Raw genomic sequence first — 57,671 nt, forward strand, 5'->3', positions numbered from 1 at the left:
GTACGAGGGAACCCCTCCGCCTTGCGACTGCACGCACCGGACGCCGCGGGCCCCGCCCTTCGGGCGGACGGCGCCATTTTGAAGACACGGCCTAGATATGACCTGACCCGGCGGTTCTTCAACGAGGGGGGCGCGCTTCCCGAAGGAATTGCCGGGCGCCCCGCAGCGTCGTCTTCAGGCGGCGCTGGGTCGCCCGGCTGTCCAGGCGGACGTCGAGTGCTCCGGGGAGGCCGCTCGTCGCCCGGGTTGCCTTGGGCAGGCGGGCGGTGTCGAGGCCGTCCCGTTCGGCGACGAGGATGCCGAAGTCGTACCGGCTGAGGGTGTCCGGGCCAGCGATGTGGTGGATGCCGGACGCGTCGCTCGGCGCCAGTTCCAGCAGCGCCGCCGCGAGGTCCGAGACGTGGACGGGGCAGCGGAACTCGTCGGTGAACAGGGCGCCGTCGAAGGCGCCGGTCGCGAGCCGGTGGACCAGGCGTTCGTGTTCGGAGTCCCCGTCGCCGACGATCAGGGACGTGCGGGCGACCACGGCCTCCGGGTACACCGCGAGAACCCCGGTTTCGGCCGCCGCCTTGGCCGCGCCGTACGGGGTGACGGGGGAGGGGAGGCACGACTCGTCGTACCGGGCCCGGCCGACACCGGAGAAGACGGCGTCGGAGGAGACATGGACCAGGCGGATGCCACGCTTCGCCGCGGCGATCGCGAGCCGGATCGGGCCCTGCGCCGTAACCGCCCAGTCGGCCCCGCCGCTCGACGCGTTGATGACGACGCTCGGGTTCACCTCGGTTAATACGGCGTCCGGGCCGTCCGCGTCCCGCAGATCGAGGTGGCGCCACTCGGTCGGGGCGGCGTCACCGGGCTTGGTGGCGTACGTCGCGATGGTCGTGTGTCCCGCCGTTGTTGCCTGCCGGACGAGCTGGGAACCCAGAAAGCCGCTGCCGCCGATGATCAGAACTGTCATACGAGCAACGTAGCCGGGTGAGCCGCACGAGTAAGGCCCCACAGACAAGTCGGGGTGCGCGCTTTCCGCCGGTGGGACGCGGCCTTGGCCTGAACGCCGCGTGGCGACCTCGCGACCCGCCGGATGTTCCGGGTGAGGATGCCCCGCATGAACCTCATACGTTGTGCCAAGGGCGCCGTCGCCGCCTCTGCGGCCACCGCCGCCTGCTATGCCGTCATGCGTCACGGCTACGACCGGGCCCGGGAAGCCGCGACCGCCGCCGACGCCAGGGGCGACACGTTCGGCGGTGCGGTCGAGCACGGGCTCACCACGGCAGCCTCCTGGACCCTCATGCCCGTCCTGTTATGGGTCGGAATGCGCCTGCTGCGGGAAGACGGCAACACCGTCTTCGTTGTCGCCGGGGGTGGGGCCTGGGTCTTCGGCATCGGCATGCTCGTCGACTACATCGACCACCACCCCGGCAGTCCCCCCTACATCGCCTTCGCCGTCTACGTGATCTTCTGCGCCGTGCTCCCGAGGGACGACAATTCGCCGAGGTCATAGCCCATACGTACGGGGCACGGCCGGGCTCGGGTCAGAAGGTGGGGCAGAGGTTCTTGTGCACGGCGGCCAGGATCGCCGTACCGGTCGCGGGGGTCGCGATGTCCGGGAGCCGGGTGCCGATGGTGAACCGGTCGAGTGCCTGCTGCGGCAGCTCGGACTTGTCCTTCGCCGACTTGATCGAACCGCACTGGTTCAGCCCGCGGCTGATGGCCTGGTCTTCCTTGCCCGTTTTGACGATGCGCGGATCGATCGCGTTGAGCGCGGCGATGTACGCGGCGGCCACCGTGGCATCGGGCTTCGGCGGAAGGCCGGCCGCCTCGCGCGCCTTCGCCAGGTCCTCGGCGGACGGTTCCTTCACCGGCGGGGTCGCCGTCGTCGGCGGACGGATGGTCTTGGTGGGCTCGGGGCTGGTTTCGAGGGAGCAGGCGGTGCCGGTGAGCAGTAAGGCGGCGGTGAGGAGGGTGAGGGCGGTGTGTCGGGTACGCATCCGGTCAGCGTGCCGGGGCGGGCCCGGGGCGCGTGGGCATTGAGGGGGTGCTGTGACGGGTCTGTGACCCACTGTGTGGCGTACGGGGCGCAGGGGATGGGTGGGGCGACTCGGAGTCCGGGCCGGGGCGGCGCGGGCCGGGCCCGGCCGGGCCGGGGCGTACGGATGGATGTGGTGGAGGCCCGTGAGCGGGTTGATACCGTGGCCATCCCCGGCGGCGCGTGTCGCCGGAGCCCGCCCCTCGCACATTCCTCACCGTAAGGAATCCGCCGTGCCCCTGGTTTCCGTGGTGATGCCGGTATACAACTCGGCCGTCACTCTGGGCGCGTCGGTGCGCTCCGTCCTCGCGCAGACCCATGCCGACGTCGAACTGCTGATCACCGACGACGCGTCCACCGACGGTTCCATGGACATGCTGCGGGAGCTGGCCGGTCAGGACGAGCGGGTGCTGCCGCAGGCGGCGCCCGAGCAGGGCGGCGCCGCCAAGGCCCGGAACCTGGCCCTGGCCCGGGCGCGTGGCGACTACGTGGCGTTTCTGGACAGCGACGACATGTGGCTCCCGGAGAAGCTGGAGCGGCAGATCGAGTTCGCCGCCGCGGGCGACGCCCCGCTGACGTTCACCGCCTACTACAAGGTCGACGGCGACTACACGGGCGAGGCGTGCGACTTCGTACCGAACGGGCGGGTCGTCGCGTCCCGGGAGCGCGTCACGTACCGGGACATGCTGATGCAGGACCACATCGGGGCCCTGACCGCCATGTACGACCGGAAGGCGCTCGGCACCCGGCTCATGCCCGACATGCCGAAGCGGCAGGACTACGCGCTGTGGCTGAGCATCATGCGGGACGGGCACCCCGCCCGGGGCATGCGGGAGCCGCTGGCGGTCTACCGGGCCGGGCGCGCGGGATCGCTGTCCTCGAACAAGCTGGGGCTGGTCGAGCACAACTGGCGGCTGTACCGGCAGCACGAGCACCTCTCCTTGCCGTGGTCGGCCCTGGCGCTCTCCGGGGACGTGTGGCACTCCCTGCGCAAGTCCCGGATCTGACCGAGCCGAGATCCGCTTCCCGCCGCCGGGCCGCCCGCACCGGGGCGAGACCGTCTTTCCGGTCCGTACGCGATCGGGTGAGGCCCTGGCCCCGGCCGTGACCGTGATTCCCGACGGGCCCGGCTCTCGAACCGGGGGCCCGGGCCGGCTTCCTCTCCCACGCCCGGAGCTGATCATCCCCGATAGGACGGTCTGTTCCGGCCGTTCTCGTTCCCGTGCTCTGCCGGGGGCGCTGGTCCCGGCTCTACGCTGGGCCCTCGCGTCACCCCGTCCAGCGTCCAGCGGAGATGAGGAAAGCCCGATGCGCGCCACCGATCTGGTCTGGTTCAAGAGCAGCTACAGCAAGAGCGGCGGGCACGGCAACTGTGTCGAGGTGGCTCTGTCCCGGCAGGAGTCGCGCCGCGGCGGTGGCGATGGAGACGATCGCCCCGCCGTCATTCACGTCCGGGACTCCAAGGTTCCCGACGGGGCGCGGCTCGGCATCACCGCCCGCGCCTGGGGCGGGTTTCTGCCCTATGCCGCCGGGCGGCGCTGACCTGCGTCGATCGGCCGCGCCGATCGGGGTATCGGGAGGACTGCCCACCACGCGCTCGCTCTCGCGGAGGGCCCGCTCCTAGCGTCGCCGGTATGACCAGTGAACAGACCGGTGCCGTGCAGCTCACCGCCGCGATGGTGCTTTCCGGGACCATCGGGGTCTTCGTCGTCGAGTCGACCGCCTCGCCCTCCACCGTGGTCCTCTTCCGGTGCCTCTTCGGGGCGCTCGCCCTCGCCGGGTACGCCCTCGTACGGGGGTACTTCAGGGATCACGGGCTCACCCGGCGCACCGTCGGGCTCTCCGCGCTCGGTGGCGTGTTCATCGTGCTGAACTGGGTGTTTCTGTTCTCCGCCTATGAGCACGGGTCGATATCCCTGGCGACCGTCGTCTATCACACCCAGCCGTTCTTCCTGGTGCTGCTGGGGGCCGTGGTGCTGCGGGAGCGGCTGACGCGGGGGCAGTTCGGGTGGCTCGCGGTGGCCTTCGGCGGGCTCGTGCTCGTGTCCGGGGTCGGGCCGGGGGCGTCCGCGTCCGTCGCCGGGGTCGGGTTCGCCCTGCTGGCCGCGCTGCTCTACGCCGCCTCGACCCTGGTCACCAAGCGGATCACCGGGGTCCGGCCGCATCTCGTGGCGCTCGTACAGGTGCTGGTGGGGCTGCCGTTGCTGCTGCCGCTCGCCGAACTCGCCGAGGTCGGCGGGCTGGGCGCGGGGTGGGCGTGGCTGGTGGGGCTGGGGGTGCTGCACACCGGGGTGATGTACGTCCTGATGTACGCGGCCTATCAGCGGCTGACCACCGCGCGGATCGCCGTACTCGCCTTCGTCTATCCGGTGGTGGCGCTGGTGGCCGACCGGGTCGTGTACGGGCACCACATCGGGCTGCTCCAGGCGCTGGGGATCCCGCTGATCGTCGCCGCGAGTCTGCGCGTCAACCGGCCGAAGCCGAAGCCGAAGCCGGGGAAGCCGAAGTCGAAGCCGGGGACGCCGGAGCCGGGGTCGAAGCCGGGGTCCCCGGATCCCGCTCCTGTTCCCGGAACAGCCGCAGCGTCTCGTCGATGAAGAGGCGGACATGGCGTGGCAGCCGCTTCCCCTCCCGCCACGCCACCTGCGTGTACAGCCGGAACGGCGGTTCCCACGGCAGCGCCGTCAGCGTTCCGGCCGCCAGTTCGGCGCGGACCGCGACCCGGGGCAGCAGGGCGATCGCCAGCCCGGCCGCCACCCCCTGTTTGGCCGCCTCCAGCGTGCCGTACTCCCGGAACGGGGGCGTCGGGCCGGACACGGCGCGCAGTTCCGCCTCGAAGAGGTCCCGGTACGGGCAGCCCGGCTCGGTGCCCAGCAGTTGCTCGCCGACCAGATCGGCCGTGGTCAGGGCGTCAGCGCCAGCCAGGTGGTGGCGGGGGGCGGCCACCAGGACCAGCGACTCCACGGCGAGGACCTCCGTGACCAGCCCCGGGTGCTCCGTCGCCGGGTCCATCAGGAAGCCGATGTCGTACGCGCCCTTGAGCACCGCCCGGCGCGTCTCGTCGCCGAGGGCCGGGCGGAGTGCGAGGCGTACCGCCGGATAGCGGTGGTGGAAGAGTTCCAGCAGCGGCGGCAGCCGGTACGACGTCAGCGACTCCATCGTGCCGACGGTCAGCGCGCCCTCCGGCTCCCCGGTCTCCGCGACGGCCGCCCGCGCCTCGTCGTGCAGATCGATGATCCGGCGGGCGTACGGCACCAGCCGCTCACCCGCCTCCGTGAGCCGGATCCGGCCGCCGAGCCGGTCGAAGAGCTGGACGCCCAGCTCCGACTCCAACGCCTTGACCTGCGCGGTCACACTCGACTGGGCGTAGCGCAGCTCGCTCGCGGCGGCCGTGAAGCTCAGCAGTTCCGCGACTTTCGCGAAGGTCACCAGGAGACGCAGCTCCACGGCGGACTCCTACTTGTCGTCCTTGCCGTCGTTCTTCTTCCGGTCGTCCCGCTTCTGGTCGTCCTCGGCGGGCTCGGCGCGCTCCGGCTCGGGCTCGGGCTCCGCGGGCTTCTCGCGCTCCCGCTTCGTCTCGTCGCCCAGCGACTTCAGGAAGTCCGGGTTGTCGTCGGGTGCCACCCAGCCGCCGCCCCGGCCCCCGCCGCCCGAGAACACGCCCCCGCCGGAGCCGCCGCCGTACGCGGCCGTACGGCGCGGGCGGCCCGCGACGAACCAGGCGATCGGGCCCAGCAGCACCTCGCCGAAGAGCAGCACGATGAAGATCCACGCCAGCTTGGGAAGGTTGCGGACTTCCTTCTCCGGGGTGTTCAGCACATCGATGAAGGCATAGATCCACAGCGCCAGGACCAGGAGGAACGGCAGATACCGGAGCATGGTGGTGACGGTCCCCCAAGGAGAGGCTGCGGGGCGCGGGCGGGCACCCGGTGACGTGGCCAGGGTAGCCGGTACCGGATACTGGGGCCCATGGCATATGAGGATCTTCGTTCCCTGCTCAGGGCCCTGGAGCGCGAGGGAGACCTCAAGCGCGTCAAGGTCGAGGTCGACCCGCACCTGGAGGTCGGCGAGATCGTCGACCGGGTGAACAAGGCGGGCGGGCCCGCCCTCCTCTTCGAGAACGTCCGCGGCTCGTCCATGCCGCTGGCGATGAATGTCTTCGGTACGGACCGGCGGCTGCTCAAGGCGCTGGGGCTGAAGTCGTACTCCGAGATCTCCGAGAAGATCGGCGGGCTGCTGAAGCCCGAGCTGCCGCACGGCTTCATCGGGGTCCGCGAGGCGTTCGGCAAGCTCGGCACGATGATCCACGTACCGCCGAAGAAGGTGAAGGACGCTCCCGTACAGGAAGTCGTCCTCCAGGGTGACGAGGTCGATCTCGACGCGCTGCCCGCCCTCTTCACCTGGCCCGAGGACGGCGGCTCCTTCTTCAACCTGGGGCTGACGCATACGAAGCACCCGGAGACCGGGGTCCGCAACCTCGGGCTCTACCGGCTCCAGCGGCACGACCGCCGGACCATCGGTATGCACTGGCAGATCCACAAGGACTCGGCCAACCACTACCAGGTCGCCGCCCGGCGCGGTGAGCGGCTGCCGGTCGCGATCGCCTTCGGCTGCCCGCCCTCGGTGACGTACGCCTCCACCGCGCCGCTGCCCGGCGACATCGACGAGTATCTGTTCGCCGGGTTCGTCCAGGGCAAGCGGATCGAGATGGTCGACTGCAAGACCGTGCCGCTCCAGGTGCCCGCACAGGCCGAGGTGGTCCTGGAGGGGTGGCTGGAGCCGGGGAAGATGCTGCCGGAGGGGCCGTTCGGCGACCACACCGGCTTCTACACCCCGCAGGAGGACTTCCCGGCGCTCACCATCGACTGCGTCACCATGCGGAAGCGCCCGCTGCTCCAGTCGATCGTGGTCGGCCGGCCGCCGACGGAGGACGGGCCGCTGGGCCGGGCCACCGAGCGGTTCTTCCTGCCGCTGCTGAAGATCATCGTGCCGGACATCGTGGACTACCACCTGCCCGAGGCGGGCGGCTTCCACAACTGCGCGATCGTCTCCATCGACAAGCGGTACCCCAAGCACGCGCAGAAGGTGATGTCCGCGATCTGGGGCGCCCACATGATGTCCCTGACGAAGCTGATCATCGTGGTGGACAAGGACTGCGACGTCCACGATCTGCACGAGGTCGCCTGGCGGGCCTTCGGGAACACCGACTACGCCCGTGACCTGACCGTGGTCGAGGGGCCGGTGGACCATCTGGACCACGCCTCCTACCAGCAGTTCTGGGGCGGAAAGGCGGGGATCGACGCCACCGCCAAGTGGCCCGAGGAGGGGTATACCCGGGGCTGGCCGAACATGGTCGAGTCCGATCCCGACACCTCGGCGCTGGTGGACCGGCGCTGGAAGGAGTACGGCCTGTGACGGCGGACGGCGCCGCCGCTTCCGGTACCGGTGCCGGGGCCGTCCCCGGTACCCGGCCGGGCGGCGGCCCGGCGGCCTCCGGCGGCAAGGTCAAGGCGTTCCTGCGGCTGGTGATGATCGAGCACTCGGTCTTCGCCCTGCCGTTCGCCTATATCGCCGCCCTCACCGCGATGTACCAGGTGGACAAGAGCGTCCACTGGACCGAACTGCTGATCGTCACGGTCGCCATGGTCGGGATGCGGACCTTCGCCATGGCCTGCAACCGGATCATCGACCGGGAGATCGACTCCCGCAATCCCCGGACCGCCGGGCGCGAACTGGTCACCGGCGCGGTGAGCGTACGGACCGCCTGGACCGGCGCGCTGATCGCGCTGGCCGTCTTCCTCGGCGCGGCGGCGGCGCTCAATCCGCTCTGTCTGGCGCTGGCGCCGATCGCGGTGGTCCCGATGGTGGTCTATCCGTACGGGAAGAGGTTCACGAACTTCCCGCACGCCATCCTCGGCCTGGCCCAGGCGATCGGCCCGATCGGCGCCTGGCTCGCGGTCACCGGCACTTGGTCGTGGGACGCGGTGATCCTCGGCGTCGCGGTCGGGATCTGGATCGGCGGCTTCGACCTGATCTTCGGTTCCCAGGACGTGGCGGCCGACCGGGCGGAGGGCGTGAAGTCCGTCCCGGCCCGCTTCGGCGTCCCGGCGGCGCTCCACGGCGCCCGCGCCTGCCATGCGATCACCACGGCCCTGCTGGCCTGGTACGGCCTGGCGACGGACGCGGGCGCGTTCTTCTGGGTGGGCCTGGTGATCGTCGCGGTCGCGTTCGGCTACGAGCACACCATCGTCCGGCCGCACGACCTGTCCCGGCTGAACCGGGCGTTCTTCACGGTCAATGGTTTTATCGGAATTACCCTCTTCGTGTTCGCTCTGCTGGATCTGGTGGTGCGTGGTCTGATGGTGTAGCCGTACGGGGAGCGGATCACCGTCGGGACGTCGCTCGGCAAGCTGGAGTTCGATACGGCGGTGCTCCCGGTCGACCCCGGGAAGTGATCGGTCCTTCCCCGCGCCCGGGGGCGCCGGCCAGCGGCTCACCGAGGGCCGAGGACGGTGACGGGCCGGTCGGCGGACCCGGATAGGCTCCCCGTGTGGAGGCAGTACGAGAAGCAGCACGGGAAGAGCCACGGGACGGGGTGCGGCGGCCCTGGGTCGTCGGGGTGTCGGGGGCGTCCGGGACGCCGTTCGCCGCCGCCGTGCTGCGGGGGCTGATCGACGCGGGCGAGAGCGTCGACCTCGTGGTGTCGCGGGCCTCGCGGCTCACCCTGCTGGACGAGACCGGGATCTCCTTCCGGGACGCGCACTGGCGGGACGACCTCGCCGAGTGGCTGGGGCGGGGCGCCGACGGGCGGGCCGGGACCTTCGACGTCGATCTCGGTGATCACGGCGAGGTGCGGTACTGGAACGCGGGGGACCTCGCGGCCGGGCCGTCGTCGGGGTCGTACCCGGCGAAGGGCATGCTGATCGTGCCCGCTTCGACCGCCGCCGTCGCCGGGGTGGCCCTCGGGCTCTCCAAGGATCTGCTCCAGCGCGTGGCGAGCGTGACGCTCAAGGAGCGGCGGCCGCTGGTCGTCGCCGTACGCGAGACCCCGCTCAACGGGCAGACCCTGCGGCATCTCGTCACCCTCGACCAGGCCGGGGCCGTCGTCCTGCCCGCGTCGCCCGCGTTCTACGCCGGGGCGACGCACATCCAGGACCTGGTGGACTTCGTTGCCGGGCGGGCCCTCGACGCCGTGGGGGTGCCGCACACCCTCTACGGGCGCTGGAAGGGCGAGATCGGCGGCACGGCGAGGAAGGCCGCCGACGCGGCCGGGGGTACGGGGACGGCGCCGGGGACCGGCTGAGGGCGGCCGTACCGGCCCGCCCGCCGAGCCGGGCGGCGTCAGAAGACCCGTACCGACAGATGTATCCAACCCAGACTCTTCAGGGATCGCAGGGACAAATCCCTGCATGCCTTAGTTTCATTCTGATACTCACTGGATTGCTGAATAATGGAAGGCGCCAGGTTTATGGACGCGGTGGACAGGCAGCTCATCCAGGCCCTACGTGAGAACGGCAGGGCCTCCTACGCCGAGCTGGGACGGCTCGTCGGGCTCTCCGGGCCCAGCGTCACCGACCGGATCAACCGGCTGGAGGCGGCGGGTGTCATCACCGGCTACCGCGCCACCGTCGACGCCGCCTCCCTCGGGCTCGGCGTCACCGCCCTGATCGGGATCTCCCTCTCCGACGCCGCCGACCACGAGGACGTGGCCCGCAGGCTCCGCGATCTGGACGAGATCGAGGACTGCTGGTTCATCGCGGGCGACGACTCGTACATGCTCAAGGTCCGGGCGAATGACGTCGACGGCCTGGAGAAGACCATCCGGCGGCTCAGCGGCACCCGGGGCGTCTCCCGGACCCGGACCACGATCGTCCTCTCCACCAAGTGGGAGAACCGCGTCGGGGATCTGCCCGCCCAGGAATGACCGGGGCCGCCCCCGCGCGGCGGGGGCACTCCCGCCCGCCTGGGGCGGGCCAAGTACCGTGGACGGAGCCCGATGGACGAGGCTCGACGGATCAGGAAAGTGGGAGGCGGGCGCATGGACGCTGGGCTCAAGCGCGAGCTGGAGGAGAAGGTCCTCGCCGGTGAGCGGCTGACCCGTGAGGACGGGATCGCCCTCTACGACTCGGACGACCTCGCCTGGCTCGGCGGCCTCGCCCACGAGGTGCGTACCCGCAAGAACGGTGACGTCGTCCACTTCAACGTCAACCGGCACCTCAATATGACCAATGTGTGCACCGCGTCCTGCGCGTACTGCTCGTTCCAGCGGAAGCCGGGCGAGAAGGACGCGTACACGATGCGGATCGAGGAGGCCGTCCGCCTCGCCAAGGCGATGGAGAACGAGAACCTCACCGAGCTGCACATCGTCAACGGGCTCCACCCCAACCTGCCGTGGCGCTACTACCCCCGGTCGCTCTCCGCCCTCAAGGAGGCGCTGCCGAACGTCTCCCTGAAGGCGTTCACCGCCACCGAGATCCACCACTTCGAGACCATCTCCGGAATGTCGGCCTCCGACATCCTGGACGAGCTGATCGAAGCCGGTCTGGAATCGCTCACCGGCGGCGGCGCCGAGATCTTCGACTGGGAGATCCGCCAGCACATCGTCGACCACAAGACCCACTGGGAGGACTGGTCGCGGATCCACCGGCTGGCGCACAGCAAGGGGCTCAAGACCCCGAGCACGATGCTCTACGGACACATCGAGGAGCCGCGCCACCGGGTCGACCACGTACTCCGGCTCCGTGAACTCCAGGACGAGACCGGCGGCTTCCAGGTCTTCATCCCCCTGCGCTACCAGCACGACTTCGTCGACATGAAGGACGGCAAGGTCCGCAACAAGCTCCAGGCCCGGACCACCATGGCCACCGGCGCCGAGGCGCTGAAGACCTTCGCCGTCTCCCGGCTGCTCTTCGACAACGTGCCGCACGTCAAGGTGTTCTGGGTGATGCACGGCGTCCAGACCGCGCAGCTCGCGCTCCAGCACGGCGCCGACGACATGGACGGCTCGGTGGTCGAGTACAAGATCACCCACGATGCCGACAACTACGGCACGCCGAACAAGCTGACCCGCGACGATCTGCTGGAGCTGATCCGGGACGCCGGATTCCGCCCGGTGGAGCGGAACACCCGGTACGAGATCATCCGCGAGTACCCCGGCCCGGAAGCCGAGCGGCGCGAATCGCCGCAGCCCATGCGGCTCTGACCGGGGGAGCGCGCGTTGACCCTGACGTACACCCTCGACCCCGCCGTCGACCCGGCGCTCCGCGACGGAATCCTCCGGCTCTGGGCCGATGTCACCAACGCGGGCGGCGCGGTCGGATTCGTCCCGCCCGTCACCCCGGACGACATCCGGCCCGAGCTGGTCCGCCAGCTCGCCGCCCTGGCGGAGGGACGGGCCCGGCTGCTCGTCGGCCACGACACCGACGGGCGGGTCGCGGCCACCGCGTTCCTCACCTTTAACAGCCATCGGCTGATGACCCACTGGATCTGGCTCTACACCGTCATGGTCCACCCCGACCAGCAGGGCCGGGGCGCCGGGCGCGGACTGATGGCGGCGGCGGCCGAGGCCGCCCGCGGTTTCGGCGGCGTCGAGGCGATCCGGCTCGGCTGCCGGGGCGGGCTCGGTCTGGAGCGGTTCTACGCGTCCTGCGGCTACCAGGAGGTCGGGCGGGTGCCCGACGCGATCCGGGTCGGGGACGGGGATTACCGGGACGACATCACGATGCTGCTGTCGCTGCGGTGACGCCGGTGGTGATGGTGATGGCGATGGTGATGAACCCGGTGGTCGCGGGGCCGTCCGGGGGGTCCCGCAGAGCCGCCGTATAGCTCGATTTCGGTACATGCTTCACTGGAACAGCACGTTCAATCCCCAGTCGCGTACGTGAACAGCGCGTGCGTCCGGAAGAGAGAAGGGCCTCCGTGTCTGCCAAGTCGAGCGCCGCGATCAAGTACACCGGCCTGCGCCTCGCCGTCTTCGCGGGCTGCTTCGCGGTCGTGGCCGTCCTCGTCCAGTTCGGGATCCTCCCCAAGGGGCTCGGCGACTCCAACTTCGTCTGGGTCGTGCTGCTGGCGCTGGTGCTGTCGGCGCCGCTGAGCTTCATCCTGCTGCGGAAGCAGCGCGACGCGATGTCCGAGCAGATCGTCGACTCCGTGGACCGGGCGAAGGACCGCCTCGCGGCGAACCGGACGCGGGAGGACGGCATCGCCTGACGCGCGGCGAGCCGAGGGGGCCGGTCGTACGGCTCCGGCGCCTGCCCCGGTGCTCCGGGGCGCGGCGTCTCGTGTCGGGCGGATGAAGCCCGGTATCGGGTGCATATCGGATGTGTCACACATCCCGGGTAGTGATCTTGAGATCCTGCCCGGGATGTCCGTGTTTATGCAGGTAGTCCCGATGATGTGGTGTGGATTCCGAGGAAAATCCGCCCCCACGCCCCCAAGATGACCTTTGAGAACCTCAAAGCTCCGGTGTTAACGTGTTCCCCATGCAGACATCAGTGCGCCTCCGCCTTGCCGCGAGCCCCCCGCTCGTGGCGCGCCTGCATGTCGACCTCTGCCGCTGCATGTCCGCGGTCTGTCGCCGCTCGGTCTGACCCCGGCATCCCTCCCCAGCGGCAGCCCCGACTCGCAACCGAAACCGGCCCTACTCGCGCACGGGCGCCGTCTTCCGCTCACCCATTACCTCAGCCACCACTGGAGTGTGTCCGTGTCCGCGAACACGACGTCCCCCGCCGACCGGAAGCCCGAGGCATCCGAGTCCGGCGCCCGTTCCCGACTGCCGAGAATCCCCTTCTGGGCCCAGATCGTCGCCGGTCTCGTCCTCGGCGTCCTGCTCGGCTGGCTCGCCCGGGAACAGGACATCAGCTGGCTCAAGGACACGCTGGAGCAGGTCGGCGACATATTCGTCCGGCTGCTGAAGCTGGCCGTCGCGCCGCTCGTCTTCTTCGCGATCCTGATCTCGATCACCAACCTCCGCAAGGTCAACAACGCCGCCCGGCTGGCCGGCCAGACCCTGCTCTGGTTCCTGATCACCTCCCTCATCGCGGTCGCCATCGGTATCACCATCGGCCTCCTCACCAACCCCGGCGAGGGCACGGGACTCACCCCCAAGGACGGCGGACTCCCCAAGAAGACCGGCTCCTGGATCGACTTCCTGACCGGGATCATCCCGACGGACATCATCACCCCCTTCGCCGAACTGAAGGTCCTCCAGATCGTCTTCCTCGCCGCCGTCGCGGGCATCGCGGCGCTCTCCCTCGGCGAGAAGGCCAAGCCCGTCCTCACCTTCAGCGAATCCGTGCTGGAACTGCTCCAGAAGGCGCTGTGGTGGGTCATCCGGCTCGCCCCGCTGGGCACCGTCGGCCTCATCGGCTACGCCATCGCCGACTACGGCTGGAACCTGATCAGCAAGTACGCGACCTTCACCGCCGACGTCTACATCGGCAGCCTGCTCGTCCTCTTCGGCGTCTACCCGCTGCTGCTCTGGGCCGTCGCCAAGGTCAACCCGCTCCAGTTCTACAAGGGCGCCTGGCCCGCGATCCAGCTCGCCTTCGTCTCCCGCTCCTCCGTCGGCACCATGCCCGTCACCCAGCGGGTCACCGAGCGGCTCGGCGTACCGAAGGAGTACGCGTCCTTCGCGGTCCCGTTCGGCGCCACCACCAAGATGGACGGCTGCGCCGCGATCTACCCGGCCCTCGCGGCGATCTTCGTCGCCGAGATCTTCGACATCCAGCTGGGCCTCAAGGAATACCTGCTGATCGTCTTCGTGTCCGTGGTCGGCTCCGCCGCGACCGCCGGACTCACCGGCGCGACCGTGATGACCACCCTCACCCTCTCCACCCTCGGCCTCCCGCTCGAAGGCGTCGGCCTGCTGCTCGCCATCGACCCGATCCTCGACATGATCCGCACCGCGACGAACGTCGCCGGACAGGCGGCCGTACCGGTGATCGTGGCCGCCCGGGAGAAGATCCTCGACCGCGACCAGTACGACGCGGCGGGGTCGACGTCGATCGACGACGAGACAGTGCCGGGCGAGTCGGCGGCGTCGGCGGGCGAGAAGGTGTCGATCCCCGCCCCCGCGTGATCGCTCGCGCTGTGCGGTTCGTGGTGCTCGGGCCGTGATGTGCTCACCGGAGCCCCCGCTCTCCCCCTCACGGAGAGCGGGGGCTCCGGTGCGTCCCGCTCCGCCGGGGCCCCGCCTCACTACCCGGGTCGCGCCCCGGGGCCTGATGTTGTCGGCGGCCTGCGGACCGCCTGTGGCTGGTCGCGCAGTTCCGCCCCCTATGCCTTCGGCGATGGGGGGACCCCCAGCGCCTTGGCCCTCCGGGTGAGGCCCACAACCCCGGGCAGCGCCCAGCGGCCTGATGTTGCTCGCGGTCTGCGGACCGTGCGTGGCTGGTCGCGCAGTTCCCCGCGCCCCTGGTTGCCCTCCTGACCGCCCTCCGAAAGAGGCAGGCCCCTCTCTCACCGGAGGCGAGGCCCTTTTCAGGAGCGGCGCTGGGGAGAGCATTTAGGGGCGCGGGGAACTGCGCGACCAGCCACATGCGGTCCGCAGACGCGACTAATGCATCAGCTCAGCAGGACAGAAGGCGGGGGCGGCGACGCCGTGGAGGGCCAAGGCGCTGGGGGTCCCCCCAGCGCCGAAGGCATAGGGGGAGGAACTGCGCGACAAGCCAGCCTCGGGCCGCAGGCGGCGGACAACATCAGGCCGCCGGGCGCGGCGGCGGTGTCCCGGAGAGCCAACGCGCTGGTGCGATTCGCGGCGGCGGCGCCCCGCTATGCGCGGGTCGCATAACCGGCGTACCTGGGTAAACCGCCATAAGCTCCTCGGTTGTCACGTGACGGACGGAGAGCGAGCCGATGGCGATACGTACCACCCGACCCCCCGCCCCCGGCCGCGCGGTGTTCGGGACCGCCGTCGCCGATCGCGATGCGCGGGCCGCCGTCTTTACCGGGAGGGCCGCCGCACCCGAACGGACCCTCGTCGACGTGCTCGCCGCCACCGCCCGGCGTCACCCCGACGCGCTCGCCCTCGACGACGGGGTCGCCCCGCTGACGTACCGCGCCCTGCTCGCCGAGGTGGCCGGGGTGCGGCGGGAGCTGCTGGGCCGGGGGGTCGGGCGCGGGGCGCGGGTCGGGGTGCGGGTGCCTTCGGGGGGTGCCGAGCTGTACGTCTGCGTACTCGCGGCCCTCGCCGCCGGTGCCGCGTACGTCCCCGTCGACGCCGACGATCCGCCCGAGCGGGCCGCGACCGTCTTCGCCGAGGCGGGTACCGCGGTCGTACTCGGCGAGGGCCGGACGATCACCGGTCACGGCGTCCCCGGCGGAGCCCGTACCGACGGCCCGCCCCCGCGACCCGGTGACGACGCGTGGATCATCTTCACCTCGGGCTCCACGGGCCGCCCGAAGGGTGTCGCCGTCACCCACCGGGCCGCCGCCGCGTTCGTCGACGCCGAGGCGCGGCTCTTCCTGCCCGAGGCGCCCCTGGGGCCCGGGGACCGGGTGCTCGCCGGGCTCTCGGTGGCGTTCGACGCGTCCTGCGAGGAGATGTGGCTGGCCTGGCGGCACGGCGCCTGTCTGGTGCCCGCGCCGCGAGCCCTGGTCAGGGGCGGTGCCGAGTTCGCGCCGTGGCTGGCGGAGCGCCGGATCACCGTCGTCTCGACCGTCCCCACCCTGGCCGCGCTCTGGCCGTCCGACGCGCTCGACGGCGTACGGCTGCTGATCCTGGGCGGCGAGGCGTGCCCGCCCGAGCTGGCGGCGCGGCTCGCCGTACCGGGCCGGGAGGTGTGGAACACGTACGGCCCCACGGAGGCGACCGTGGTGTCCTGCGCGGCCCGGCTCACGGCAGGCGGCGGCCCGGTCCGGATCGGGCTGCCGCTCGACGGCTGGGACCTGGCGGTCGTGGACTGCGACGGCATCCCCGTACCGATGGGCGGTACCGGCGAACTCGTCATCGGCGGCGCCGGGCTCGCCCGCTACCTCGACCCGGAGCGGGACGCCGCCGCCTACGCGCCCCTGCCCGCCACCGGCTGGCCGCGCGCCTACCGCTCGGGCGATCTGGTCCGGGCCGAACCCGCCGGGCTGATCTTCACCGGCCGCGCCGACGACCAGGTCAAACTCGGCGGGCGACGGGTCGAACTCGGCGAGATCGATACGGCCCTGCTGAGCCTGACCGGTGTCCGGGCCGCCGTCGCCGCGATCCGTACGACCCCGTCGGGCACCCGGATCCTGGTCGGATACGTGGTCCCGGAACCCACCCCGGAACCGGGACCGGAACCCACCCCGGGACCGAACCCGGGGCGGGAGCCGGACCCCGAGCCGCGGCCCCATGCCGACACCGCCCCCGGGACCGCCTTCGACAAGGCCCGCGCCCTCGCCCGGCTGCGGGAGATCCTGCCCGACGGGCTCGTGCCCGTACTCGCCGTCGTCGCCGGGCTGCCCACCCGGACCTCCGGCAAGGCCGACCGGGACGCCCTGCCCTGGCCCCTGCCCGCCGAATCCGCGCCCGCCGGGGCCCCGGTCCTCACCGGGACCGAGGCCTGGCTCGCCGCGCGCTGGGCCGAACTGCTCGGGGCGTCCGGCGTCTCGGCCGGTGACGACTTCTTCGCGTACGGCGGCGGGAGTCTGGCCGCCGCCCGGCTGGTGTCCCGGATCCGGGAGCGGTACGGAACCGGTTCCGTCGGCGACGTCTACCGCCATCCGACCCTCGGCGCCCTCGCCGCCGTACTCGACGAACGCGAAGGCGAGCGCGCAGGCGAACGCGAACAGGGGCACCGGCGGGCCGGAACCGGTCGAACCGTCCGCGCCGCCGCCCCCGTGCCCCGCCGGGCCCGCGCCCTCCAGCTCGCCTTGCTGCCGCTCCTGCTGACCGTCGGCGGGCTGCGCTGGGGCGTCCTGGCCGCCGCCGCCGCGAATGTGGCCGGCGTCGGGCCCGGCTTCTCCTGGTGGTGGCCGGCCGCGGGCTGGCTGCTGACCGCGAGCCCGCCGGGCCGGATCGTGCTCGCCGCCGGTGGCGCCCGGCTGCTGCTCGCCGGGGTGCGCCCGGGGACGTACCCCCGGGCGGGCGCCGTGCATCTGCGGCTCTGGACCGCCGAACGGCTCGCCGAACTCACCGGCGCCACCCAGCTCGCGGGCTGCTGGCTCACCTACTACGCCCGCGCCCTCGGCGTCCGGGTCGCCGACGGCGTCGATCTGCACGCCCTGCCGCCCGTCACCGGCATGCTGCGGCTCGGCCGGGGCGCCGCCGTGGAACCCGAGACCGATCTCGCCGGGCACTGGCTCGACGGCGACACCCTCCGGATCGGGGCGATCCGGATCGGCGCCGACGCCGTCGTCGGGGCCCGCAGCACCCTGTTCCCCGGCGCCCGGATCGGCAAGCGCGCCGAGATCGCCCCCGGTTCCGGGGTGACCGGCCGGGTCCCGGCGGGGGAGCGCTGGTCCGGGGTGCCCGCCGTACGCGAGGGCCGGGCCCGGGGCGCCACCCGGACCGCCATCCGCCGGGGCCGCCCGCCGCGCCGGGCCCGCTGGACCGCCGTCTACGCTCTGACGTCGCTGCTCCTCGGCGTGCTGCCCGCCGTCGCCGCCCTCCCCGCCCTGCTGGTCCTGCGCGCCGTCCCGCACCCGGCCGCCGGTGTGCCGCTCGCCGCCGTCACCGGCCTGGCCGCGTACGCCCTGCTGATCCTGGCGGGGGTACGCGTCCTCGGCGCCGGGCTGCGCGAGGGCAGCCACCCCGTCCACGGCCCGGTCGCCTGGCGCGCCTGGGCCGTCGAACGGCTGATGGACACCGCCCGCGCCCATCTCTTCCCCCTCTACGCCAGCCTCGCCACCCCCGGCTGGCTGCGCGCGCTCGGGATGCGGGTCGGCCGGGACGTGGAGGCGTCGACCGTGCTGGCGCTGCCGTCGATGACGACCGTCGGGGACGGTGCCTTCCTCGCCGACGACACCATGGTCGCCTCGTACGAACTGGGCGGCGGCCGGATGCGGATCGCCGCCGCCCGGGTCGGCAAACGCGCCTTCCTCGGCAACTCCGGCATGACCGCCCCGGGCCGCCGGGTCCCCAAACGCGGCCTCGTCGGGGTGCTGTCCGCCGCCCCGGAACGCGCCGAGGCGGGCAGCTCCTGGCTCGGGATGCCGCCGATCCGGCTCCGCCGCGTACGGGAGCGGGGCGAGAAGAGCCGTACCTACGATCCGCCCGCGCGGCTGCGCCGGGCCCGCGCGGCCGTCGAAGCCTGCCGGATCGTGCCCGTCCTCTGCTCGGCCGGACTCGCCGTCACCGGTCTGTACGCCTTCACCGCCGTGGCGGGCCGCTACGGCGCCGGGGTCGCCGTCGCCGCCACCGGGGCCATGATCGCGCTGGGCGGAGTCGTCGCGTGCGCCGTCGCCGTGGTGGCGAAATGGCTGCTCAACGGGCGGTTCCGGGCCGGGGAGCACCCGCTGTGGTCCGGATTCGTCTGGCGGGCCGAACTCGCCGACACCTTCGTCGAGGTACTCGCCGTGCCCTGGCTGATCGGCGCGGTCCCCGGCACCCCGCTGACCAACCTCTGGCTGCGGGCCCTCGGCGCCCGGGTCGGCCGGGGGGCCTGGTGCGAGACGTACTGGCTGCCGGAGGCCGATCTGGTGACCGTCGGCGCGGGCGCGAGCGTCAACCGGGGATGCGTACTCCAGACCCATCTCTTCCACGACCGGATCATGCGGCTCGGCCCGGTGGAACTGGGCCCCGGAGCCACCCTCGGCCCGCACGGCATCGCCCTCCCCGGCGCGGTGCTCGGCGCGGGCGCGGTCGCGGGACCGGCGTCCCTGGTCCTCCGGGACGAACGCGTCCCGCCGGGTACCCGCTGGCTGGGCAATCCGATCGCGTCCTGGCCGCCGGGCCGATAGACCGCTGCTCGTGCTTTTCCCGCTCCTCCCCGCTCCTGCGACCGAAGGCGGCGCCGCGTGTCCGACTCGTACCTTCCGTACCACGGTGACGACGGCTACCGCGTCACCTCCTACGACCTCGATCTGGAGTACGTCCCCCACACCGGACGGCTCGCGGGGCGGGCCACCGTCCACGGCACCGCCCGCCGCGCGCTGCCCGTCGTCGTCCTCGACCTGGGGCGGTTCCGGGTCACCAAGGTCCTGGTGGACGGGGCGCGCCCGGCGCGCTGGGCGCACCGGGGCGAGAAACTGCGGATCACCCCGGAGCGGCCCGTTCCGCCCGGCGGGCGGTTCTCCGTCGAGGTCCGCTACCAGGGCGTGCCCCAGCCGGTACGCACCCGGGAGTGGGGCGAACTCGGCTGGGAGCAGCTCGACGAGGGCTCCCTCGTCGCCGCCCAGCCGCACGGCGCGCCGTCCTGGTTCCCCTGCAACGACCGGCCCGACGACAAGGCCGCGTACCGGATCGCGCTGACCGCCCCGACCCCGTACACCGTCGTCGCCAACGGGCGGCTGACCGCCCGGACGGTCGGCGCCTCGACCACCCGCTGGGTGTACGAGCAGCCCGTGCCGATGGCCACCTATCTGGCGACGGTCCAGATCGGGCCGTACGAACTGGTCTCCGTGCCCGGGACGGTTCCCTACGGTGGCGAGGCCGGGACGGGTGCCGGTGGCGAGGTGCCGCAGACCGCCGCCGTACCGCGCGCCCTGCTCACCCGGTTCGCCCACGACTTCGCCCGCCAGCCCCGGATGATGGCCCTCTTCACGGAGCTGTTCGGCCCCTACCCCTTCGACTCCTACGGTGTGGTCGTCGTCGGCGAGGAGCTGGACGTACCGGTCGAGGCCCAGGGGCTCGCCGTGTTCGGCGCCAACCATGTCGACGGCGCGCGGGGTTCGGAGCGGCTGATCGCCCATGAACTGGCCCATCAGTGGTTCGGCAACAGTCTGACCGTCGCCGACTGGCGGCACATCTGGCTGAACGAGGGGTTCGCGAAGTACGCGGAATGGCTCTGGTCCGAGGCGTCCGGCGGCCCGTCGGCGGCGGAGCACGCGGCCCGCTCCCGGGCCCGGCTCCTGCTGCTGCCGCAGGACGTCCGGATCGCGGACCCGGGGCTGCGGCGGCTCTTCGACGACCGGGTGTACGAACGGGGCGCGCTCACCCTGCACGCGCTGCGGACGGTGGTCGGGGAGGCCGCGTTCCGGGCCCTGCTGCGGGAGTGGACGACGGCGCACCGGCACGGACTGGTCACGACGGAGGGTTTCACGGCGCTCGCGGCGCGTCATACGGCGGAGCCGCTGGAGGGGTTGTTCCGGGCCTGGCTGTACGAGAAGCGGCTGCCGGATCCGCCGGGTACGGGCCCGGTCGGCGACGGCGGTTCCGTACCGGCCCCGGGGGCGGAATTCCGGGATCTTCCAGGGCTGCGGAATGTTTGATTCCGCGCCATCGGGAATTCCCGGGCCTTTCCTCCGGGCCGGGCCCCGGGCGGATTGCGGAATCGGGCGGGCCCGGGGGGTCGTCCGGCGCTTCCGGATCGTTCCGGCCGGGCCGTTCCGAACCGTTTCGGCCGCTTTCGCGGTAAGCCGACCGGAAGGCGCCGGGAAGGCGATGGGAAGCCGATGGGAACGCGGCGGGGAGCTGATCGGGAGAAAGGCAGAAGCCCCGTTCCTCGCGGACGGGGCTTCTTGGGTACTGCTAAGTCGGACGCGATCGCCGACGCCCTGGCATCAGGCCGGGGTGACGTTCTCCGCCTGGGGGCCCTTCGGGCCCTGGGTGACGTCGAAGTTCACGACCTGGTTCTCCTCGAGGGAGCGGAAGCCGGTCGCGTTGATCGCGGAGTAGTGGACGAAGACATCCGGGCCGCCGCCGTCCTGGGCGATGAAGCCGAAGCCCTTTTCAGCGTTGAACCACTTGACGGTTCCGGTAGCCATAAGCCCTCCTTGGGCCAAAGGGTTGCCCTGCTCCAGAACCTGCAAACAAGTCTGAAAACTACAAAAGCCTGCGGGTCACATGCTCCGCAGGCTCTGTACTGCAAGGGAAACCAAACTGCAACTTGCGTCGAGCCTAGCACGCAGGGACTTGTCGGCGGTAGAGGCGAAGATCACGTCACCCGGACGCTTGAAACGGGTGCCCTCGGGCTGACGGGTCCGGGGCCGGTCCCGGACCGCGTTCCGGCTCGTGGGAGAGGGCCCGGGGAAGGCGTGGCGGACCCGCCGTCCGGGCCCGTGCCACGGACCGGGCACCCCGGCCGTTAGCCTCACGACGTGGACATCTCCGAGGAGCACCAGGGCCGCCACGAGCGCCGCGCCGGCCGGGCCGGCGGCCCGGACACCGAGAGCACGTACGCGGGCACGGGCGGCGCCACCGGTCCGGACGGCGGTACGGCCGTCGGCACGGGCGGCGATACCGGCGGCGGTACGGGTCCTGGACCGGCGGGCGGCCCGCCCCGGGCCCGGCCCCGGGTGGGCCATATCCAGTTCCTCAACTGTCTGCCCCTCTACTGGGGGCTGGCCAGAACCGGCACGCTGATCGACTTCGAGCTGACCAAGGACACCCCGGAGAAGCTGAGCGAGCGGCTCGTACGCGGCGAACTCGACATCGCGCCGATCACCCTGGTGGAGTTCCTGCGCAACTCCGACCGGCTCGTCGCCTTCCCCGACATCGCGGTCGGCTGCGACGGCCCGGTGATGTCCTGTGTGATCGTCTCCCAGGTCCCCCTCGAACAGCTCGACGGCGCCCGGGTCGCCCTCGGCTCCACCTCCCGCACCTCCGTCCGGCTCGCCCAGCTGCTGCTCGCGGACCGGTACGGAGTCACCCCCGACTACTACACCTGCCCGCCCGACCTCGGGCTGATGATGCAGGAGGCCGACGCGGCCGTACTGATCGGCGACGCGGCCCTGCGCGCCGCCCTCCACGACGCCCCCCGGCTCGGCCTCCAGGTCCACGACCTGGGGCTGATGTGGAAGGAGTGGACCGGGCTGCCGTTCGTCTTCGCGGTCTGGGCGGCCCGCCGGGACTATCTGGCCCGGGAGCCCGAGGTCGTCCACGAGGTCCACCGGGCGTTCCTCGACTCCCGCGATCTCTCCCTGGAGGAGGTCGCCAAGGTCTCCGAACAGGCCGCGCGCTGGGAGGTCTTCGACGCGGACCTCCTCGAACGGTACTTCCGCACCCTCGACTTCCGGTTCGGCCCCGACCAGCTCGCGGGCGTCCGCGAGTTCGCCCGCCGGGTCGGCCCCACCACCGGTTTCCCCGCCGATGTGACCGTCGACCTGCTCACCCCCTGACCGCTCGCGGGAACGCCCTAGGCTGTGGGGGCCGTACAGCCGGGGGGCCGTACGGGGGCGCGAGGCGTCCACGGGCGAGGGGGAGTTGAGTACGGATGGAGCCGCTGGGTCCCGACGAGCCGCGTGTCATCGGCCCGTACCGCCTCGTCGGACGGCTGGGCGCGGGCGGCATGGGCCGGGTCTATCTGGGGCGCAGTCCGGGCGGCCGCAACGTCGCGGTCAAGGCCGTCCATCCGCATGTGGCGCACGACCCGTCGTTCCGGGCCAGGTTCCGGCGCGAGATCGAGGCCGCCCGGCGGGTCGGCGGCCGGTGGACCGCGCCCGTACTCGACGCCGACCCGGAGGCGGCCGTCCCCTGGGTCGCCACCGGCTTCTTCGCGGGCCCGCCGCTGTCGGCGGCGGTGGACGAGCACGGCCCGCTGTCCGGCCGGGCGGTACGCGGACTCGGCGCCGGGCTCGCCGAGGCCCTGGCCGCCGTGCACGGCCTGGGGCTCGTCCACCGCGATGTGAAGCCCTCCAATGTGCTGCTGACCCTCGACGGGCCCCGGCTGATCGACTTCGGGATCGCCCGGGCCGTGGACGGCACCTCGGCGCTCACCACCACCGGGGTCACCGTCGGCTCGCCCGGGTTCATGCCGCCCGAGGCGATCCTCGGCAAGGACGTCACGGGCGCGGCCGACGTCTTCTCCCTCGGCGCCGTGCTCGCCTTCGCGGCCTCGGGTCACACCCCGTTCCGGGGCGGCACCACCGCGACCCTGCTCTACAAGGTCGTCCACGAGGAGCCCGAGATCGGGCCGATGGACGACGAACTGCGCGAACTCGTCTTCCGCTGCCTGGAGAAGGAACCGGCCGCCCGCCCGGAGCCCGGGGAGATCCTGGCCCTGCTCGCGCCCGACGGGCCGTCGGCGCTGATCGGCCCCGGCTGGCTGCCCGGGGCGCTGGTGGAACAGGTCTCCCGGACGGCGGTCGGGCTGCTGGACCTGGAGGCGGGTGACGGACCGGACGGCCGGGCGGCGGGCGGCGGGCCGGACGGCCGGGCGGCGGACGACGGCCCCGGCGCGGGCACCGGCACGGACGAGGCCGCCTCAGGGCTCGTACCGTTCACGGGGTTCTCGGCGGAGCCGGTAGCGGAGCCGGTATCGGGCCCGGAGACCGGTCCGGCGGTGGGGCCCGAGAGCGCGGCCCGGTCCGTCGGGCCCGTCGTCGCGGGGGAGTCCGGGCCGCCGACACCGCCCCCGGCCGTACCGGTCGTCCGGACCCCCGAACCGGCCCCGGCCCCCGAATCCGGTGCGCGGCCGCCGACCCCCGACCCCCGGGCCGCGTACTTCCGTACGGAAGACCCGCCTCGGGAGCCGGGCCCCGGACTCTCCGTCGAAGCCTCGGTGGACATGGACACCGTCACCGCCGCGCCCGCCGAGGCGCCCCCCGGCCCGGCCGTGCGCCGCCGCCGCCGGGTCACCTGCTCGGTGACGCTCACCCTCGCGCTCGCCCTGTTCGGCACGCTCCTCGGGACCGGGATCCTGGAGGACATGCTCCCGGACCGCTCCGGTAACAACAGGGACATGGCGGACTCCGGCCAGCAGCCCGCCCCCTCCGCGAGCGCGCCGGGGTCCACCACCGCCCCGACCCCCCGCGAGCTGGCCCGCGTACCCGATCAGTACATCGGCACCTGGAAGGGGCGGATCACCCCGCGGACCGCCGACCAGGGACGGCCCGCCGACGAGCTGGTGGCCGAGATCGACGGCGGCAGACCCGGTGGCCGGATCGGTATCGCCACGGAGAGCGTCTCCGACGGCGAACTCGTCTGCGCGTACGCGCTGACCCTGCACAGCGTCACCGAAACCCAGCTGGTCGCCGACGCCGTACCCGGACTGGGCGACGGCTGCTCGGCCGGGGTCCGGCGGCTCACCTTCCGCTACACCGAGGGCTCCGACGGTGAGGACCAGCTCCACTATTCGGCCGGGAGCGTCACCGGGTCGGGGACCGACGAGGCCGTACTCACCGGGCCGGAGTTCTCGCCGTCCTGAGCCGCCGAGGCCCGGGTTCCGGGTCCGGCCGGAGCCGCCGCCGGGCCCGTCCGGGGCGGTCCCGGCCCCCTGGCGTAGGCTGGACCGGCCCGCCGAAACGTCCGTACGCCCACCGAGCCCGACCGGCCCGCGACCCGTACGAACCCAGCAGAACCGCCGAAAGGTGACACCCGGTGACCGAGAAGGCCGACCTTCAGTCCGTCCTGGACCGTGCCGCCGACGGCGGGCGCATCACCCCCGAGGAAGCGCTCGACCTCTACCGCTCCGCGCCCCTGCACGCGCTCGGCCGGGCCGCCGACGCCGTACGCCGCCGCCGTTACGCCGGTACGGAGCACATCGCGACGTACATCATCGAGCGGAACATCAACTACACCAACGTCTGCGTCACCGCCTGCCGGTTCTGCGCCTTCTACGCGGCCCCCAAGGACACCGACAAGGGCTGGACCCGGGACCTCGACGACATCCTCCGGCGGTGCGCCGAGACCGTCGAACTCGGCGGCACCCAGATCATGTTCCAGGGCGGCCACCACCCCGACTACGGCGTCGAGTACTACGAGAAGCACTTCTCGGCCATCAAGGCCGCCTTCCCCCAGCTGGTGATCCACTCCCTCGGCGCCTCCGAGGTCGAGCACATGGCCCGGATCTCCGGGGTCTCCGTGGAGGAGGCGATCAGCCGGATCCACACCGCCGGACTCGACTCCTTCGCCGGTGCCGGGGCCGAACTGCTGCCCGCCCGGCCGCGGAAGGCGATCGCGCCGCTGAAGGAGTCCGGCGAACGATGGCTGGAGATCATGGAGACCGCCCACCGGCTGGGCGTCGAATCCACCTCCACCATGCTGATGGGCACCGGTGAGACCAACGCGGAGCGGATCGAACACCTGCGGATGATCCGGGACGTACAGGACCGGACCGGTGGGTTCCGGGCCTTTATCCCGTACACCTACCAGCCCGAGAACAACCACCTCAAGGGCCGCACCCAGGCGACGATCTTCGAATATCTGCGGATGATCGCGATCGCCCGGCTCTTCATGGACAACATCGCCCATATCCAGGGCTCCTGGCTGACCACCGGCAAGGAGATCGGCCAGCTCTCCCTCCACTACGGCGCGGACGACCTCGGCTCGATCATGCTGGAGGAGAACGTGGTCTCCTCGGCGGGCGCCAAGCACCGCTCCAACCGGCAGGAGATCATCGACCTGATCCGCAAGGCGGGCCGGGTCCCGGCGCAGCGCGCCACCACCTACGAACACCTCGTCGTCCACGACGACCCCGCGAACGACCCGGTCGACGAGCGGGTCGCCTCCCACATCTCGTCCACCGCGATCGAGGGCGGCACCGCGCACCCCGAGCTGAAGCTCCTCCCCACCACCTGATCGCGGGCCACCGGTGCTGACCGTCCACACCGCCGGATCGCTGCTGCCCGGCGGCGGATCACCCGCCGTGCCCGGCGGGGCCGTCGCCGTCCGGGGCCGCGAGATCGCCGCCGTCGGGCCGTACGAGACCGTGCTCGCCGCCCACCCGGACGCCCGGGTCCGCCGCTGGCCCGGCACGATCACCCCCGGACTGGTCCACCCGTACGGGGTCTGGCTGCTGGAACACGCCTACCACCCCGACCCGCGCGAGGCCGACGCCCTGGGGAGCGCGCCGCTCACCGGCGCCGCCCTCACGGCGCTCGGGCCGGACGACGCGCGCTGGGGCGGCAGCGCCCGGCGCGGGGCCCAGCGGCTGCTGGCCCACGGGGTGACCGTGCTGGCCGGAACACCGGTCCGCCCCTCGGTCGCGGACGCGATCGCCCGGACCGGGCTCACCGTCCTGCCGACGGTGGCGGTACCGGGCGGAGGCGCGGTACCGGAGCCGGGTGCCGTGCCGGGGTACGGCGCGCCGGAGGAGTCGTACGCCGCCGTACTCGACGACCCCCGGACCGCCGGGACACGGGCCGTCGGGACACGGGCCGTCGGGGTACGCGCCGACTTCGCCGTCTTCGAGGCGGGGGAGTGCGTGGCGACGGTACTCGCGGGGCGGCTGGTCCACCGCCGCCGCTGAGTCGTTGTCGTTCGGCCCGGGGCGGGCCCGGCGGGGCCCGGCGTCCGGTTCGGGCGCCCGCCCGGCAGAATGGGAGACGTGAACCGAGCCTCCTTGGACAAGCAGCCGCACGAAGTCGCCTCCATGTTCGACAAGGTGGCGAAGAACTACGACCTCACCAACGACGTGATCTCCCTCGGCCAGGACCGCCGCTGGCGCAAGCGGACCGCCGAGGCGATCGACGCCCGCCCCGGCGAGAAGGTGCTCGACCTGGCGGCCGGTACCGGAACGTCGTCCCTGCCGTTCACCCGTACCGGTGCATACGTCGTCCCCTGCGACTTCTCCCTCGGAATGCTCACCGAAGGCAAGAAGCGGAACCCATGGCTTCCGCTGACGGCGGGCGACGCGACCCGGCTGCCGTTCCGCGACGGCGTCTTCGACGCGGTGACGATCTCCTTCGGGCTGCGGAACGTCCAGGACACGGAAGGCGCGCTGCGCGAGCTGTACCGGGTCACCAAGCCCGGCGGGCGCGTGGTGATCTGCGAGTTCTCCCACCCCACGTGGGCGCCGTTCCGCACGGTCTACGAGGAGTACCTGATGCGGGCCCTGCCGCCGCTGGCCCGCCAGGTCTGCTCCAACCCGGAGGCGTACGAGTACCTGGCCGAGTCCATCCAGACCTGGCCGGAGCAGCCCGAACTCGCGGCGCTCCTCCAGAAGGCGGGCTGGACGAAGGTCGCCTGGCGCGACCTCTCCGGCGGCATCGTCGCCCTCCACCGCGCCACCAAGCCCTGACGTCCCCTGCGGGGTGCCGCGCCGCGTATCCGGGCCGCGCCCCGGGGGCCTGCTGTTGTTAGCGGCCTGCGGCCCGCCTGTGGCTGGCGGCCCCAGCGCCTTGGCCCTCCGGGTGGGGCTCACAACCCCGGGCCGCGCCCGGCAGCCTGGTGTTGTTCGCGGTCTGCGGACCGTGGCTGGCTGTTCGCGCAGTTCCGCCCCCTATGCCTTCGGCGATGGGGGGACCCCCAGCGCCTTGGCCCTCCGGGTGAGGCCCACAAACCCGGGGCTCGCCCGGCAGCCTGGTGCAGTTCGCGGTCTGCGGACCGTGGCTGGCTGTTCGCGCAGTTCCCCGCGCCCCTAAATGCTCTCCCCAGCATCGGACCTGAAATGGGCCCCGGCCCCGGGATGAGGGGCGGCCCTTTCGGAGGGCGTCAACCGGGGGCAACCAGGGGCGCGGGGAACTGCGCGACAAGCCACCCACGGTTCGCGGCCGGAACTCCTCCGGAGGAAGCACTCTCCATCCCGCCCGGAGGGCGCTCCCCTCCCGAGGGCGGTGCAGGGGAGAGCTCCCAGGTGGCGCTGGGGGTCCCCCCATCGCCGAAGGCATAGGGGGAGGAACTGCGCGAACAGCCACCCACGGTCCGCGGACCGCGAACAAGATCAGGCCCCCGGGCGCGACCCGGATAGCAGGTGGTCGGCCCCCCCGAGGGTGCTCCGGTGAGGGCCTCCAGGGGCGCCGCGCCCCCCGGGGCTACTTCAGGTCGAGGCGGAAGCAGTGCGCGCGGCGCTCCGTGCCCGGGACGGGGAAGTCCTCCGCGCGGCGCATGCCGAGTCTCCGGGTGACCGCTATGGACCTCTCGTTGCGTACGTCGACCATCGCGACCACGTTCGATACCCCCGCCGCCCTGACCCGCTCCAGCGTCGTCCGGGCCGCCGCCGTCGCGTAGCCCCGGCCCCACGCGCGCCGGGCCAGCCGCCAGCCGATCTCGATCTCGCCGTAGGGGCCGAAGTCCTCGCGGGGCCACGGCTGCGCGCCGGTGAAGCCGATCGCCTCGCCGTCCTCGTCGAGGAGAGTCCACAGGCAGAAGCCCCGTTCGGCGTCATGCCGACGCTGACGGGCCGTCAACTCCTCGTACTCCGAGAGCTCCGCCGACCGCCCGCCGTGGAACTCCATCACCTCGGGATCGGCGAAGATCCGGTGCCACACCACCGCGTCCTCGTCGGTCGGTACACGCAGCTGTACGGCGGGAAGGAGGGTGCTCATGAGGGGGAGCCCTTCGGTCGGCTGATCGGTACGTCCACATAGACTGCCCGTGTCCCGTGCCGCCGGCACGCCCAATTCCGAGACTCGGGAGAGACCAGCCGTGACCGAGCCCCTCACCGAACAGTCCGCGGATGTGATCGTCGTCGGGGCAGGCCCGGCCGGTGCCACGACCGCGTACTACCTGGCCAAGGCGGGCCTGGACGTCCTCCTGCTGGAGAAGACGGCCTTCCCGCGCGAGAAGGTCTGCGGCGACGGCCTCACCCCCCGCGCCACCAAGCAGCTCGTCGCCATGGGGATCGACATCTCCGAGGAGGCGGGCTGGCTGCGGAACAAGGGCCTGCGGATCATCGGCGGCGGGGTGCGGCTCCAGCTCGACTGGCCGGAGCTGGCCTCGTACCCGGACTACGGACTCGTCCGCAAGCGCGACGACTTCGACGAGCAGCTCGCCCGGCAGGCCCAGAAGGCGGGCGCCCGGCTGTACGAGCGGTGCAATGTCAGCGGCCCGATCGTCGACGAGCGCACCCGCCGGATCATCGGCGTCGAGGCGAAGCTCGGTGAGGAGAAGCGGCCGGTCACCTTCCGCGCCCCGCTGGTCGTCGCCGCCGACGGCAACTCGACCCGGCTGTCGCTGGCGATGGGTCTGCACCGCCGCGAGGACCGTCCGATGGGCGTCGCCGTCCGGACGTACTTCACCTCGCCGCGCCACGACGACGACTACCTGGAGTCGTGGCTGGAGCTGTGGGACCGGCGCGGCCCGGGCCCGGACCGGCTGCTGCCCGGCTACGGCTGGATCTTCGGCATGGGCGACGGTACGTCCAATGTCGGCCTCGGCGTGCTCAACACCTCCGACTCCTTCAAGGAGCTGGACTGGCGCGAGGTGCTGAAGGCGTGGTGCGGCTCGATGCCGGAGGAGTGGGGCTACACCGAGGAGAACATGACGGGCCCGATCCGCGGCGCCGCCCTCCCGATGGCCTTCAACCGGCAGCCGCACTACACCCGCGGGCTGCTGCTCGTCGGTGACGCGGGCGGCCTGGTCAACCCGTTCAACGGCGAGGGCATCGCCTACGCCATGGAGTCCGGCCAGATCGCCGCCGATGTCATCGTGCAGGCGAGCGCCCGGTCGACGGCGGCCCAGCGGGAGCTGGCCCTGCACCGCTACCCGAAGATCCTCAAGGACACGTACGGCGGTTACTACACCCTCGGCCGCGGCTTCGTGAAGCTGATCGGCAACCCGAAGATCATGAAGCTGGCGGCGGACCGCGGACTGACGCATCCGATGCTGATGCGCTTCACGCTGAAGCTGCTGGCGAATCTGACCGACCCGACCGGCGGCGACGCGATGGACCGGGTCATCAACGGTCTGACGAAGGTGGCGCCCAAGGCATGACCGCCTTGACCTTCTCACCGTGTGAGGGCATGCACTGAAGCCGTTCGCATCCCGATCCGTCCGAGAAGAGGCCCGGCCATGCCGCCGCTGTTCCCCTCCTACGCGGGCTCCGGCCCGTACTGCTACACCCATTCGCTGATCATGGTCGCCACGGCGGCGGGAGCCGCGCCCCCGCCGCCCGGGACCGTGGAGACCCTCACCGGGTCGCCCTTCGGCTTCCAGCTGATCGGCGGGTGGCTGCCGCTGTTCGACCCGTACGGCTGGGACCCGGAACTCGGCCTCGACCAGGCGATCGGCCTGCTCGGACTGAACTGTGTCCGGACGTCCGGAGGTACCGGCGACGAGGCGCTGGACCGGCTGCGGTCGGCGGCGGAACACGGGCCGGTCCTGGTGGGGCCGGTCGACATGGGGTTGCTGCTGTACCGGCCGGGCACCCCGGCGCCCGGCTCCGGAGACCACTACGTCGTGGTGCTGGACGTCGCCGCCGACGGCACCGTACTGCTGCACGATCCGCAGGGGCATCCGTACGCCACCCTCGAAGCCCCGGCCTTCCTCGACGCGTGGCGGGCCGAGACCGTGGCATACACGGACGAACCATTCGTGATGCGTGCCTCCTTCGCCGAGGAGAGGACGGTCACCGCCGAACAGGCCCTGAGGAACGGCCTGCCGCTCGCCGCCCGCTGGCTCGGCGGCCGGGACGATCTGCCGGTCCCCCCGGGCACCCTCGGCGGCACGGCCGGGATCGAGGGGTTCGCCGCCCTGGTGAAGGCCGGGCTGAAGCCGGAGGTACGGGGCCTGCTGGAGCATTTCGCGGTACGGGTCGGGGCCCGCCGGGTCTCCGACGCGGCCGACTGCCTGGCCGGGCTCGGACTGCCCGACGCCGCCGCGATCGCCGGGGAACAGGCGCGGCTGATCGGCGCGCTCCAGCGGCCGGTGACCGGCGGGGACGACGAGGCGCTGACCGCCGGACTGGCCCGGCTGGCACCGGGCTACGAGCGGCTGCGCTCGGCCCTGGCACCGGCACTCGCCGACGCCTGACCGGGGATGGGGGACCGGGGCCCGGCCGTCGGACCGGCCGTCCCCGCCGGTGGCCGGATCTCATCTGTCGATCCGGTCACGGAAGTTGAAGCAGCCCTCCAGCTCCGCCGTCTGCCGCCCGCCCGCGACATCCACCGAGACGGCCGCGAACGCCATCCGGTGGCTGTCCCATTTGTCGGTGACCCGGTCGATGGTGAGCCGGACCGGAATCCGGGTCTGTGCCACCTCACGCCGCAGCGACAGCTTCATCGAGGTGACCAGGATCCGCTTCCGGGCCTCCGGCAGCCCCACCTTGGGCAGCGTCGCCAGGGACGGGATGTGGTCGTTGGTGTAGGCGTACAGCATCGACGCGAGGGTGTGGTACGAGACGATCTGCGCCAGGATCGAGCCGTGCAGCACCGGCCGGTACGGCGCCCGGTCGCTGACGTCCGCCGCCAGATCGACATCGAACACCCCGTGGTAGGCGTCGCCGTCGTAGCTCATGTCGGTGGCGGTCCACGGGGTGTGACACCAGGCGGCGGCGAGGTCGTCGTTGATCTCCAGGAAGCTGGGCAGGGTACGCACGGCGGTCACCTCTCGACGGGTCTGACGGGCGACGGTCGGACCCTGGTCTACCCAGCGGATCACGGGATGGACCGAGCGGACCGGGCGAAACCACCCGAACCGGGGAGCGCACTGGACAAGCAGGGGCATACGGCGGGGTGTACTCAGCCCGGAGCGCCCCGCCGGACGGCCTCGATCCGGCCCATGTTCTCCTCGCCCCACTCGCCGAGCGGCGCCATCGCCCGGTTGAGCGACCGGCCGAATTCCGTGAGGGAGTACTCCACCCTCGGCGGAATCTCCGGGAACTCCTCCCGGTGCACCAACCCGCAACTCTCCATCTCGCGGAGCTGAAGGGTCAGGATCCGCTCACTGATTCCCTCGACCTCCCGCCGCAACTGCCCGAATCGCAGCGGACCGTCGCCGAGGGAGAACAGGATCAACCCCTTCCATTTGCCGCCCATGATGTCGATCGCCGCGTCCAGACCACAGGTGTAGCTGTGCTTCTTCATGCTCCCCGACTGCTCCGTTCCCCGTACGGTCACTGACAGAAGTGTGCGTACCCGACAGAATTGTCGGTACTTGTTTCGATGTACACGCGCATCCAGGATGAGGGGAAGGCCGGCCGAGCCGCTGCATCCCCTGCTTTCTTCTCCCGATTGCTGCCCTCTTTCTGATTTCCGCCCTCCTGGCAGGAGTTCTTCCGTATGCCCGCGTACAACTCGGCCGCCGCTTCCGCTTCCGGCTCCGGCTCCGTCCCCGCTTCGGCCTCAGGCCCGTCCGCCGTCCCGGCCTCCGGTCCGGGTCCCGTCCCGGTGACGGTGCTCGGCCTCGGCTCCATGGGCAGCGCCCTCGCCGCCGCCTTCGTCGCCGCCGGACATCCCACCACCGTCTGGAACCGCACCTCCGCGAAGGCCGCCCCGCTGGTCGAACTGGGCGCCGTCCAGGCCCCTTCGGCAGCGGCGGCGGTGGCCGCGAGCCCGCTGGTCGTCGCCTGTCTGACCGGGTACGAAGGCACCCGGGCCGTACTCGAACCGGCCGTCGCCGAGCTGGCGGGCCGTACCCTCGTCACCCTCAACAGCGGCTCCCCGCAGGGGGCGCGCGAGATGGCCGCCTGGGCCGCCGCCATGGGGGCCGCCTTCCTCGACGGGGCGGTGAAGAACGTCCCGCAGGCGGTCGGCGCCCCCGGGACCCAGCTGCTGTACGCCGGGCACCGGGCGGTCTTCGACGCGTACGAGCCCGTACTGCGGATCCTCGGCGGCGACACCGTCCACCTCGGCGAGGAGACCGATCTGGCCGCCCTGTACGAGATGGCCGTCGGCGCCACCCTGCTCCCGGCCCTCGTGGGCTTCCTCCACGGCGCGGCGCTGCTGACCGGCCGGGGCCGGACGGCCGCGTCGATGGTGCCGTACAGCGTGAAGTGGCTGGAGATGATCGCCTCGGTCCTCCCGGCCCTCGCCGACGAGATCGACCGGGGCGACTACGACCGGCCGTTCTCCTCGGTCGGGGTCTTCGCGGCCGGGATGGGCGACGAGACCCGGCAGTCCGAGGAGGCCGGTCTCGACACCGGCTGGCTGGAACCGCTCCAGGAGCTGATCCGGCGGGCCGTCGCCGAGGGCCGGGCCGAGCAGAGTGTGTCGGCCCTGATCGAGGTACTGCGGCGGCCGATTCCGGCGGCATGACCCGTACGGGCGGCGGCCCGGACCCGGTCGCCGCCTGCCCCCGTTTCCACCTCCGTCCGATCCGGTGGCCCGCGCACCCGGCGCGTTTCCCGAGGGACGCCCTAGGGTGACGAAATGACCCCCGAATCCCCAGGTTCCGGTTCCAGTTCCGGTTCCGCTTCCGCTCGCGCCACCCCTTCCCCCGTCGCCTCGGCGGGCCGGTCCGCCGATTCCGCCGATTCCGCCGAGCCCGCCGCTTCCGGTCCCGCTCCGGTCCCGCCGGGTGTGGACCGCTATCTCGCCGGGCTGTTCTCCCTCGCCGGCCGTACCGCCGTGGTCACCGGCGGCAGTTCCGGAATCGGCCGGGCGATCGCCACGGCGCTCGCCGAGGCCGGGGCGCGGGTGGTGATAGTGGCCCGGCGGGAGGCCGAACTCTCCGCCGCGGTCGACGAGCTGACCGCCGCAGGCCACCGGGCGGCGTGGGTGAGCGCCGATCTCGGCGGCCGGGCGGCGGTCCGGCGGGCGGCGGACGAGGCCGCGGCCTTCTTCGGGGAGCCGGACATTCTGGTCAACGCGGCCGGTATCAATCCGCGTCCGCCGATGAACGACCTCACGGACGAGGTCTGGGACGCCACGATGGCGGTCAATCTGACGGCGCCGTTCCTGCTCGGGCAGCGGTTCGGCCCGGGGATGGCGAGCCGGGGCCACGGCCGGATCGTCCACATCACCTCGCAGCAGGCGCACCGGGCCTTCGTCCAGAGCGGCGCCTACGGGGTCTCCAAGGGCGGCCTGGAGTCGCTGGCCCGGTCGCAGGCGGAGGCGTGGTCCCCGTACGGCGTCACCGTCAACACTCTCGTCCCGGGTGTGGTGCTGACTCCGCTCAACGCCCGGCTGGCCGAGAACCCCGCGAAGGTCGCCGAACTCGCCGGGCGGACCATGGTCGGCCGGAACGGTCTGGCGGCGGATTTCGCGGGCGCGGCGGTCTTCCTGGCGAGCGACGCCTCGGCGTACGTCACCGGGCAGGCGCTGTTCGTGGACGGCGGGCTGTCCGTGCACTGAACCCGCCCGCGCACCCGGGCGGACAGCGACCGACGGGTACGGACAGAAAGGTCCGTATCAGGTTGAGGCGGGCCAATGACGCCAACTCCATGAAGACGTACAAGGGCCGCGGCTCCGCCCCCGAGCGGGGGAGCCGCGGCCCTTGTGAGTGTCCGGTGGGGACGGCCGGGTCAGAGCACCCGGACCGCGCCGGTCGCCGGGTAGCCCGACAGGTCCTGGATGACGACGCCCTTACGGGAGTTGGCCGCGTCCAGGTACTTGCCGTCACCGATGTAGACGCCGGTGTGGTACGCGTTGCCCTTGGCGCCCCAGTAGAGGATGTCGCCGACCTTGAGGTTGCTGGTGCCCACCTCGACACCGGCTCGCGACTGGTCCTGGGAGACCCGCGGCAGCTCGATGTTGACCTGGCGGAAAGCGGCCCGCACCAGGCTGGAGCAGTCCCACGAGTTGGGGCCGGTGGCACCCATCACATAGGCGTCGCCGACCTGGGCCTTGAGGAAGTTGATGACGGTCGCCACGGATCCCGAGGCGGCCGTCGAGGACTTCGGGGCCTTGGTCGCGCTCTTGGCGGAGGTGAGCGTCGTACGGGCGGCGTCACGGGCGGCGCGCTCGCGGTCGGCGGCACGCTTCTTCGCCTCGGCGCGCGCGGCCTCGGCCTTGCGCAGGGCCTCCGCCTTCGCCTTCTTGGCGGACGAGGACGCCTTGGCGGCCGAGGCGTTCTCGGTGTCCTGGAGCGTCTGGTCCAGCGCGACCTGCTGCGAGTTGGCGGCGGACTGCGCGACGACATGGGAGATGGAGGAGGCCGCGTCGAACGCGGGCATCTCAATGGTCTCGGTCACGGGGTCGGCGCTGGCCGGCCCGGCCGCACCGGCCACTGCGACGGTGCTGAGGACGCCACCGGCAACCCCCGCCCGGAGCGCGATGTTCGAGGCGCTGCGCCGGCGGGGCTTCCGGTGGCTGGGTATGTGAGCGGTGTGGGACATGGGTACACCGTTATCAGTCGTACATAGTCGCCATCAAGAAACGTGGGTTGCGCCACAGTTGCGACCGGAATCTATCAATCCGCTTCTGACGGGCCTTTATTGACGCCGTCACGGGCAATCCGGACATTCATGATCACGCCCATGAGCATGTGGTTTCTATAAATAGTCCGAATTGCCGAGCGCCTACCACCCGGGTCCTCCGATGGCCAAGCCCTCTTGTTCGCGCGCTCCGGGCCTGTGACGCAGGTCACAGCTTCGCGGGGTGTGGGGTGCGTTTCCGGACACGGACGTTCCCCGTCCGGTAGTTACCGACAGAAGTTCGTGAACCCGCGCACGCATCCGTGCCGCACCCGCCGCGAGGGGCACTCGATGTCACTCAGTGTATCGGAATGGATCCCGTGCGGCGCGCCCCCGGGGGTGCTCCGGCGTGAGCGGCGCCCGGCCCTCGAAGGTGCCGTCCGGCGCCGCTTCCGGCGCTCTCCGCCCGGGTGAGGTGATGTCGGCTTGTGGCGCCTTTTATCACTCGAAGCGGCCCATCGCCAATTTGCCCGGATGGTCGATGCCTTGATAGGGGGTCACCGCTCCGACCAGCGTAAACGCCGTCCGCCGTGACTCCTGGTGATCTTCAGGACGCGCCCCGTATGAAGATCGTTCCTTTTTGCGGCGCATGATCGCCCGTCAGGTGGTGGAGATCACAAAGGCGATGCATGACCCCGTGTCGCAGATCACAGGACGCCGGGCATAAGATGCGGGGCAACCGGGCTTGTGAACTGCCTCACATGTACGCGATCTTCGAGGCGGCCAGCAGTGAAACGGCCCGGTGCGGTCCACGGTCAGCGACGACTGGAAGGAGCGAGGAGGGTGAACGCGTATGTGCCCATCCTTGTACTCGGCGCCCTCGGGGCAGGGTTTGCGATCTTCTCCGTGGTCATGGCCACGTTGATCGGCCCCAAGCGGTACAACCGGGCGAAGCTCGAGGCGTACGAGTGCGGCATCGAGCCCACTCCCACCCCGGCGGGTGGCGGGCGATTTCCGATCAAGTACTACCTGACGGCGATGCTCTTCATCATCTTCGACATCGAGATCGTCTTCCTTTATCCCTGGGCGGTCAGCTTCGACGCCCTCGGGATCTTCGGTCTCGTCGAGATGTTGCTCTTCGTGCTCACCGTCTTCGTCGCCTACGCCTATGTCTGGCGTCGCGGCGGCCTGGAATGGGACTAGGGGCTGAGGGGCACCTATGGGACTCGAAGAAAAGCTGCCGAGCGGTTTCCTGCTGACCACCGTCGAGCAGGCCGCGGGATGGGTGCGCAAGGCGTCCGTCTTCCCCGCCACCTTCGGACTGGCCTGCTGCGCCATCGAGATGATGACGACCGGCGCGGGCCGCTACGACCTGGCCCGGTTCGGTATGGAGGTCTTCCGCGGCTCACCCCGCCAGGCCGATCTGATGATCGTGGCGGGCCGGGTGAGCCAGAAGATGGCCCCCGTACTGCGCCAGGTCTACGACCAGATGCCCAACCCCAAGTGGGTCATCTCCATGGGTGTCTGCGCCTCGTCCGGCGGGATGTTCAACAACTACGCCATCGTTCAGGGCGTCGACCACATCGTCCCCGTGGACATCTATCTGCCCGGCTGCCCGCCGCGCCCCGAGATGCTGATGGACGCGATCCTCAAGCTCCACCAGAAGATCCAGACCTCCAAGCTCGGGGTCAACGCGGAGGAGGCGGCCCGCGAGGCGGAGGAGGCGGCGCTGAAGGCGCTCCCCACCATTGAGATGAAGGGTCTTCTCCGGTGAGTGACGTACCCAATCCCGAGAAGGAACTGAGCGAGCAGAACCTTCCCGGCCAGCGTGGCGAGCACGGTGAGGAGATCCGCGTCCAGCGCGGCATGTTCGGCGCCGACAACGGCGGTGACACCTCCGGCTACGGCGGGCTCGTCCGGTCCGTACGCCTCCCCGGCCCGGCCACCCGCCCCTACGGCGGCTACTTCGACGAGGTCGCCGACGAACTGGAGGGCGCCCTGGAGGAACAGGGCATCGTCCCCGAGGAGGCCATCGAGAAGACGGTGGTCGACCGGGGCGAGCTGACGTTCCACATCGCCCGGGAGCAGTTGCCCGCCGTGGCCCGCACCCTCCGGGACGATCCGGCCCTGCGGTTCGAGCTCTGTACGGGGGTGAGCGGTGTCCACTACCCCGACGACAAGGGGCGGGAGCTGCACGCCGTCTACCACCTGAGGTCGCTCACCCACGGCCGGCTGATCCGGGTCGAGGTGTCCGCCCCGGACGCCGATCCGCACGTCCCGTCGCTGGTCGCCGTCTATCCGACGAACGACTGGCACGAGCGCGAGACCTACGACTTCTTCGGGCTGGTCTTCGACGGCCACCCGGCCCTGGCGCGGATCATGATGCCGGACGACTGGCAGGGCTACCCGCAGCGCAAGGACTATCCGCTCGGCGGTATCGCCGTCGAGTACAAGGGCGCCCAGATCCCGGCTCCTGACCAGCGGAGGTCGTACTCGTGAGCACATCCTCACCGTCCGCGCCCGGCTCCGCCGCCGCGCGCGAGACCACCGAGGGCCCCGTCTACACGGTCACCGGCGGCGACTGGGACGAGATCGTCGAGTCGGCGGCCAAGGCCGACGACGAGCGGATCGTCGTCAACATGGGCCCGCAGCACCCCTCCACGCACGGGGTGCTCCGGCTGATCCTGGAGATCGACGGCGAGACCGTCACCGAGGCCCGGTGCGGTATCGGCTATCTCCATACCGGGATCGAGAAGAACCTCGAATTCCGGACCTGGACGCAGGGCACCACGTTCGTGACCCGGATGGACTATCTGACGCCGTTCTTCAACGAGACGGCGTACTGTCTCGCGGTCGAGAAGCTGCTCGGCATCGAGGACCAGATCCCGGACCGGGCCAGTGTCATCCGCGTCCTGCTGATGGAGCTGAACCGGCTCTCGTCCCATCTGGTGTGCATCGCCACCGGCGGGATGGAGCTGGGCGCCACCACGATCATGATCTACGGCTTCCGGGACCGGGAACTCGTCCTGGACCTCTTCGAGCTGATCACCGGTCTGCGGATGAACCACGCCTACATCCGCCCCGGCGGACTCGCCCAGGATCTGCCGTCCGGCACGGTCGACCGGCTCCGCGAGTTCGTCCGGACCATGAAGAAGAACCTGCCGCAGTACGACGCGCTCGCCACCGGCAACCCCATCTTCAAGGCCCGGATGCAGGACATCGGCTATCTCGACCTCACCGGCTGTATGGCGCTGGGCGCCACCGGGCCGATCCTGCGGGCCGCCGGACTCGCCCACGATCTCCGCAAGACCGATCCGTACTGCGGCTACGAGAACTACGAGTTCGACGTACCGACCGCCGACACCTGCGACTCGTACGGCCGGTTCCTGATCCGGCTGGAGGAGATGCGCCAGTCCCTGCGGATCATCGAGCAGTGCATTGACCGGCTCGCCCCCGGACCGGTCATGGTCGCGGACAAGAAGATCGCCTGGCCCGCCCAGCTGGCCCTCGGGCCCGACGGGCTCGGCAACTCCCTCGACCACATCAAGAAGATCATGGGCACCTCGATGGAGGCCCTGATCCACCACTTCAAGCTGGTCACCGAGGGCTTCCGGGTCCCGCCCGGACAGACGTACGCGGCGGTCGAGTCGCCCAAGGGCGAACTCGGCGCGCATGTCGTCTCCGACGGCGGCACCCGCCCCTACCGGGTCCACTTCCGCGACCCGTCCTTCACCAACCTTCAGTCCATGGCGGCGATGTGCGAGGGCGGCCAGGTCGCCGATGTCATCGTCGCCGTGGCGTCCATCGACCCCGTGATGGGAGGCGTCGACCGATGACGGCCCAGTCGTCGAACCCAGGGGTGCAGCTCGGGATGCCCCAGCTCCCCGCACCCGACTACCCGGCCGAGGTCCGCACCCGGCTGGAGACGGACGCCAAGGAGATCATCGCCCGCTATCCCGGCTCCCGCTCCGCCCTGCTGCCGCTGCTGCACCTGGTGCAGTCCGAGGAGGGCCATGTCACCAGGACCGGGATCCAGTTCTGCGCCGACGTCCTCGAACTCACCACCGCCGAGGTCACCGCGGTCGCCACCTTCTACACCATGTACCGGCGCAAGCCGTCCGGTGACTACCAGGTCGGCGTCTGCACCAACACGCTCTGCGCGGTGATGGGCGGCGACGCCATCTTCGACACCCTCAAGGAACATCTGGGCGTCGGCAACGGCGAGACCACCGACGACGGCGCGGTCACGCTGGAGCACATCGAGTGCAACGCGGCCTGCGACTTCGCGCCCGTGATGATGGTGAACTGGGAGTTCTTCGACAACCAGACCCCCGAGTCCGCCAAGCGCCTGGTCGACGACCTGCGCGCCGGGCGTCCCGTCGAACCCACCCGCGGCGCGCCGCTCTGCACCTTCAAGGAGACCGCCCGGATCCTCGCCGGATTCCCCGACGAGCGCCCCGGCGCCGTCGAGGCGAGCGGCGGCGCCGGACCCGCGTCCCTGATCGGGCTGCGCCTGGCCAAGGGCGAGGGACTGCCGCCCAAGGTGGTCTCCCCGCGCCCCGGCCGGGACACGTCCGCCCCCGGCCCGGCGCACCCCACCGCCGGACCGGCCGTCGAGGAGGGGGAGTGATGACCGTGTCCACCGACTACGGAGACACCGGAACGGGAGCCGACGGCGCCCCGGAGAAGCTGCTCGCCCCCGTACTCTCCGCCTTCTGGGACGATCCCCGCTCCTGGACTCTGGAGACTTACCGCCGCCACGAAGGCTACGAGGGGCTCCGCAAGGCCCTGGCGATGGCGCCGGACGATCTGATCGCGTACGTCAAGGACTCCGGACTGCGCGGTCGCGGCGGCGCCGGCTTCCCCACCGGGATGAAGTGGCAGTTCATCCCGCAGGGCGACGGCAAGCCCCACTACCTCGTCGTCAACGCCGACGAGTCGGAGCCCGGGACCTGCAAGGACATCCCGCTGCTCTTCGCCAATCCGCACTCCCTCATCGAGGGCATGATCATCGCCTCGTACGCGATCCGTTCCAGCCATGCCTTCATCTACCTCCGCGGTGAGACCGTCCCGGTCCTGCGCAGGCTCCACGAGGCGGTCCGGGAGGCGTACGCGGCGGGCTATCTCGGCAAGGACATCCTCGGCAGCGGTCTCGACCTCGACATCACGGTGCACGCGGGCGCGGGCGCGTACATCTGCGGCGAGGAGACCGCTCTCCTGGACTCCCTGGAGGGACGGCGCGGCCAGCCCCGGCTGCGACCCCCCTTCCCCGCGGTCGCCGGACTGTACGCATGCCCCACTGTCGTCAATAACGTCGAGTCCATCGCCTCGGTTCCCGCGATCGTCAACCGGGGCAAGGACTGGTTCCGTTCCATGGGCACCGAGAAGTCCGCGGGCTTCACGCTCTACTCGCTCAGCGGCCATGTCGCCAACCCCGGCCAGTACGAGGCCCCGCTCGGGATCACCCTCCGCCAGCTCCTCGACATGAGCGGCGGAATGCGCCCCGGGCACCGGCTGAAGTTCTGGACCCCCGGCGGCTCCTCCACCCCGATGCTGACCGACGCCCATCTCGACGTACCCCTCGACTACGAGGGCGTCGGCGCCGCCGGATCCATGCTGGGCACCAAGGCCCTCCAGTGCTTCGACGAGACCACCTGCGTGGTCCGCGCCGTCACCCGCTGGACCGAGTTCTACGCCCATGAGTCCTGCGGCAAGTGCACCCCCTGCCGCGAGGGCACCTACTGGCTGGTCCAGCTGATGCGCGACATCGAGAACGGCATCGGCGTCGCCTCGGACCTCGACAAGCTGAACGACATCGCCGACAACATCAACGGCAAGTCGTTCTGCGCCCTCGGCGACGGCGCCGCCGCCCCGATCTTCTCGTCGCTCCAGTACTTCCGCGAGGAGTACGAGCGCCACCTCGACGGCCGCGGCTGCCCCTTCGACCCCGCCAAGTCGACCGCCTGGGCCGACCGGAACCCCACCACCACGGAGGTGAACGCATGACGGTGACCACCAGCGCTCCCTCCGGGGGCGACCAGGCACCGGTACCGCCCGAGGACCTCGTGACCCTGACCATCGACGGCTCCGAGATCAGCGTGCCCAAGGGCACCCTGGTCATCCGGGCCGCCGAACTCCTCGGCATCGAGATCCCCCGGTTCTGCGACCACCCCCTCCTCGACCCCGCGGGCGCCTGCCGCCAGTGCATCGTCGAGGTCGAGGGCCAGCGCAAGCCGATGGCGTCCTGCACCATCACCTGCACCGACGGCATGGTCGTCAAGTCGCAGCTCAGTTCGCCCGCCGCCGAGAAGGCGCAGAAGGGCGTGATGGAGCTGCTGCTGATCAACCATCCGCTGGACTGCCCGGTCTGCGACAAGGGCGGCGAATGCCCGCTCCAGAACCAGGCCATGTCCCACGGCGACGCCGACTCCCGGTTCGAGGGCCGCAAGCGGACGTACGAGAAGCCGGTCGGGATCTCCACCCAGGTCCTGCTCGACCGTGAACGGTGCGTGCTCTGCGCCCGCTGTACCCGGTTCTCCAACCAGATCGCCGGCGACCCGATGATCGAACTCCTGGAGCGGGGCGCCCTCCAGCAGGTCGGCACCGGCGAGGGCGACCCCTTCGAGTCGTACTTCTCCGGCAACACCATCCAGATCTGCCCGGTCGGCGCGCTCACCTCGGCCGCCTACCGGTTCCGCTCCCGCCCCTTCGACCTGGTGTCGTCGCCGAGCGTCTGCGAGCACTGCGCGGGCGGCTGCGCCACCCGTACCGACCACCGGCGCGGCAAGGTGATGCGGCGGCTGGCCGCCGACGAGCCCGAGGTCAACGAGGAGTGGATCTGCGACAAGGGACGGTTCGGCTTCCGCTACGCCCAGCGGCCCGACCGGCTCACCAGCCCCCTGGTCCGCGGCGACGACGGTGAACTGCGGCCCGCGAGCTGGCCGGAGGCGCTGGCCGCCGCCGCCGAGGGACTCACCGCCGCCCGCGGCCGGACCGGGGTCCTCACCGGCGGACGGCCGACCGTCGAGGACGCGTACGCCTACGCCAAGTTCGCCCGGGTCGCCCTCGACACCAACGACATCGACTTCCGGGCCCGGGTCCACTCCACCGAGGAGGCCGACTTCCTGGCCGCCCGGGTCGCGGGCCGGGGCCGGGACATCGACGGCGGCGGCACCACCTACACCGCCCTGGAGCAGGCGCCCGCCGTCCTCCTCGTCGGCTTCGAGTCCGAGGAGGAGGCCCCCGGCGTCTTCCTGCGGCTCCGCAAGGCCAACCGCAAGCACGGCCAGCGGACCTACGCCCTGGCCACCCACGCCACCCGCGGACTGGCCAAGGCGGGCGGCACCCTGCTGCCCGCCGCGCCCGGGACCGAGACCGAGTGGCTGGACGCGCTCAGCGGCACCGTCGGCCTGACGGGCGACGGTGCCCGGGCCGCCGAGGACCTGCGCCGCGACGGCTCCGTGATCGTCGTCGGCGAACGGCTCGCGGGCGTCGCGGGCGGACTCACCGCCGCCGTCCGGGCCGCCACCGCGACCGGCGCGACCCTGGTGTGGATCCCGCGCCGGGCCGGTGAGCGGGGCGCCGTCGAGGCGGGCGCGATCCCGTCCCTGCTGCCCGGCGGCCGCCCGGCCACCGACCCGCGGGCCCGGGAGGAGGTCGCCGAGGTCTGGCGCGTACGGGAACTCCCGCACGGCTACGGCCGCGACACCGGCCAGATCGTCGAAGCCGCGGCCACCGGCGCGCTCACCGCCCTGGTCGTCGGCGGCGTCGAGATCGCCGATCTGCCCGACCCGGCCCGCGCCCGCGAGGCCCTGGACGCCGTCGGCTTCCTGGTTTCCCTGGAGCTGCGGCCCTCCGAGGTCACCGACCGGGCCGATGTCGTACTCCCGGTCGCCGCCGTCGCCGAGAAGTCCGGCACCTTCCTCAACTGGGAGGGCAGGGCCCGGATGTTCGAGGCGGCGCTGAAGCCGGAACAGATGACCCGGAACCTCGCCCCCGGCGACGCCCGGGTCCTCCATATGCTCGCCGACGCGATGGACGTCCACTTCGCCCTGCCCGATGTGAAGGCGGTACGGCGGGAGATGGACCGGCTCGGTTCCTGGACCGGGCCGCGCGCCACCGAGCCGATGGAGATCCCGCAGCCGCTGCCCCGGCCCGGCGACGGCGAGGCCGTACTCGCCGGACACCGGCTCCTGCTCGACCAGGGCCTGCTCCAGCAGGGCGACGAGGCGCTGGCGGGCACCCGGCACGCCGCCGTCGCCCGGCTGTCGGCGGCCACCGCCGCCGAGACCGGGGTCGAGGACGGCGACGCGCTCGCCGTCACCGGCCCCGCCGGGACCGTCACCCTGCCGCTCCGGGTCACCGAGATGCCCGACCGGGTGGTCTGGCTGCCGCTGAACTCCACCGGCGGCGGCGTCGCCTCCGACACCGGCGCGGTACCGGGGCAACCGGTCCGGATCGGGCCCGCCGACGCGACCGCGGAAGCCCCGGAGGTGCGCTCATGACCGGCCAGACGCTGACCGTGCTCGCGGCCGAGGACCTGTCGCTGTTCGGCCGCGACCCCTGGTGGCTGATCGTCATCAAGGCCGTGTTCTGCTTCGCCTTCCTGATGCTGACCGTGCTCTTCTCCATCGTCTGGGAGCGCAAGGTCGTCGCCTGGATGCAGCTGCGGATCGGCCCCAACCGGCACGGCCCCTGGGGCATGCTCCAGTCCCTCGCCGACGGCATCAAGCTGATGCTGAAGGAAGACGTCATCGTCAAGCGGGCGGACAAGGTCGTCTACGTCCTCGCCCCGATCATCGCCGCCATCCCGGCATTCATGGCGATCGCGGTCATCCCCTTCGGACCCGCGGGCAACGAGGTCTCGATCTTCGGGCAGCGGACCACGATGCAACTCACCGACCTGCCCATCGCCATGCTGTACGTCCTGGCGATCGCGTCCGTCGGGATCTACGGCATCGTCCTCGCGGGCTGGTCCTCCGGGTCCACGTACCCCCTGCTCGGCGGTCTCCGCTCGTGCGCCCAGATGATCTCGTACGAGATCGCCATGGGCGCCGCCTTCGCCTCCGTCTTCCTCTACTCCGGGTCCATGTCGACCTCGGCGATCGTCGAAGCGCAGGCCGACCGCTGGTTCGTGATCCTGCTGCCGGTCTCCTTCATCATCTACGTCGTCACCATGGTCGGCGAGACCAACCGGGCGCCGTTCGACATGCCGGAGTCCGAGGGCGACCTGGTCGGCGGCTTCAACACCGAGTACAGCTCGATCAAGTTCGCGATGTTCATGCTGGCCGAGTACGTCAACATGGTCACCGTCTCCGCCGTGTCCGTCACCCTCTTCCTCGGCGGCTGGCGCGCCCCCTACCCGATCTCCACGTTCTGGGAGGGCGCGAACCACGGCTGGTGGCCGCTGCTCTGGTTCGTCCTCAAGGTACAACTGCTCCTCTTCTTCTTCATCTGGCTCCGCGGCACCCTGCCGCGAGTCCGCTACGACCAGCTGATGAAGCTGGGCTGGAAGGTCCTCATCCCGGTCTCCGTCGTCTGGCTGATGCTCGTCGCCACCGTGCGGGCGCTGCGGAACGAGGAGTACGACTTCCAGCAGATCCTGCTCTATCTGGGCGGCCCGATCCTGGCGATCCTGCTGCTCACCTTTGTCGCCGACATGTTCCGCGGCGGGCGGGAGAAGCGGGCCGAGGCCGAGGCGGCGCACGAGCCGCCCGCGGTGTTCGACCCGATGGCGGGCGGATATCCGGTACCGCCGCTGCCCGGCCAGACGCTGCCCCCGGTACCGCGCAGGCGGCCGAGGCGGGAGCGGGAACTCATTGTCAGTGGTGGCGCCAATACTGTGAGTGACGGTTCGGAAGGCGGACCCTCGCGTGACGGAAAGGAGGCCGACGGTGTCTGAGCGAGCGGAGAATTCGCGGGACGTGCAGCGTGCTCGGGGTGGCGCTGCGGAGTCTCCGGGAGCGGGCCCGGGGCCGGATTCGGCTTCGACTCCGGCTTCGGAGGAGAAGTTCCTGAATCCGGTGGCCGGGTTCGGGGTGACCTTCAAGGCCATGTTCAAGAAGCGGCTGACCGAGCAGTATCCGGAGCAGCCGAAGGTCACGGCGCCGCGCTTCCACGGCCGGCACCAGCTGAACCGCCATCCGGACGGCCTGGAGAAGTGCGTCGGCTGCGAGCTGTGCGCCTGGGCCTGCCCCGCCGACGCCATCTATGTGGAGGGCGCCGACAACACCGAGGAAGAGCGGTACTCCCCCGGTGAGCGGTACGGCCGGGTGTACCAGATCAACTACGCCCGCTGCATTCTCTGCGGGCTCTGCATCGAGGCGTGCCCCACCCGGGCGCTGACCATGACCAACGAGTTCGAGCTGGCCGACAGCTCCCGCGAGAACCTGATCTACACCAAGGAACAGCTTCTCGCCGGGCTCACGGAGGGCATGGTCGAGACGCCCCACGCCATCTACCCCGGCACCGACGAGGGCGACTACTACCGGGGGCAGGTCACCGAGGCCGCCCCCGGCACGGTCCGTCAGGTCGCCGTATCCAAGGGGGAGAAGGGCGAGGAGGTGGACGCATGACCGGCCCGCAGTCGGCCGGGCTCGACCCGGCCGGGCTCGCCGCCCTGGCCGCGAGCACCACATCGACGGGCGAGGCCGTCCAGTTCTGGATCCTCGGCACCGTCGCGGTGATCGGCGCGCTCTGTACGATCCTGATGCGGCGGGCCGTGCACAGCGCCCTCTGCCTCGCCGGGACCATGATCATCCTCGCGGTGTTCTACCTGGCCAACGGCGCCTACTTCCTGGGCGTCGTCCAGATCGTGGTCTACACCGGCGCGATCATGATGCTCTTCCTCTTCGTGGTGATGCTGGTCGGCGTCACCGCCGCGGACTCCCTCAAGGAGACCCTGAAGGGGCAGCGCTGGCTCGCCCTCACCTGCGGACTCGGCTTCGGCATCCTGCTGATCGCCGGGATCGGCAACGCCTCCCTGGAGACGTTCAACGGCCTGGGCGCCGCCAACACCGCCCGCGGCGGCAATGTGGAGGGCCTCGCCGCCCTCATCTTCACCAAGTACGTCTTCGCCTTCGAGATCACCGGCGCCCTGCTGATCACCGCCGCCGTCGGCGCGATGGTGCTCACCCACCGGGAGCGCACCGAACGCGCCCTGACCCAGCGCGAGCTGGCGGAGGAGCGGGTCCGCGAGGGCAAGCACCTGCCGCCGCTGCCCGCCCCCGGCGTCTACGCCCGGCACAACGCGGTGGACATCGCCGCCCTGCTGCCCGACGGCACCCCGTCCGAGCTGTCCGTCAGCCGCACCCTGCGCGAGCGCGGCCAGATCCGCGACGTCTCCGCCCAGGCGATGGCCGACCTCAAGGCGCTGGAGCAGCGGTCCGAGGAGCGGCTCGGCCGCGAGCCCGGCAACGCCGCCACCGGACAGGCCGACCCGCCGGGCGCCGGACGCGATCAGGACCGGGACGAAGAGGAGGCCAGTCGGTGAATCCGGTCAACTACCTCTATCTCGCCGCCCTGCTCTTCACCATCGGCGCGGCCGGGGTCCTGATCAGGCGGAACGCCATCGTGGTGTTCATGTGCATCGAGCTGATGCTGAACGCCTGCAATCTCGCGCTGGTCGCGTTCTCCCGGATGCACGGCAACCTCGACGGCCAGATCATCGCGTTCTTCACGATGGTCGTCGCCGCCGCCGAGGTCGTGGTGGGGCTCGCGATCATCGTGTCGCTGTTCCGTTCCCGCCACTCGGCCTCGGTCGACGACGCCAGCCTGATGAAGCTGTGAGGGGCTGAATCGTGGAGAACCTGATTGCGCTGCTCATCGCGGCGCCCCTGCTGGGAGCGGCGGTCCTGCTCTGCGGCGGGCGACGGCTCGACCGGGCCGGTCATCTGATCGGTACGGCGTTCGCCGCCGCGTCGTTCGTCGTCGGCGCGGTCCTCTTCGCCGACATGGTGGGCAAGCCTGCGGACGAGCGGCTGCTGCACCAGGAGCTGTTCAGCTGGATTCCGGTGGAGGGCTTCCAGGCCGACATCGCCTTCCAGCTCGACCAGCTGTCGATGACGTTCGTCCTGCTGATCACCGGTGTCGGCACCCTGATCCATGTCTACTCCATCGGCTATATGGAGCACGACGAGCGCCGCCGCCGCTTCTTCGGCTATCTGAACCTCTTCCTGGCGGCGATGCTGCTGCTGGTGCTGGCCGACAACTATCTGCTGCTGTACTTCGGCTGGGAGGGCGTCGGTCTCGCCTCGTACCTCCTGATCGGCTTCTGGCAGCACAAGCCCAGCGCCGCCACCGCCGCGAAGAAGGCGTTCCTGGTCAACCGGGTCGGTGACATCGGCCTCTCGATCGCCATCATGCTGATGTTCACCACCTTCGGCACCTTCGCCTTCGCGCCGGTGCTGGCCTCGGCGGACGAGGCGAGTTCGGCGACCCTGACGGGTATCGGGCTGATGCTGCTGCTGGCCGCCTGCGGCAAGTCGGCGCAGGTGCCGCTGCAGTCCTGGCTCGGGGACGCGATGGAGGGCCCGACCCCGGTCTCGGCCCTGATCCACGCGGCCACCATGGTGACCGCCGGTGTCTATCTGATCGTCCGCTCCGGCGCGATCTTCAACGCCTCGCCGGACGCCCAGCTGGTCGTGGTCATCGTCGGCGCCGTCACCCTGCTCTTCGGTGCGATCGTCGGTTGCGCCAAGGACGACATCAAGAAGGCGCTCGCCGGATCCACGATGTCCCAGATCGGCTATATGATCCTCGCCGCCGGACTGGGCCCCATCGGCTATGTCTTCGCCATCATGCACCTGGTGACCCACGGATTCTTCAAGGCCGGGCTCTTCCTCGGCGCGGGCTCCGTGATGCACGGCATGAACGACGAGGTCGACATGCGCAAGTACGGCGGTCTGCGGAAGTACATGCCGGTCACCTTCGTCACCTTCGGCCTCGGCTATCTGGCGATCATCGGCTTCCCCGGCCTCTCCGGCTTCTTCTCCAAGGACATGATCATCGAGGCCGCCTTCGCCAAGGGCGGCACCGAGGGCTGGATCCTCGGCGGGGTCACCCTGCTGGGCGCCGCGATCACCGCGTTCTACATGACCCGGGTGATGCTGCTGACCTTCTTCGGCGAGCAGCGCTGGCAGCCCGACGAGAAGGGTGAGCTGCCGCATCCGCACGAGTCGCCCAAGACCATGACGATCCCGATGATCGTGCTGGCCTTCGGCTCGGTCTTCGCGGGCGCGTTCTTCGGTATCGGGGACCGCTTCCTGCACTGGCTCGCCCCGGTCACCGGTGAGAGCCACGGCAACCCGCCGGTCAGCGCGCTCACCGTGACCACCGCCACCGTCGTGGTGATGGTGGTCGGGGTCGCGATCGCCTGGTGGATGTACGGCCGCCGGCCCGTACCGGTCACCGCGCCGCGCGGTTCGGCGCTCACCCGGGCCGCCCGCCGCGATCTGCTCCAGGACGACTTCAACCATGTGGTCCTGGTCCGCGGCGGCGAGCACCTCACCCGCTCCCTGGTCTATGTCGACCACTCCCTGGTGGACGGCGTGGTCAACGGCACGGCGGCGACGGTCGGCGGACTCTCCGGCCGGATGCGCAAACTCCAGAACGGCTACGTCCGCTCGTACGCCGTCTCGATGTTCGGAGGTACGGCGGTGCTGATCGCCGCGACCCTGCTGATGAGGGCGGTGTAACTGCGATGTCCTTCCCGCTCCTTACGGCGACGGCGGTGGTCCCGGCAGTCGGGGCGATCGTCACCGCCGCGGTGCCCGCCGCGCGCAAGGGGGCAGCCAAGACCCTGGCGCTGCTGTTCTCCCTCGTCACGCTGGCCCTGGCGGCGATCGTGCTGGTCCGGTTCGAACCGGACGGCGCGCGCTACCAGCTGACCGAATCCCATGCCTGGATCTCCGACTTCGGGGTCCGGTACGAACTGGGCGTCGACGGTATCGGGGCCGTACTGATCGCGCTCACCGCGCTGCTGGTGCCGTTCGTGATCCTGGCCGGCTGGAACGACGCCGACCCGCAGGGCGAGTCGAACTCCCGGTGGCGTCCCACCCAGGGCTTCTTCGCGCTGATCCTGATGGTCGAGGCGATGGTGATCCTCTCCTTCGAGGCCACCGACGTCTTCCTCTTCTACATCCTCTTCGAAGCCATGCTCATCCCGATGTACTTCCTCATCGGCGGCTTCGGGGACCGGGCCCACCAGGGCAGCGACGAGAACGCGGCGGCTCAGCGCTCTTACGCGGCGGTCAAGTTCCTGCTCTACAACCTGGTCGGCGGGCTGATCATGCTGGCCGCGGTGATCGGCCTCTACGTCGTGGCCGGGAGCTTCTCGCTCACCGAGATCGCGGCGGCCCGGGCCAGCGGCGAGCTGGAAATGGCCACCAACACCGAACGGCTGCTCTTCCTCGGCTTCTTCTTCGCCTTCGCGATCAAGGCGCCGCTGTGGCCGCTGCACACCTGGCTGCCCAACGCGATGGGCGAGGCGACCGCGCCCGTCGCCGTACTGATCACCGCCGTGGTCGACAAGGTCGGCACCTTCGCGATGCTCCGGTTCTGCCTCCAGCTCTTCCCGGAGGCGTCCCAGTGGGCCACCCCGGTGATCGTGGTGCTGGCCCTGGTCAGCATCGTCTACGGGGCGCTGCTCGCGGTCGGCCAGCGGGACATCAAGCGGCTGGTGGCCTATGCCTCCATCTCGCACTTCGGCTTCATCGTCCTGGGCATCTTCGCGATGACCTCCCAGGGCCAGTCGGGCGCCACGCTCTACATGGTCAACCACGGGATCTCGACGGCCGCGCTGATGCTGGTCGCCGGATTCCTGATCTCCCGGCGCGGATCCCGGCTGATCGCCGACTACGGCGGAGTGCAGAAGGTGGCGCCCGTCCTCGCGGGCACCTTCCTGATCGGGGGTCTGGCGACCCTCTCACTGCCGGGTCTCGCGCCGTTCGTCTCCGAGTTCCTGGTCCTGGTGGGCACCTTCGCCCGCTATCCGGTGGCCGGGATCGTCGCGACCTCCGGCATCGTGCTGGCCGCGCTCTACGTCCTCGTCCTCTACCAGCGGACGATGACCGGCCCGGTCAAGGAGGAGGTCCGGAGCATGCCCGACCTCCGGCCGCGTGAGCTGGCGGTGATCACCCCGCTGATCGCGCTGCTGCTCTTCCTCGGGGTCTACCCCAAGCCGCTGACGGACATCGTCAATCCGGCCGTGGAGCACACCATGTCCGATGTTCAGAAGAAGGACCCCCGGCCGGAGGTGGAGGCCAAGTGAGCCCGACAGCTGTCCACACCCTGTGGACGACGGCGGCCGAGCCGGTCGACAAGATCAACGCACCGGATATCGAGTACGCCCAGCTCGCGCCGGTACTGATCGTGGTCGGCGCGGCCATCGTCGGCCTGCTGCTGGAGGCGTTCCTGCCGCGCAAGTCGCGGTACTACGCCCAGGTGGCCCTGGCGACGGTGGCGCTGGTCGCCGCCTTCGCCGCCGTCGTCGGCCTGGCCGAAGGCGGCTACGGCACCTCGAAGGTGAATATCGCCGCGATGGGCGCGATGGCGATCGACGGCCCGACGCTCTTCCTCCAGGGCACGATCCTGCTGGTCTCCCTGGTGGCGGTCTTCACCTTCGCCGAACGCCGGCTCGACCCCGAGGCCCACGGCAGCGCCGTGGACTCCTTCACCGCCCAGGCGGCGGCCGTCCCCGGCAGTGAGAACGAGAAGGCCGCGGTCCGGGCCGGGTTCACCACCACCGAGGTCTATCCGCTGGCGATGTTCGCGGTCGCGGGCATGCTGGTCTTCCCGGCGGCCAACGATCTGCTGACGCTCTTCATCGCGCTGGAGGTCTTCTCCCTCCCGCTCTATCTGCTCTGCGCGCTGGCCCGTCGCAAGCGGCTGATGTCCCAGGAAGCGGCCGTCAAGTACTTCCTGCTGGGCGCCTTCTCCTCGGCGTTCCTGCTGTTCGGGATCGCCCTGCTCTACGGGTACGCGGGCTCCGTCTCGTACGGCCGGATCGCCGAGGTCGTCGACGGGTCGGTCCGGACCGTCGATCCGGCCCTCGCCGACACCATGGGCAATGACGCGCTGCTGCTGATCGGCTCCGCCCTGATCCTGATGGGGCTGCTCTTCAAGGTCGGCGCGGTCCCGTTCCATATGTGGACCCCGGACGTCTACCAGGGCGCCCCGACGCCCGTCACGGGCTTCATGGCGGCGGCGACCAAGGTGGCCGCTTTCGGCGCCCTGCTGCGGCTGATGTACGTGGTGCTGCCGGGCCTCAAGTGGGACTGGCGGCCGCTGCTGTGGGGCGTGGCGATCCTGACCATGCTGGCGGGTGCGATCATCGCCATCACCCAGACCGACATCAAGCGGCTGCTGGCGTACTCCTCGATCGCCCATGCCGGGTTCATCATGGCCGGTGTCATCGCGGTCTCGCCGGACGGCGTCTCGTCCGTCCTCTTCTATCTGGGTGCCTACTCCTTTGTGACGCTGGGCGCGTTCGCGGTCGTCACCCTCGTCCGCGACGCGGGCGGCGAGGCGACCCATCTCTCCCAGTGGGCCGGTCTCGGCCGCCGTTCGCCCCTGGTGGCCGCGGTCTTCGCGATCTTCCTGCTGGCCTTCGCCGGAATCCCGCTCACGTCCGGCTTCTCCGGCAAGTTCGCCGTCTTCAAGGCGGCGGCGGAGAGCGGGGCCGGGGCGCTGGTCGTGGTCGGTGTGATCTCCTCGGCGATCGCGGCGTTCTTCTACATCCGGGTGATCGTGCTGATGTTCTTCAGCGAGCCCAAGCCGAACGGCCCCACCGTCGCGGTCCCCTCGGGTCTGACGGTCGGCGCGATCGGCGTGGGTGTGGCGGTCACCGTCGTCCTGGGCGTCGCCCCGCAGTACTTCCTCGATCTGGCGGGTCAGGCGAGCGTCTTCGTCCGCTGACCCCGCCGTCCGGCACCGAGCACCCGGGCCCGGTCTCCTTCAGCAGGAGACCGGGCCCGGGTGTGTCCGCCACTACGACGGTCCGCTCAGTGGTGCCGGGAGCGGCGCGGGGTGATCTCGGTCAGGTCGAGATCGACCGGGAAGGGGACGGAGACCTTCAGCCGGTCGTGGAAGATCCCGGTGGCCACGTACTGGCCGGTGGCGGGTTCGCGTTCGAAGACATGGACGACGGCCCGCCCGCCGTCGTTCTCCACCCGCCAGTAGTGGGGGATCCCGGGCGTACTTGACGGGCTTGGTCTCGCGGTCCCGGCTGACCGAGTCGGGGGACACCACCTCGATCGCGAGGGTGACGGACGCCGCAGGGAGCCGGGTCTGCTCATGGCCCTCGACGGCGTCCGCGGGGACGACGATCACATCCGGTTCGGGCCGGTTCTGCCGGTCGACGTCGATGGTGAACTCCCGGACGACCTCGTAGCCCTCCGGTGCGAGTGACTGCAATCGCCAGTTGAGGAAGTCGATCGCCCTCACATGGAACAGGGACTGCGGACTCACGAAGACCAGGCTCCCGTCGATCAGCTCCGTATGCGGAGGCAAGTTCGGAAGCGTGTCCAGATCGTCGGCGGTCCAGCCGCCGACCGGTGGCATCGGCCAGCCCGGTTCGGGCCGGGGGGCCTCGGGTTCGGCGCTCATCAGTGCTCCCATACGACGGAGTCTCGCCGGTGCGGTCAGGTTATCGGGCCGGAAGGGGGTGAACCCCCTTCGAACGGGCGAACGTGGCCCGGGTGTTGACGTGGGTGGGGTCAGTGGGACGGGGTGATGCGGCCGGTGACCTCGCCGAGGCCGACGCGGATGCCGTCGGGGCCCGGTGCCCAGGCCGTCATGGTGACCGTGTCGCCGTCCTGGAGGAAGGTGCGGTCACCGTCCTGGAGGGTGAGGGTGTCGCGGCCGTTCCAGGTGAGTTCGAGGAGGGAGCCCCGCTGGTGGACCTCGGGGCCGCTGACCGTGCCGGAGGCGAAGAGGTCGCCGGTGCGCAGGGACGCGCCGTTGACCGTCATATGGGTGAGCTGCTGGGCCGCCGTCCAGTACATGGTGGCGAACGGGGGCTCCGCGATCACCTGGCCGTTGACGGCCACGGAGATCCGGATGTCGAAGCCGCCCGGCTCCTCGTCGGCCGAGTCGTCGAGATAGGGCAGCGGCGGGACGTCCCGGGCGGGCGGCGCGGTACGGGCCGCGTCGAGGGCCTCCAGCGGGGTGACCCAGGCCGAGACGGAGGTGGCGAAGGACTTGCCGAGGAACGGCCCCAGGGGCACGTACTCCCATGCCTGGATGTCCCGGGCCGACCAGTCGTTGAGCAGGAAGAGGCCGAAGACGTGGTCGCGGAAGTCGCCGAGCGGTACGGAGTCGCCTTGCGCGGTGGGCGTACCGACCAGGAAGCCGACCTCGGCCTCGATGTCGAGCTTGGCGGACGGGCCGAAGACGGGCGCCGGGTCGGCGGGGGCCTTGCGCTGGCCCCGGGGGCGTACGACCTCCGTACCGGAGACCACGACGGTGCCCGCGCGGCCGTGGTAACCGATCGGCAGATGCTTCCAGTTGGGGGTGAGGGGCTCGCTGTCGGGGCGGAACATCCGGCCCACGTTGGTGGCGTGGTGCTCGCTGGCGTAGAAGTCGACATAGTCGGCGACCTCGTACGGGAGGTGGAGGGTGACCTCCTCCAGCGGGTGGAGCAGCGGTTCGACGGCGGTCCGGTGGGCCGGGACCGTCACCCAGGCGGTGAGCGCGCGGCGGACGTCGCGCCAAGTGGTGCGTCCGGCCGCGAGCAGCGGATTGAGGGTGGGCCGGTCGAGGAGTGCGGCGTACGGGGAGCCGAGGGCGAGGGCAGCCGCCCCCGCGTCGAGCACATGCCGCCCGATCCGGACACCGACCCTGCGGCGGTCGGGTTCGGCGGCGGTGGAGAAGACGCCGTAGGGCAGGTTGTGCGGGCCGAAGGGGTCGCCCTCGGCCAGATCGAGCGGGCTCTGCTCGGACATCTGCGCGTGCCTCGTTTCCGATTCTGTGCGGGGCCGTACGGCGGGTGCCGTGGACGGCGGGGCGCACGGTGCTCTTCACGATGTGGGGGACACGTTACGTGGGGGACGCAAGGGACCGGCAGGGCGCGATCATCCCGTTGTTCTGGGAAAACGTTTCACCCAGCTTCGGTGGAAGACCGGCTCGCCCCGGTGCCCCGGCCCCGCAGCGTTGTCCCGGCAGCTCACCTTGTCCTCGGCGACCAGGTCGTCGGCGTCGCAGTAGAGGACGGAGCGCGTCTCCACGGTGATGTCCCAGCCGAGTTCGGGCCGGTGGAACCGTACGGTCCACTCCGTCTCCGCCCGGGCGGAGAGGGGGTCACCGGCCCGGATCGTCCGGATCTCCCGGGCGTCCTCGAAGACCTCGAGACCGTCGGGGTGCACCCGGCTCGCGCCGTCCGCGCCCAGCGGCCGGGGGTCGGTCTCCAGCCGCCAGGTGTCCGTACCGACATCCCGGATCAGGGCGTGTTCGGGGCGGCGTTCGGCCGGGGCGGTGAGCGGGGCGGGGGAGACCACGCCGAGGGGTTCGACGCGTTCGGGCGGGCCGGGGGCTACCAGCATGGGCGCGGTCCCCGGTGGATCGGGGTCGCGGACCGGGAGTTCCAGCCGGGAGCCCTCGGGGAACAGGACGAAGTCCGCCGGAGCACCGGCCGGCGGCCAGAGCCACGGCCAGTAGGCGGAGGAGACCGCGAGCCGCAGCCGGTGTCCGGGCGGTACCGCGTATCCGGCCGCCGCCAGGTCGAACGACACGTCCTCGACGGCGCCGGGGGGCCAGGCCCTGGCCCGGTCGAGCCCCTCGCGGGCGGCGGTGTTCCGTACGCCCCGGGTGATCAGCGTCGACGAGCCGTCGGGTGCCAGGTCGCACAGGCGTACGGCGATCCGGCCGTACGGGACGTCCAGCCGCATCCGCAGGGTGATCCGGGGGCGGCCGAGCACGGTCAGGCCGTCACCCGGGACGGGGAATTCGAAGCACACGGAGCGCGCGTCCTCCTCCCGCTGATCGGGCGGGAGATCGGCGGTCCGGCCGGGCTCGGGGAGCGGACGGCCCGCGTCCGCGCCGGTGTGCGCGGGGGACGCGACGGGTACGGGGCCGCCCCGCAGGACGTAGGGGACGGTCCGGACGGCGGGGGAGGGCCAGGAGGGTTCGGCGATCCAGGCGGCGTCGGTGCCCGCGCGGCTCGTGCGGGTGCCGGGTGCGGACGGGCCGGTGATCCAGGCCCTGAGCGGCGGTACGGGGGCGGAATCGGCGCCGCGCAGATACCGGTCCCACCACCGCAGGGTCTCGTGCAGGAAGCCGATCGCCGGGCCGGGCCCCGGTTCGTCCGGATAGTGCCGGGACCAGGGGCCGATCAGTCCGCGCACCCGGTCGGAGGGGAGCGTCTCCAGCAGCCGGAGCACGGTGTCCCGGGCCGGGTCGTACCAGCCGCCGACCGCCAGGACCGCCGCGCGGACGGCCCCGGCGTCGGCCCCGGTCCACCCGGGCCAGTGGTCGTCGCGGAGCGGATGCGCCAGGGCGCCGTGCAGCGGCGGTGCCACGGCGGCCAGCCGGGTGGTCCACCGGTCGCGCCAGACGTCGGCCCCGGCGTAGCGAGGGTCCGGCGGGCGGCAGAGCGCCGAGAGCAGGGCGGTGGAGCGGGCCGGCATGGCGTCGGCGCCGACCGCGCCGCCGGGGTGGGCGCCGTCCTCCTGATACGGGTCGACGGTCGCGCCGACCGCGACGACCGCCCGCAGGGGGTCCGGGGCCAGGACGGCGACGCGCAGCGCGAGGGTCGCGCCGGGGCCGAGGCCGAACATCCCGATCCGGCCGTCGCCCCAGGGCTGGGCCGCCAGCCACTCCACCACCTCGGCCGCGTCGGCGGCGTCCGCCGCGGCGTCCCGGGCGGGGCCGCGGTCCGGGCCGCCCCAGGGCGCGGCCGGGACGCCCTCGCCGCAGCCGTGGCCGCGGGCGTCGACCCGGACGGAGGCATAGCCGTGGGACGCGTACCAGGGGTGGCGGCGGGCGTCCCGGGCGGCCGTGGAGTCGGTCAGCCGGCCGGGCTCGTATTCGAGGAGGACGGGGGCGGGGGCGCCGGTGCGGGGCCGCCAGAGCCGGGCGTGCAGCCGGGTGCCGTCGGAGAGGGGGACGAGGAGGTCGTCGTGGCGGACGGGGTGGGGGCCGGTGTCGTACGGGGGCGGGGCGCCGGGGGCCGTGACCGGATCGGGTGTCTTCGTGCGGTGCGCGGCGGGGCCGGTGCCGGTGCCGGATCCGGGCGGGGCCGTCGGGCCGGTCGGTGGACGGGACGGGTCGTCCGGTCCCTCCGGGCCTTCGCCGTACACCGGCGGGATGTGGTCTCCGTACACCGGCGGGGTGTAGGGGACAGGGCGTGGGGAAGCCGACTCGTACCGGCCGGTACGGTACCGGTCGGGTTCCGGCGGAGCCCCGGAACCGGCATGATCCGTTCCGGTCGACGGGGGCGGCGCGGAGCGTGCCGGCCCGGGGTGGGAGGACGGCGGGTGTGCGGCGTACTGACGGTGCTTGCGCATGGCGGGGCCTCGTTGCCCGGGGCGGGCCCGCCGCCGGTCACGGCCCCGGCCGGGGCCGCGGGGAGGCGGTTCCGCGGCCGTCCGGCGACCTGTTCCGGGGGCGGTCCCGGAGCGGTTCACCGGTACGGTCACGGGTACCGTCGCCGATACCGCCGAAAGGCTCACCAGTGGTCGTATCTACTGATCACGAACATACCGGTGGCGGCGGGAAGGCGCCCATGGTGATCCAAACGTGACCGGATACGCTGACTTGAGTGAATCCAGCGACACATCGACAATCCGTGTGATTATCAGCAGACAGGAGATCCCCTCGTGACCGTCGTCGGGCCGTTCGGGCTGAGCGTGCGGGACCAGGCTCTTGAAGCCGATGTCCAGACCGGACTGTCGGCCGTCGAGGCGGGTCTGCTAGAAGCCACCAAGAGTGAGGTGCCGTTCATCACGGAGGCGGCCCAGCACCTCGTCCGTGCGGGTGGCAAGCGCTTCCGGCCGCTGCTGGTGATGCTGGCGGCCCAGTTCGGTGACCCGCACGCACCCGGAATCGTGCCCTCCGCCGTGGTCGTGGAGCTCACCCACCTGGCGACGCTCTACCACGACGACGTGATGGACGAGGCGGACGTCCGGCGCGGCGTGCCCAGCGCCAACGCCCGCTGGGGCAACTCGGTCGCGGTCCTGACCGGCGACTTCCTCTTCGCCCGCGCCTCCCACATCCTCGCCGACCTCGGCCCGGAGGCCGTACGGATCCAGGCCGAGGCGTTCGAACGGCTGGTCACCGGGCAGATCCTGGAGACCGCCGGGCCGCGCGACGGCCGCGACCCGGTGGCGCACTACCTCGATGTGATCGGCGGCAAGACGGGATCGCTGATCGCGGTCTCCGGGCGCTTCGGCGCGATGATGTCCGGCGCCGACGAGGGCGTCACGGACATCCTCACCCAGTACGGGGAACGGCTCGGCGTCGCCTTCCAGCTCGCCGACGACGTCCTCGACATCGCCAGCGACTCCCACGAGTCGGGCAAGACGCCCGGTACGGATCTGCGCGAGGGCATCCCCACCCTCCCCGTACTCCATCTGCGGGCCCGGGCCGAGGCCCGGGGCCTGGCCGACGACCTCGAACTGGTCGCCCTGCTCGACGGCGACCTCACCGACGACGCCCGGCACGCGGAGGTACTGACCCGGCTGCGGGCC

49 protein-coding genes and 2 pseudogenes (1 of these 51 running past the window's edge) are annotated in these 57,671 nt (G+C 71.4%); 38 read left to right on the forward strand and 13 right to left on the reverse strand.

Annotated features, from left to right (window positions below; translation table 11 throughout):
- Positions 1–118: 118 nt before the first annotated feature.
- Positions 119–958 carry a sugar nucleotide-binding protein gene (locus tag AB0G74_RS13665; RefSeq protein ID WP_361144765.1) on the reverse strand — a complete coding sequence of 280 codons (840 nt, stop codon included), beginning with the start codon at positions 956–958 and terminating at the stop codon, positions 119–121.
- Between the two features lie 147 nt (positions 959–1,105).
- Between AB0G74_RS13665 and AB0G74_RS13670 the strand changes: the two genes are divergently transcribed.
- Positions 1,106–1,501 carry a hypothetical protein gene (locus AB0G74_RS13670; RefSeq protein ID WP_361144767.1) on the forward strand — a complete coding sequence of 132 codons (396 nt, stop codon included), beginning with the start codon at positions 1,106–1,108 and terminating at the stop codon, positions 1,499–1,501.
- A gap of 31 nt (positions 1,502–1,532) precedes the next feature.
- Here the strand turns inward: AB0G74_RS13670 and AB0G74_RS13675 are convergent, their stop codons facing one another.
- Entirely contained in the window at positions 1,533–1,988 is a 456-nt protein-coding gene (locus AB0G74_RS13675) for a hypothetical protein (protein ID WP_361144769.1), read from the reverse strand.
- Between the two features lie 271 nt (positions 1,989–2,259).
- Between AB0G74_RS13675 and AB0G74_RS13680 the strand changes: the two genes are divergently transcribed.
- From AB0G74_RS13680 to AB0G74_RS13690, 3 genes are all read left to right on the forward strand, one after another.
- Positions 2,260–3,033: a glycosyltransferase family 2 protein gene (locus AB0G74_RS13680; RefSeq protein ID WP_361144771.1), complete on the forward strand. Its 774-nt coding sequence runs from the start codon at positions 2,260–2,262 to the stop codon at positions 3,031–3,033.
- Between the two features lie 301 nt (positions 3,034–3,334).
- A complete protein-coding gene (locus AB0G74_RS13685; protein ID WP_361144774.1) occupies positions 3,335–3,568 on the forward strand; it encodes a DUF397 domain-containing protein in 234 nt (77 codons plus the stop codon).
- Positions 3,569–3,660: 92 nt separating this feature from the next.
- The gene (locus AB0G74_RS13690) at positions 3,661–4,623 is read left to right on the forward strand and encodes a DMT family transporter (RefSeq protein ID WP_361144776.1); all 963 of its coding nucleotides are present in this window, start codon (positions 3,661–3,663) and stop codon (positions 4,621–4,623) included.
- A gap of 40 nt (positions 4,624–4,663) precedes the next feature.
- Here the strand turns inward: AB0G74_RS13690 and AB0G74_RS13695 are convergent.
- A pseudogene (locus AB0G74_RS13695) lies at positions 4,664–5,473 on the reverse strand (LysR family transcriptional regulator); the annotation flags it as partial.
- Positions 5,474–5,482: 9 nt separating this feature from the next.
- The gene (locus AB0G74_RS13700) at positions 5,483–5,905 is read right to left on the reverse strand and encodes a PLD nuclease N-terminal domain-containing protein (RefSeq protein WP_361144779.1); all 423 of its coding nucleotides are present in this window, start codon (positions 5,903–5,905) and stop codon (positions 5,483–5,485) included.
- A gap of 90 nt (positions 5,906–5,995) precedes the next feature.
- Here AB0G74_RS13700 and AB0G74_RS13705 point away from each other — a divergent pair, with 90 nt between their 5' ends.
- The 6 genes from AB0G74_RS13705 to AB0G74_RS13730 all read left to right on the forward strand — a co-directional run bounded on the left by AB0G74_RS13705 (position 5,996) and on the right by AB0G74_RS13730 (position 11,768).
- Complete coding sequence (locus tag AB0G74_RS13705) at positions 5,996–7,441, forward strand: menaquinone biosynthesis decarboxylase (protein ID WP_361144782.1); 1,446 nt, start codon at positions 5,996–5,998, stop codon at positions 7,439–7,441.
- Entirely contained in the window at positions 7,438–8,394 is a 957-nt protein-coding gene (gene mqnP / locus AB0G74_RS13710; protein WP_361144785.1) for a menaquinone biosynthesis prenyltransferase MqnP, read from the forward strand. The genes AB0G74_RS13705 and mqnP overlap by 4 nt, the downstream gene beginning before the upstream one ends.
- 182 nt (positions 8,395–8,576) lie before the next feature.
- Positions 8,577–9,329, forward strand: a complete 753-nt coding sequence (locus AB0G74_RS13715; protein ID WP_361144788.1) for a UbiX family flavin prenyltransferase — start codon at positions 8,577–8,579, stop codon at positions 9,327–9,329.
- Positions 9,330–9,494: 165 nt separating this feature from the next.
- A complete protein-coding gene (locus AB0G74_RS13720; protein WP_358824333.1) occupies positions 9,495–9,950 on the forward strand; it encodes an Lrp/AsnC family transcriptional regulator in 456 nt (151 codons plus the stop codon).
- Positions 9,951–10,064: 114 nt separating this feature from the next.
- Positions 10,065–11,228 carry an aminofutalosine synthase MqnE gene (gene mqnE / locus AB0G74_RS13725; RefSeq protein ID WP_361144792.1) on the forward strand — a complete coding sequence of 388 codons (1,164 nt, stop codon included), beginning with the start codon at positions 10,065–10,067 and terminating at the stop codon, positions 11,226–11,228.
- 15 nt (positions 11,229–11,243) lie between these two features.
- Complete coding sequence (locus tag AB0G74_RS13730; protein ID WP_361144795.1) at positions 11,244–11,768, forward strand: GNAT family N-acetyltransferase; 525 nt, start codon at positions 11,244–11,246, stop codon at positions 11,766–11,768.
- Here AB0G74_RS13730 and AB0G74_RS13735 read toward each other — a convergent pair.
- Positions 11,743–11,874: a hypothetical protein gene (locus AB0G74_RS13735; RefSeq protein WP_361144797.1), complete on the reverse strand. Its 132-nt coding sequence runs from the start codon at positions 11,872–11,874 to the stop codon at positions 11,743–11,745. The genes AB0G74_RS13730 and AB0G74_RS13735 overlap by 26 nt on opposite strands.
- Before the next feature lie 70 nt (positions 11,875–11,944).
- Between AB0G74_RS13735 and AB0G74_RS13740 the strand changes: the two genes are divergently transcribed.
- The 4 genes from AB0G74_RS13740 to AB0G74_RS13755 all read left to right on the forward strand — a co-directional run bounded on the left by AB0G74_RS13740 (position 11,945) and on the right by AB0G74_RS13755 (position 20,368).
- The gene (locus tag AB0G74_RS13740) at positions 11,945–12,235 is read left to right on the forward strand and encodes a DUF4229 domain-containing protein (RefSeq protein ID WP_361144800.1); all 291 of its coding nucleotides are present in this window, start codon (positions 11,945–11,947) and stop codon (positions 12,233–12,235) included.
- A gap of 487 nt (positions 12,236–12,722) precedes the next feature.
- Positions 12,723–14,105, forward strand: coding sequence for a dicarboxylate/amino acid:cation symporter (locus AB0G74_RS13745; RefSeq protein ID WP_361144803.1), 1,383 nt, complete (start codon positions 12,723–12,725; stop codon positions 14,103–14,105).
- Between the two features lie 776 nt (positions 14,106–14,881).
- Positions 14,882–18,898, forward strand: coding sequence for a Pls/PosA family non-ribosomal peptide synthetase (locus AB0G74_RS13750; RefSeq protein WP_361144806.1), 4,017 nt, complete (start codon positions 14,882–14,884; stop codon positions 18,896–18,898).
- Between the two features lie 57 nt (positions 18,899–18,955).
- The gene (locus AB0G74_RS13755) at positions 18,956–20,368 is read left to right on the forward strand and encodes a M1 family metallopeptidase (RefSeq protein ID WP_361144809.1); all 1,413 of its coding nucleotides are present in this window, start codon (positions 18,956–18,958) and stop codon (positions 20,366–20,368) included.
- Positions 20,369–20,659: 291 nt separating this feature from the next.
- On the opposite strand, the gene AB0G74_RS13760 is transcribed toward AB0G74_RS13755, so the two are convergent.
- The gene (locus AB0G74_RS13760; protein WP_017948713.1) at positions 20,660–20,863 is read right to left on the reverse strand and encodes a cold-shock protein; all 204 of its coding nucleotides are present in this window, start codon (positions 20,861–20,863) and stop codon (positions 20,660–20,662) included.
- 531 nt (positions 20,864–21,394) lie between these two features.
- Here AB0G74_RS13760 and AB0G74_RS13765 point away from each other — a divergent pair.
- The 5 genes from AB0G74_RS13765 to AB0G74_RS13785 all read left to right on the forward strand — a co-directional run bounded on the left by AB0G74_RS13765 (position 21,395) and on the right by AB0G74_RS13785 (position 27,057).
- Positions 21,395–22,216 (forward strand): menaquinone biosynthesis protein, encoded by an 822-nt coding sequence (locus tag AB0G74_RS13765; protein WP_361145026.1) that lies wholly within the window; start codon positions 21,395–21,397, stop codon positions 22,214–22,216.
- Positions 22,217–22,311: 95 nt separating this feature from the next.
- The gene (locus AB0G74_RS13770) at positions 22,312–24,243 is read left to right on the forward strand and encodes a protein kinase (protein WP_361144813.1); all 1,932 of its coding nucleotides are present in this window, start codon (positions 22,312–22,314) and stop codon (positions 24,241–24,243) included.
- A 173-nt stretch (positions 24,244–24,416) separates the two neighbouring features.
- Positions 24,417–25,616, forward strand: a complete 1,200-nt coding sequence (gene mqnC, locus AB0G74_RS13775) for a cyclic dehypoxanthinyl futalosine synthase (RefSeq protein WP_361144816.1) — start codon at positions 24,417–24,419, stop codon at positions 25,614–25,616.
- A gap of 13 nt (positions 25,617–25,629) precedes the next feature.
- Positions 25,630–26,286, forward strand: a complete 657-nt coding sequence (locus tag AB0G74_RS13780; protein ID WP_361144818.1) for a hypothetical protein — start codon at positions 25,630–25,632, stop codon at positions 26,284–26,286.
- A 78-nt stretch (positions 26,287–26,364) separates the two neighbouring features.
- Positions 26,365–27,057 (forward strand): demethylmenaquinone methyltransferase, encoded by a 693-nt coding sequence (locus tag AB0G74_RS13785; RefSeq protein ID WP_361144821.1) that lies wholly within the window; start codon positions 26,365–26,367, stop codon positions 27,055–27,057.
- Between the two features lie 733 nt (positions 27,058–27,790).
- On the opposite strand, the gene AB0G74_RS13790 is transcribed toward AB0G74_RS13785, so the two are convergent.
- Positions 27,791–28,303: a GNAT family N-acetyltransferase gene (locus AB0G74_RS13790; protein WP_361144823.1), complete on the reverse strand. Its 513-nt coding sequence runs from the start codon at positions 28,301–28,303 to the stop codon at positions 27,791–27,793.
- A gap of 100 nt (positions 28,304–28,403) precedes the next feature.
- Between AB0G74_RS13790 and AB0G74_RS13795 the strand changes: the two genes are divergently transcribed.
- Positions 28,404–29,690 (forward strand): geranylgeranyl reductase family protein, encoded by a 1,287-nt coding sequence (locus AB0G74_RS13795; protein WP_361144826.1) that lies wholly within the window; start codon positions 28,404–28,406, stop codon positions 29,688–29,690.
- Between the two features lie 78 nt (positions 29,691–29,768).
- Positions 29,769–30,728 (forward strand): hypothetical protein, encoded by a 960-nt coding sequence (locus AB0G74_RS13800; protein ID WP_361144829.1) that lies wholly within the window; start codon positions 29,769–29,771, stop codon positions 30,726–30,728.
- A gap of 60 nt (positions 30,729–30,788) precedes the next feature.
- On the opposite strand, the gene AB0G74_RS13805 is transcribed toward AB0G74_RS13800, so the two are convergent.
- A complete protein-coding gene (locus AB0G74_RS13805) occupies positions 30,789–31,292 on the reverse strand; it encodes a hypothetical protein (RefSeq protein WP_361144832.1) in 504 nt (167 codons plus the stop codon).
- A 143-nt stretch (positions 31,293–31,435) separates the two neighbouring features.
- Entirely contained in the window at positions 31,436–31,780 is a 345-nt protein-coding gene (locus tag AB0G74_RS13810) for a helix-turn-helix domain-containing protein (protein WP_361145029.1), read from the reverse strand.
- 195 nt (positions 31,781–31,975) lie between these two features.
- On the opposite strand from AB0G74_RS13810, the gene AB0G74_RS13815 reads away from it, so the two are divergent.
- Positions 31,976–32,950, forward strand: a complete 975-nt coding sequence (locus AB0G74_RS13815; protein ID WP_361144835.1) for an NAD(P)-binding domain-containing protein — start codon at positions 31,976–31,978, stop codon at positions 32,948–32,950.
- A 114-nt stretch (positions 32,951–33,064) separates the two neighbouring features.
- Positions 33,065–33,988: an SDR family oxidoreductase gene (locus AB0G74_RS13820; RefSeq protein WP_361144838.1), complete on the forward strand. Its 924-nt coding sequence runs from the start codon at positions 33,065–33,067 to the stop codon at positions 33,986–33,988.
- A gap of 170 nt (positions 33,989–34,158) precedes the next feature.
- On the opposite strand, the gene AB0G74_RS13825 is transcribed toward AB0G74_RS13820, so the two are convergent.
- On the reverse strand, positions 34,159–34,827 hold the full coding sequence (locus AB0G74_RS13825) for a C40 family peptidase (protein ID WP_361144841.1): 669 nt from the start codon (positions 34,825–34,827) through the stop codon (positions 34,159–34,161).
- A gap of 1,005 nt (positions 34,828–35,832) precedes the next feature.
- Between AB0G74_RS13825 and AB0G74_RS13830 the strand changes: the two genes are divergently transcribed.
- The 14 genes from AB0G74_RS13830 to nuoN are packed head-to-tail and all read left to right on the forward strand — an operon-like array spanning position 35,833 to position 51,903.
- Entirely contained in the window at positions 35,833–36,192 is a 360-nt protein-coding gene (locus AB0G74_RS13830; protein ID WP_358824353.1) for an NADH-quinone oxidoreductase subunit A, read from the forward strand.
- A 16-nt stretch (positions 36,193–36,208) separates the two neighbouring features.
- Entirely contained in the window at positions 36,209–36,763 is a 555-nt protein-coding gene (locus AB0G74_RS13835; protein WP_003998928.1) for an NADH-quinone oxidoreductase subunit B, read from the forward strand.
- A complete protein-coding gene (locus AB0G74_RS13840) occupies positions 36,760–37,488 on the forward strand; it encodes an NADH-quinone oxidoreductase subunit C (protein WP_361144844.1) in 729 nt (242 codons plus the stop codon). The genes AB0G74_RS13835 and AB0G74_RS13840 overlap by 4 nt, the downstream gene beginning before the upstream one ends.
- On the forward strand, positions 37,485–38,825 hold the full coding sequence (locus AB0G74_RS13845) for an NADH-quinone oxidoreductase subunit D (protein ID WP_361144847.1): 1,341 nt from the start codon (positions 37,485–37,487) through the stop codon (positions 38,823–38,825). The genes AB0G74_RS13840 and AB0G74_RS13845 overlap by 4 nt, the downstream gene beginning before the upstream one ends.
- Positions 38,822–39,619, forward strand: coding sequence for an NADH-quinone oxidoreductase subunit NuoE (gene nuoE / locus AB0G74_RS13850; RefSeq protein ID WP_361144850.1), 798 nt, complete (start codon positions 38,822–38,824; stop codon positions 39,617–39,619). The genes AB0G74_RS13845 and nuoE overlap by 4 nt, the downstream gene beginning before the upstream one ends.
- Positions 39,619–40,995, forward strand: a complete 1,377-nt coding sequence (gene nuoF, locus AB0G74_RS13855; RefSeq protein ID WP_361144853.1) for an NADH-quinone oxidoreductase subunit NuoF — start codon at positions 39,619–39,621, stop codon at positions 40,993–40,995. The genes nuoE and nuoF overlap by 1 nt, the downstream gene beginning before the upstream one ends.
- Positions 40,992–43,493 (forward strand): NADH-quinone oxidoreductase subunit G, encoded by a 2,502-nt coding sequence (locus AB0G74_RS13860; RefSeq protein ID WP_361144855.1) that lies wholly within the window; start codon positions 40,992–40,994, stop codon positions 43,491–43,493. The genes nuoF and AB0G74_RS13860 overlap by 4 nt, the downstream gene beginning before the upstream one ends.
- A complete protein-coding gene (nuoH, locus tag AB0G74_RS13865; RefSeq protein ID WP_361144858.1) occupies positions 43,490–44,890 on the forward strand; it encodes an NADH-quinone oxidoreductase subunit NuoH in 1,401 nt (466 codons plus the stop codon). Before AB0G74_RS13860 ends, nuoH begins: the two co-directional genes overlap by 4 nt.
- Entirely contained in the window at positions 44,883–45,563 is a 681-nt protein-coding gene (gene nuoI, locus AB0G74_RS13870; protein ID WP_361144861.1) for an NADH-quinone oxidoreductase subunit NuoI, read from the forward strand. Before nuoH ends, nuoI begins: the two co-directional genes overlap by 8 nt.
- Positions 45,560–46,480: an NADH-quinone oxidoreductase subunit J gene (locus AB0G74_RS13875; RefSeq protein WP_361144864.1), complete on the forward strand. Its 921-nt coding sequence runs from the start codon at positions 45,560–45,562 to the stop codon at positions 46,478–46,480. The genes nuoI and AB0G74_RS13875 overlap by 4 nt, the downstream gene beginning before the upstream one ends.
- Entirely contained in the window at positions 46,477–46,776 is a 300-nt protein-coding gene (gene nuoK, locus AB0G74_RS13880) for an NADH-quinone oxidoreductase subunit NuoK (RefSeq protein ID WP_093661653.1), read from the forward strand. Before AB0G74_RS13875 ends, nuoK begins: the two co-directional genes overlap by 4 nt.
- A gap of 11 nt (positions 46,777–46,787) precedes the next feature.
- Positions 46,788–48,683, forward strand: a complete 1,896-nt coding sequence (gene nuoL / locus AB0G74_RS13885; protein ID WP_361144868.1) for an NADH-quinone oxidoreductase subunit L — start codon at positions 46,788–46,790, stop codon at positions 48,681–48,683.
- 5 nt (positions 48,684–48,688) lie between these two features.
- Positions 48,689–50,257 (forward strand): NADH-quinone oxidoreductase subunit M, encoded by a 1,569-nt coding sequence (locus tag AB0G74_RS13890; RefSeq protein ID WP_361144871.1) that lies wholly within the window; start codon positions 48,689–48,691, stop codon positions 50,255–50,257.
- On the forward strand, positions 50,254–51,903 hold the full coding sequence (gene nuoN / locus AB0G74_RS13895) for an NADH-quinone oxidoreductase subunit NuoN (protein WP_361144874.1): 1,650 nt from the start codon (positions 50,254–50,256) through the stop codon (positions 51,901–51,903). The genes AB0G74_RS13890 and nuoN overlap by 4 nt, the downstream gene beginning before the upstream one ends.
- Positions 51,904–51,989: 86 nt before the next feature.
- Here nuoN and AB0G74_RS13900 read toward each other — a convergent pair.
- From AB0G74_RS13900 to AB0G74_RS13910, 3 genes and pseudogenes are all read right to left on the reverse strand, one after another.
- Positions 51,990–52,593: pseudogene (locus AB0G74_RS13900) on the reverse strand (Uma2 family endonuclease).
- 110 nt (positions 52,594–52,703) lie between these two features.
- Positions 52,704–53,930: a fumarylacetoacetase gene (gene fahA, locus AB0G74_RS13905; protein ID WP_361144876.1), complete on the reverse strand. Its 1,227-nt coding sequence runs from the start codon at positions 53,928–53,930 to the stop codon at positions 52,704–52,706.
- A gap of 129 nt (positions 53,931–54,059) precedes the next feature.
- Positions 54,060–56,306, reverse strand: coding sequence for a CocE/NonD family hydrolase (locus tag AB0G74_RS13910; RefSeq protein ID WP_361144879.1), 2,247 nt, complete (start codon positions 56,304–56,306; stop codon positions 54,060–54,062).
- A 495-nt stretch (positions 56,307–56,801) separates the two neighbouring features.
- Here AB0G74_RS13910 and AB0G74_RS13915 point away from each other — a divergent pair, with 495 nt between their 5' ends.
- A protein-coding gene (locus AB0G74_RS13915) for a polyprenyl synthetase family protein (RefSeq protein ID WP_361144882.1) crosses the window boundary here: on the forward strand, positions 56,802–57,671 show its 5' portion. It continues 141 nt past the right edge of the window; only the first 870 of its 1,011 coding nucleotides appear in the window; the start codon lies at positions 56,802–56,804; its stop codon lies off the right edge, out of view.

Source organism: Streptomyces sp. NPDC020875, from assembly GCF_040641415.1.
Classification (GTDB): Bacteria; Actinomycetota; Actinomycetes; order Streptomycetales; family Streptomycetaceae; genus Streptomyces.

Coding starts and splice junctions, on each gene's coding strand:
- AB0G74_RS13665 (WP_361144765.1), bottom strand. CDS start 958: ATGACAGTTCTGATCATCGGCGGCAGCGGCTTTCTGGGTTCCCAGCTC.
- AB0G74_RS13670 (WP_361144767.1), top strand. CDS start 1,106: ATGAACCTCATACGTTGTGCCAAGGGCGCCGTCGCCGCCTCTGCGGCC.
- AB0G74_RS13675 (WP_361144769.1), bottom strand. CDS start 1,988: ATGCGTACCCGACACACCGCCCTCACCCTCCTCACCGCCGCCTTACTG.
- AB0G74_RS13685 (WP_361144774.1), top strand. CDS start 3,335: ATGCGCGCCACCGATCTGGTCTGGTTCAAGAGCAGCTACAGCAAGAGC.
- AB0G74_RS13690 (WP_361144776.1), top strand. CDS start 3,661: ATGACCAGTGAACAGACCGGTGCCGTGCAGCTCACCGCCGCGATGGTG.
- AB0G74_RS13700 (WP_361144779.1), bottom strand. CDS start 5,905: ATGCTCCGGTATCTGCCGTTCCTCCTGGTCCTGGCGCTGTGGATCTAT.
- AB0G74_RS13705 (WP_361144782.1), top strand. CDS start 5,996: ATGGCATATGAGGATCTTCGTTCCCTGCTCAGGGCCCTGGAGCGCGAG.
- AB0G74_RS13720 (WP_358824333.1), top strand. CDS start 9,495: ATGGACGCGGTGGACAGGCAGCTCATCCAGGCCCTACGTGAGAACGGC.
- mqnE (WP_361144792.1), top strand. CDS start 10,065: ATGGACGCTGGGCTCAAGCGCGAGCTGGAGGAGAAGGTCCTCGCCGGT.
- AB0G74_RS13750 (WP_361144806.1), top strand. CDS start 14,882: ATGGCGATACGTACCACCCGACCCCCCGCCCCCGGCCGCGCGGTGTTC.
- AB0G74_RS13760 (WP_017948713.1), bottom strand. CDS start 20,863: ATGGCTACCGGAACCGTCAAGTGGTTCAACGCTGAAAAGGGCTTCGGC.
- AB0G74_RS13770 (WP_361144813.1), top strand. CDS start 22,312: ATGGAGCCGCTGGGTCCCGACGAGCCGCGTGTCATCGGCCCGTACCGC.
- AB0G74_RS13790 (WP_361144823.1), bottom strand. CDS start 28,303: ATGAGCACCCTCCTTCCCGCCGTACAGCTGCGTGTACCGACCGACGAG.
- AB0G74_RS13800 (WP_361144829.1), top strand. CDS start 29,769: ATGCCGCCGCTGTTCCCCTCCTACGCGGGCTCCGGCCCGTACTGCTAC.
- AB0G74_RS13810 (WP_361145029.1), bottom strand. CDS start 31,780: ATGAAGAAGCACAGCTACACCTGTGGTCTGGACGCGGCGATCGACATC.
- AB0G74_RS13815 (WP_361144835.1), top strand. CDS start 31,976: ATGCCCGCGTACAACTCGGCCGCCGCTTCCGCTTCCGGCTCCGGCTCC.
- AB0G74_RS13820 (WP_361144838.1), top strand. CDS start 33,065: ATGACCCCCGAATCCCCAGGTTCCGGTTCCAGTTCCGGTTCCGCTTCC.
- AB0G74_RS13835 (WP_003998928.1), top strand. CDS start 36,209: ATGGGACTCGAAGAAAAGCTGCCGAGCGGTTTCCTGCTGACCACCGTC.
- nuoE (WP_361144850.1), top strand. CDS start 38,822: ATGACGGCCCAGTCGTCGAACCCAGGGGTGCAGCTCGGGATGCCCCAG.
- nuoF (WP_361144853.1), top strand. CDS start 39,619: ATGACCGTGTCCACCGACTACGGAGACACCGGAACGGGAGCCGACGGC.
- AB0G74_RS13860 (WP_361144855.1), top strand. CDS start 40,992: ATGACGGTGACCACCAGCGCTCCCTCCGGGGGCGACCAGGCACCGGTA.
- nuoH (WP_361144858.1), top strand. CDS start 43,490: ATGACCGGCCAGACGCTGACCGTGCTCGCGGCCGAGGACCTGTCGCTG.
- AB0G74_RS13875 (WP_361144864.1), top strand. CDS start 45,560: ATGACCGGCCCGCAGTCGGCCGGGCTCGACCCGGCCGGGCTCGCCGCC.
- AB0G74_RS13890 (WP_361144871.1), top strand. CDS start 48,689: ATGTCCTTCCCGCTCCTTACGGCGACGGCGGTGGTCCCGGCAGTCGGG.
- fahA (WP_361144876.1), bottom strand. CDS start 53,930: ATGTCCGAGCAGAGCCCGCTCGATCTGGCCGAGGGCGACCCCTTCGGC.